Genomic DNA, 56,067 nt, shown 5'->3' with positions numbered 1-56,067 from the left:
GCGGAAGATGCGACATTGATAATCGTAGATTCAGCTGAAAGTTTTAGAAGAGGAAATAAGAGTCGGCTGAGCGTAAACGGAGCTACCAGGTTAATGTCCAGAACTTTCTTGTATTCTTCTTCAGAATATTCATGAGCTTTTTTCCGGATATTGATACCGGCATTATTAACGAGTACATCCAGACTACTCCAATTTTCAGAAATCCATTTTAGAACATTTTCAGAATCAGATAATTTTGAAGCATCAGCAACCAGGCCTTTCACTTGATAGCCCTGATCTTTTAATTCATTTTCCAGGTCCTGCACCTCCTTTGATGTTCTGGAAGTGAACAGTACTTTTGCACCCAATTCCAGGAATTGTTCTACACATGCTTTTCCAATTCCTTTCGTTCCACCGGTTACTAATACCTTTTTAGATTCTAATCTCCACATATTTCGATTTTAAACAAAAAACCCTTTGATCGCTCAAAGGGTTAGTATCAATTATATTGAATATTATAGTTTACGACCTGTAAGTAATTTGTACAGGATTAGTATTACAGCTACAACAATAAGGATATGTATGATACTTCCTAAATCTGGGAATGCAAAATATCCAATTAGCCATCCAATTACTAGTAATACGATAATAAGCCAAATTAAATCTCTCATAATGTTCTGGTTTTAGACTGGTTTTATCCTGCCTTTGGTTAATGATTTTTAGTTAGGTGGTTTAATAATTCCAGGACTAAATTAGACAAAGCATTAACCCACTGGTTTTCATTTAACCTTGATTTAACTATAAGTACTAAAAGCGTTCAGGATTTGATATGATTTCTCCCGCACGATTTCTTATTTTCTGCATTTCTTCCGGAGGCTTCTTATCCAGTAGGCTCATCATCATATTCATCCTCTGGTTTCCGGCAAAATGTTCCCGGTTAGCATCCAGAAAATTCCAGTAAAGACTGTTAAATGGGCAAGCATCATCTTCGGTCTTCTTGTTTACTTTATAGTGACAATCCTTGCAGTAGTTGCTCATTTTATTAATGTAACTACCGCTGGAAACGTAAGGTTTCGTTGCAACAATTCCACCATCTGCAAACTGGCTCATTCCACGAGTATTAGTGATCTCTACCCATTCAATGGCATCGATGTAAATTCCCAGATACCACTGGTCAACTTCGTCTGGGTGAGTTTCAGTAAGCAGGGCATAGTTACCGGTAATCATAAGTCGCTGAATGTGATGGGCATAAGCATTTTCCAGACTATTCTTGATAGAATGATGCAGACAATTCATTTTTGTATTCGCATCCCAGTAGAATTCAGCTAGTTTGTTTTGATTTCTAAGTTTATTACTCCGGCGATAACCTGGCATTTCTTTCCAGTAAATACCTCTCATGTATTCTCTCCATCCAAGTATCTGCCGTATAAATCCTTCTACCTGCGAAATATCGATCTCGTCCTTATGGTCGTAATAATAATCCAGAACAGAGTCTATGACTTCTTTTGGACTCAGCATTTTTGTGTTCATGCTGAAGGATAATCGCGAATGGAACAGGTAAGCTTCATCGGTATGCAAAGCATCCTGGTAATCGCCAAAATGTACCAGTAGGTTTTTACAGAAATAATTTAATACTGAAAGTGAGTCCTCGCGAGAGGTTGGCCAGTTGTAATTATTCGCTTCAATAGATCCAAAAGTTTCTACACCAGCATTTTTAATTTCGTCAACTAGATCAGATACATCTTTACGGAAACCTCTTTCGTGTGGAATTTCAGGCTTGCCTTTCCATTTCTGCCGGTTACTCTTATCAAAATTCCATTTCCCTCCTTCAGGATCTTTAGCATTGATCATTAAAATATTGTTTTTCTTTCGCATATCGCGGTAGAAATATTCCATGGTCATTTGCTTCTTGCCTTCGTAAAACCTTTCCAGGTCGCTACGGGTTGTGAAAAAATGTTCAGTATCGAAATTGTTAGTTTCGATCTCCAGATCTTCACATAAACTTTTTAACTGCTCATCAAGACGATACTCATCTGGTAATTGATATTGAAAACTTTCAAAATCATGTTTATCGATCAGGTCTTTTATGTTCTTTTCAAGATTCTGAGTATTATCCTCATGATCGATCTTGTAATAGATAACGCGGTGATCTCTCTCTTCAAGATAGCTGGCAAAATTGCGCATGCTTCTAAAGAAACCTACAACTTTTTGGATATGATGCTTCACATAATCGGTTTCCTGTCGCATTTCCATAAAAAGATATGTAACATCTTCAAGGTCATCCTTGAACCAGCTATGTTGATGATTTAGTTGGTCACCTAAAATAAGTCTCAGCGTTTTTTTTACTTCAGCCATAAATCTTGATAATCATTATCGGGATCGTAGCGATCTGCCTGACTTTTAATATTGAATTTTCTATCGCGTGGATCATTTCCGACTCCGCTATTATACATCCAATTTCCCCAGTTGCTATGTACATCATAATCTATGAGCAAACTTTCAAAATATGCAGCGCCTTTTCGCCAGTCATGTTTCAGTTCCTTCGCGAGATAACTATTCACATTCTGTCTTCCACGATTGCTCATAAACCCGGTATGAGCGATTTCCAGCATATTGGCGTTGACAAAATCCTCCTTAGTATTTCCATCTATCCAGTTTCTAAAAGCTTCATGATCATCATTCCAGTCGTGAGATTTTCCTCGAATTCCTTCTAATTGGAAGATCTCGTTCCCATGCTTAAGTGAGATATACTTGAAGAAGTCGCGCCATATTAATTCAAAGATAAGCCAGTATGTACTCTGATTGCTTATTATTTCTTTTTCATATTGTTTGACCTTGAAATAGATCTGTCTTGGTGAGATGCTTCCATTGGCTAACCAAGCAGAAAGCTTGGAACTATAATCTGTACCAATTAAACCATTTCTTGTTTCCTTGTAAGTTTCCAGGTTCCTCTGTTCAAAGAAGTATTGTTCCACTCTTTTTAATGCTTCATCTTCTCCACCGTGAAATGGAAAAGCAGATCGCTCGTCGGTTTTAAATTCGGTAAAATCAAGGTCCTCTAAACTCGGTATTTCAGTATCATTAACGAATTCAAATTCTTCAATTTTCGAGTTGCTAAGTAGTTCTCTGACTTCTGTTTTCTTCTCACATTTTTTTCTGAATTCAGTAAATACCTTTGGAATATCATTAAAGGAATCATAGGGGATATCGTCAGGATGAAAAAAAAACTGCTGATAATGATCTTTGAATTTAACATCAGGAATAGCTTCCTTCAGATTTCTTTCAACTTTCTTCTCTTCATCTGTCCACTCTTTCTGAAAGTAAATGGTGTCTGTCTGATGCTCTTTTGTAAGTTCAGCGATTTTGACTTCCGGCTTATTCTGAAAAACCAACAGTGGAATATGTAACTTCCGAAGATTATTCCGCAGTTGATGAATAGTTTCTATCAGAAATTTTGCCCTGAATTTTCCGGTTTTTCGAAAGCCTATGTCCAGTTCTTCATAATGTCTGGGATCGAAACAGTATACAGCGATAACTCTGTCGTGATTGCTTGTAGCAGTTGCTATTCCTTCATGATCCTGGGTTCTAAGATCATTTCTAAACCATATTAATCCTGTACTCATTTCTTATTTTTTCTGCATTTATCACTGCAATAGCGCACCTGTTCCCAGTCTTTTTCCCACTTTTTACGCCACGAGAAAGGACGTTCGCAAACCGGACAGATCTTTTGGGGCAAATCAGATTTCTTAATCGTTTTATTCGCTATCTTTACTAAAGAAAGATCTTACTTCCTGTCCTGGGCGGGCGTAATGAAATCTGTCAAGCAGACTTGGGAGGGAATAGCCATCAAGACCATTTACAGCTACTGTACCAGCGTCATCTAACCTCAGCCAGCCATCAGGCATTTGAATGCCTTCATCAAAATATATGTGTTCAATAGACGCAACGACAAGTACGGTGTCATTTTCTTTGATATGGTATTCATTCACGAATTTGCAGCCCAGCTTTACTTCAGATTGCTGCACGTAGGGAGCATGGAATCCATCAAGATATTCCTCATCCAGACCTGTTTTGTTGAATTCTGAAATCTCTTCATCATACTTCGCTGCAGTTTGATGAGCTTGCTCGATCATTTTATCCTGAATATGATTGACCGTAAAGTATTCCGTCTCTCGAATATTATTATAGGTATTTCGAGCAACACTCAGTGGCCTGGTCACAAAACCAAGCATTGCCGGGTTGCTGCCAATATGAGTCACCGAGCTAAATACGGCTACATTGGGATTTCCAGATTTAGATCTGGTAGCAATGAGGTTTGCAGATTTATATCCTGTACAACTATTTACAAGGTTCAGGCGGTAGATTTTTTCCATTTCCTCAATGTCTGAGGCTTTGATATGTTTCATAAAAAAAGGTCAGTTTTTTAGACTGACCTCAAGTTATTGAATGCTTTACTATAAAGCTGTTAATGGATTTTTAAATTAACTCTGATTTTCCATCTTGTTGATGGCCATCTCATATTCTTCCATTGCTTCTCTTACTGCATCTATGTTGTCTGACGCTTTTTGGTGAGCATCTTCCATAACCTTCTCCAGGTTCTTGTCTGGATGCTGGAACAAATCTGTGATCACATGGTTAATTTTATCGATTATACTGCTTTGAGTATTCTTGATATCCTCCAGTTTGTTCAATGTAGACCTCATGTGGTCTAGTTTTTCCTGATCCATAATAATAAATTTAGTTTATCTAATATACCACCTCGCCTTTATGAAGCATTACCAGTTAACAGCTTTTAGAACAGCTTTATCAAAAAATTAGGATTCACGTTGCTTCTCGTAAGCAGGGTAATCTATGTACCCTTCCTTCCCAGGTGTATAGAAAGTATCCTCATTATACTCAGCCAATGGCCATTTATTTTCAAATCTCTCAACAAGATCTGGATTGGAAATATACCATTTTGCATAACTTACAAGATCTGCATCTCCATCTTCTATAACTTTGTTTCCAGATTCTCTGTCAAAACCGGCATTGATCATTAAAGTTCCTTTGTAGATCTTTCGATAGTGTTTCGCAATATCAGTTATAAGGTAAGGCACGTCGCTCACATCTGAGAATGGTTCTGAAAGGTGAACATAAGCCAGATCATAAGCATTTAGTTTTTCCATAATATAATCAAAGGTCTCAATGCTTTCTTCTGAAGCTACAATTCCGAAGATCTTATGCAGAGAGGGATTGAATCTACAACCAATTCTGTTTTCTGGCCACACTTCATTGATGGCATCCAGAACTTCAAAAAAGAATCTTGCCCTGTTTGGAATGCTACCTCCATATTCATCGGTACGCTGATTAGAATTTTTATTGAAGAACTGGTGTATGAGATATCCATTGGAAGAGTGAATTTCTACTCCATCAAAACCGGCATCTTTAGCATTCTGAGCAGCAGATTTAAACTCCTGCACAGTTTCCTGGATCTCCTGAATACTCATTGCTTTTGGATCAACGGTTTTTTCCTGACCATCGGGTGTGTACACGTCTGCATTTGGATTTATAGCACTGGGAGCAAGTGGCTTGTCTCCATTATGGAATTTAGGGTGTGAAATTCTACCAACATGCCATAGCTGAATAAAGATTTTTCCACCATCCTTATGAACTGCTTCGGTAACTTTCTTCCATCCTTCAACCTGTTCCTGCGAATGTATTCCCGCAGTATTTATATATCCAACAGCCCGGGAAGATACCTGTGAACCTTCAGAAATAATTAATCCGGCACCTGCACGTTGAGTGTAATAGGTTACATGCATATCTGTAGGAGCATTTGCATCATTCTCGGCACGGCTTCTGGTCATTGGCGCCATGATCACCCGGTTTTTTAAATTCAGGTCTCCCATCTGGTAGGATTGTAGTAAAGCTTGTTTTTCCATAGTCATAATTCAATTTTTCTTAAAATTACCAGTTTCAGGGTTTTCGGGGTGTTAATGAACTGGTAAATCAAAAAAGAGGTAGCGGAAAGAGTCTCTAAGTCGATGGGACTGCCAGTGAATTGAATATTATTGAGTAATTTCGTGATTCTAATTAATATATTTCTGGAGAGCATTTTACTTGCCAGGAATTAGTTTATACTTCATGCAAAATCAAAAAGAAGTAGCTATTGTAGGATCCGGACTGGTGGGATCTCTATTAGCCATTTTTCTTAGAAAACAAGGTCATAAAGTCACCATTTTCGATAGACGTCCCGATGTTCGTCTGGTAGAATTTTCCGGAAGATCTATAAACCTGGCCATGTCTAATCGCGGCTGGAAAGCTTTAAGAGAGGCTGGAATAGAGGATGAGATCAGGGAGTTGGCGTTACCGCTGGATAAACGGGCGATGCATGTAGACGACAAACCAGTTTACTTCCAGAAGTACGGAGAAGACGGGGAAGCGATCTATTCCATTTCCAGAGGTATCCTTAATCGTAAGATGATAGATCTTGCGGAAGAAGCTGGTGCTAAATTCAGGTTCGAAGAGAAGATTTGGGATGTGGATCTGCCAAATGCTAAGTTGTATACAGGCGAATCTGAAAAGAGCGTCTGGAAAGAATATAAGTTCGATCTTATTTTTGGAGCAGATGGCGCGTTTTCAAGAACCCGTCATAAGATGCAAAGACAAAGCAGGTTCAATTATTCCCAGCATTTTATTGATGTAGGATATAAAGAGCTTACAATTCCTGCGAATGCCGATGGATCCCATAAACTGGATAATGCTTCTTTCCATATCTGGCCTCGAGGTAATTTTATGTTGATCGCAATGCCTAATCTGGATGGAAGTTTTACCTGTACGCTTTTCATGCCTTTTGAAGGAGATGTTTCTTTTGAAAGCATTCAAACAGAACAGCAGGCAGACCAGTTTTTTGAGCAGTATTTTCCTGATATTAAAGATGAAATATCGAATTTAAAGCGAGACTTTTTTAAAAATCCTACAAGTGCAATGGTAACGATCAAATGTTATCCGTGGTCTTATTTTGATAAGATCACTCTGGTAGGAGATTCTGCTCATGCAATTGTTCCATTTTACGGGCAGGGAATGAATGCGGGATTTGAAGACATTTCTGTTTTAAATGAAAAAATGAATCAACACGGGGATAATTGGGAAATTATCTTCGAAGAATATCAAAGAGAACGAAAACCTAATACAGATGCGATCGCAGAATTGAGCTACCGCAATTTTGTTGAGATGAGTAGTAAAACAGCCGATCCATCTTTTTTACTGCGGAAGAAAATAGAAAAGAAGTTCGCTCAGAAATATCCTGAATTATGGGTGCCTTTGTACTCACGGGTCACATTTTCAGACAAAGCGTATTCAGATGCGCTGGATATTGGAGATTACCAGAGAGGAATCATGGATGAAGTCATGAAAATCCCTGGAATTGAAGAAACCTGGGATTCTGAAGAAGTAGAACTTAAGATCAAAGATTTACTCAATAAATAAATAAAAGCTGCCATCTGGCAGCTTTTATTTTAATGTGCATCCTTCTTAAGAATGTCCGGGAACTTTTCCTTAAATCGATTCAGTCTTGGAATTGACACATTCTGAATGTATGGATTTTGAGGATTATTTGCTTCGTAATTTTGATGGTAATCTTCAGCTACCCAAAATTTCTGAAAAGGCAGTATTTCTGCAGCAAGTGGTTTCTGGTAGTCTTTAGCAACTTCAGTTTTCACTTCATTTATAATATTTTTCTGTTCTTCTGTCTGAAAGAATACGATCGAACGGTATTGTGAACCATTATCTGGTCCCTGGCCATTCACCTGCGTTGGGTTTTGAGAACCAAAGAATACCTGAACCAAAGTTTTGAAATCTACAACTTCAGGATCATAAATTACCTCTACTGCCTCTGCATGACCTGTTCTTCCAGTATTGCTTTCTTCATAGGTGGGATTCTTGGTATGCCCACCAGCGTAACCGCTTATTACTTCATCTACTCCTTCAATACTTTCATAGATAGCTTCAACGCACCAGAAACAACCGCTGGCGAAATAGGCCTTTTTCATCCCATCCTGCATCTCAACTTCTACCGGAGTAGCATTTGCAATTTCAGGTTTGGTAACAGATTGTTGTGTGTTTTGATTTCCGCAACCCAGAAGTACAAGGCTTATGAAATTAATAAATAATAGCTTCATGTTATTTAAGTTTATAAGTTCCTTCAAGAGTTTTCTTGCCTAATAATGCATATTCCACGGCAGTCTTACCATCGATTTGAAAACCCTTCCAGTCAAGTTTGTATTCGTTTGCACTTACTTTGCTAAATGTAGCAACCGCTGTGCCAGTATCGAGATCATTCCACGGAAGATCATTCTCTTCACTTTTTAGTGAAGCTCCTTTGTAGAAAACATGAATTTCATTACCTACTTTTTTAAAGTCGGCTTCCATATATAATTCACCGGGCTTCAGGCAAAGTTCTGAACTTTTTCCAGCTTCGATTTCCAGGCAGTAGCATTCGCAGTTAGTATCTTCAGCAAACGCGAGATTGGTATAAGTTCCAGAGTAACCTGTGTTCTTTTCTTCTGGTGTAGTTGTGGTGTCTTTGGTCTTAAGTTCTTCAGATTGATCTGAACTTTGTTCGTTCAAATCTTTAAAACCAGTTTTCTGAGTAGTAATGGTATCTTCTACCTTACTCTCATTTTCAGAATTAGCAGAATCCTTACATCCTGTCATAATTAATATAGCCAGACAGATGGTACAGGTTTTAAATGCAGTGAGTAGTTTCATAACGGGTTAAAGTTAGACTATAATTCACTGAAAATTGTAAAATGAATGTTAATCCAGAGCCCGTGTGAATAGGAGAGTGGCTTAAAAATTAGGCATAAAAAAAACTGCCTGAAAAACTTTTGCTTCAGATCCTAAGATCTTACTGTTATTCTCCAGGCAGTTTAAAGTGTTGCTTAAGAAGTATTAGAACTTCTTGAACATTGATTCCATTTTTTCCTGCTCTTCTTTAGCTAGTTCTTCGTCTACCAGAATTCTACCACTGTGCTCATCTGTGATGATCTTTTTACGACCAGCAATTTCCATGATCACCTGTGGAGGAATAGTAAAGAAAGATCCTCCAGATGCTCCTCTTTCCACAGGAACCACTGCTAAACCATTCTTTACGTTTGTACGAATTCTTTTGTAAGCAGTAACAAGCCTGTCTTCAATGTTCTTCTCGTATTCTTTAGACTTGTCTATTAGTGCTTGCTCTTCTTTCTCAGTTTCCTTCAAAATTTCGTCAAGTTCACTTTTCTTATGCTTAAGGTGAGCTTCTCTTTCAGCTAATTTCTCTTTTGTTTGAGCAATAACTTCTTTTTTCTGCTCGATCTTCGCCTTGTACTCATTAATATGCTTCTCTGAAAGCTCTATTTCAAGTTCCTGGAATTCAACTTCTTTACTTAAAGCATTGAATTCACGGTTATTTCGAACATTCTTTTGTTGCTCAGAATATTTTTTTATCGTCGTCTTAGACTCCTCTATCTGGTTCTTCTTGTTCTTGATATCATTATCAATCACTTCGATATCCGCATCCAGTTTTTCCAGGCGTCTGTTCAAACCTGCTACTTCATCTTCAAGATCTTCAACTTCAAGAGGAAGTTCTCCACGTACATTTCTAATCTCATCAATTCGTGAATCCACCAACTGAAGATCGTACAGGGATCTTAACTTCTCTTCTACAGTAACATCGTTTTTTTTCGCCATATTATAAGTAATGTATTGGATTGGTATTTGTATCTGCTAAAATAAGTGCAAAACTACTAATTTTTTTGCTAAGAAAAGAATATAGTAAATTTTTTGTAAACTGTTCACTTTCATAGTGTCCAATATCTGCAACGACCAACTTTTGCTCAGCTTTGTAGTAATCATGATATTTTAGATCTGCCGTGATGAATATATCTGCACCAGCACTTTTTGCATTCTCGATGGCAAAGGCTCCGCTACCTCCCAGAACAGCAACTTTTTTAATAGGTGATTTAAGTATTTCAGAATGACGAATTCCATTGCTATTAAATGCTTCCTGAACTTGAGTTAAGAAGCTTTTCCCATCTACAAGAGTTTCGAGTTCCCCGATCATGCCCATTCCTAGCTGCTGGTTCCTGTTTTCAAGACTATGAATCTCATAGGCAACTTCCTCATAAGGATGACTTTGAAACAAAGCTTTCAATATTTTGGATTCGAGGTGTTTCTTATAGGTTATCCCAATTTGCATCTCATCCTCAAAATGAATTGTGCCTTTTTCACCAACTACGGGATTTGAATCTTCGTTTCCTTTGAAGCTTCCGAAGCCTTGAACATTAAAACTGCAATTATCGTAATTTCCAATATTACCTGCACCCGCCTGGAATAAAGCTTCTCTCACTTTAGCAGCATTTGAAACCGGAACATAGGTTTGCAGTTTTTTGATGCTATCGCTTCGAGGGATCAGGATCTGCCTGTTCACAAGTCCCAGCTTTTCAGCGATCATATCGTTGACACCTTTGTGCTGATTGTCTAAAGCAGTGTGAATCGCATAAATCGCAATATCATTCTTAATTGCTTTAAGAACGGTACGCTCCACATAATTTTTACCGGTTAGCTTTTTTAAACCTGAAAATATGATTGGATGAAAGCTTATGATCAGGTTGCAGTTTTTAGCTATTGCTTCATCTACGGTAGACTCCAAAGTATCCAAAGTTATAAGTGCTCCTTTCACTTCTTCGGAAGCGTTTCCTACCAGCAAACCTACGTTGTCGAAATCTTCAGCATAATCAAGCGGTGCAAATTCTTCTATTATAGTAATTACTTCTTTAATAAGCATATTTTGATAATTTTGCCAGAAGCCTGGAAATTAAATTGTCTGCGTAATTCTTAGACTTCAGACTCAAAGATAATTATATTAAGCGTTTATGCCGAATCCCAGAAAATTGCTTTTACCTTTTTCCGTAGTCTACAAAACTGTGACTGGAGTTCGAAATCAATTATATGATCAGGGATTTTTTAATTCCTTGAAATTTGATATTCCTGTAATCGCCGTTGGAAATTTAAATATGGGAGGCACCGGAAAATCTCCCATGATCGAATATCTTATTCATCTGCTTTCGAAGGATGTTAAGCTTGCGACATTAAGTAGAGGTTACAAACGTGAGAGTTCAGGGTTCCAGATTGTGGAAATCAACGACACTGCGAGTAAGAGTGGGGATGAGCCTCTTCAGTTTAAGAAAAAATTCCCAGAGATCACGGTAGCTGTAGATGCCAATAGGGTAGAAGGAATCAACAGGTTAAAGAAGTCCGGTTCCAAACTTATTTTGCTGGATGATGCGTTTCAACATCGAAAAGTGGAGGCTGGGTTGTATATTCTACTTACCTCTTATACCGACCTTTTTACAGAAGACTTTGTACTCCCAGCTGGAAATCTCCGAGAGTCACGTCAGGGCGCCAGTAGAGCCAATATAGTGGTGGTAACCAAATGTCCGCAGAATCTTGATGAAACTAAACAGGAAGAAACTCGGTCAAAGATCAAGGCATATTTTAAAGGACCGGTTTTCTTCAGTAGTATCATATATTCTGAAATGATCTTCGCAGAGAAAGAATCTAAGCTACTGAAGGATATCGAACAGAAAGATTTCGTGCTTGTTACGGGAATTGCCAATCCCGTTCCAATGATTTCATACCTCGCTGAAATGGATATTGAACTAAAACATTTTAAGTTTTCAGATCATCATAATTTTTCAACAGATGAAATCGAAAACCTGAACACCTTCGGGAGTATACTTACCACAGAAAAAGATTACATGCGTTTGAAAAGTACAAAACTTGCCAGGAAGCTTTATTACCTACCTATTCAAACCAAAATAATTTCTGATGCTGAAAAGTTTAATGAACTAATTTTGAGTTACGCACAAAAAAAATGAGGTGCGAAGCACCTCATTTTATCTCGGCTAATTCAAATTATATGTGTTTGTTGTCTTCAATATAATTTTACTAGCATTTACTTTACAAAGGCTGTGCCATTTTTCTAAACTGTTGTTTCTCTGGCAGCTAGATACTTATTGATCTTGTGGAAGAACTCTTCTGTCTTATAAGGTTTGGGGATAATATCATTGAAACCGTTCATGTAAAATTCGTCTAGATTATCATCTAGAGTTACTGCGGTTAACGCAATGATCGGTATGTCAGGATTGAACTTTCTAATTTCTATGGTAGCTTCTATTCCTGAGATTCCAGGCATATGAATATCCATAAGGATAAGATCAAATTCATTATTTTGAACTTTCTCGATCGCAATAGTACCATTGTCTGCGACATCACAGATCACTTTGTTCTTCTCAAGGATCTTGCGTGTGATCATTTGATTGATCTTATTATCTTCAACGATAAGGATATTTTTATCCTTCATAATATCGTTAGTAAGAACGATATCTTTAGATGGTGATACTGGTTCAGCTGGTTTAGTTTCCAGAGTTTCAGCTTCAAATTGCAATTCAAAAGTGAAAGTGGAACCTTTCCCAAGATCGCTCTCCAGTTCAATTTCAGAATTAAGAAGACTTAGAAGGTTTTTGACAATGGATAAACCAAGTCCCGTTCCTCCAAATTTTCTGTTGATCTGGGTAGAACCTTGTGTAAAGTTTTCGAAAATTGCCTTTTGCTTCTCTTTACCAATTCCTTCACCATTATCCTTTATCTCAAACAGAAGTGAAACAAACTTCCCATCCTGGCGGGTTTTATTTACCGCGATCCAGATATCTCCATCTTCCGTAAACTTGATAGAGTTACCAATAAGATTAATGAGAATTTGAGAGACTTTTAGAGGGTCTCCAATTAGTTTAGCTGGAATGTCCTTATCATAGGAGAAATGTAATTTCGTATTCCTGTCATCTGCGGAATTCTTTAACGCAATCAATACATCTGAAATACGCTTTTCGAGATCAAAGTTAGTCTTAACGATCTCCACTTTGTTCGCTTCGAGCTTATTGAGGTCGAGTATATTATTGATGAGGGAAAGGAGATATTCACCTGAAAATTTCAATGAATTTAGATGCTCTTTCTGACTTTCTGTAGGGCTTTCTTCTAACAGTAAATGGGTTAGTCCTGTCACCGCATATAAAGGTGTTCTCAGCTCGTGTGTTATGGTAGTTAAGAATTGAGCTTTTGCCAGAGAAGCTTTCTCAGCATTTTCCTTAGCCAGTATCAATTCTGAATTCTTCTTTTGAAGTAACTCGTTCGCTCTAGCACGAAGATTGTTGTTTTTATATAAACTCAATGTTAGCAGCGAGAGAATTGTAATAAGAGCTACACTAAGTATTGTAGTTAGTTTGTTAACTTTTAGCGTCCTTTCATTTTCCGCCTGCTGGGCCGTTAGCTGATCTACCGTAGATTTCAAAGCAGAATTACCAAGTCTGGCATTCGCTTCAGTTGCAAGAGCTTCCTTATTAACATCGAAAATAGTTTCTCTTATCTTATTACCCTGTTGAAGTAATTCGAGTGCGCTGGCATAGTTCCCTCTTTCCTGAGCAATTTCACTTAGCAAATTGTAGCTATACATGACCATACCCGTATAACCTGCTGCTTTTGATATTTCAAGCGATTTTTTAGCTGACTGCTCTGCTCGTTCGTAGTTTCCATCGTATTGAAATGCGCGAGCCATAAAATAGTTTAACCGGGTTTTTTCATATTGATTGTCTGAATCACTGAGATAGATTTCTGCGTTTCTTAATTCGGTCAGTGCTCTGGGCTTTGTATTATTATCAGCAAAATAAATTACGGCTCTATTCAGGGCAATAATTCCTAGTTGTTCCCGGTTGTCTTGCTGAGTATAGTATTTTTCTGCAAGCACAAGGTAGTTTAAAGCTCGATCAAATTCTTTTTTGGATGTAAGTATTTTGGAATAAAGTACATAAGAATAATTAAGGCCTGCGTCATCATTGATCTCTCTTTGAATGGACATAGCTCTATCCAACTGCGTTATACCTTTATCATATTCGTGCCTTACATGATACATACGACTTAGAATCGTACTGGTAAGCGCGATGTAACTCTTAGCGTTTATACGTTTTGATAATTTAAGTGACAGATCTAGTTGTTCCTGGGCTTTGTCAAAATTCATGGTATTGATAGAAACCTCGGCTTCATTCAACAGTTCTTTGATCTGTTCAGGTTTTGGGTTTTCTTCATCGATCGTGGACTCCTGGAATCCAAAGATGGCGAAGCAACATACTAAAAGGATGAAACGCTTGAAGTTTTTCATTATGGAAAAATAGCTAGCAGCTTTAATAAGTTGTTAAATATAGCTATTTATCGTTAACAAGTGAAATTAAATCGATAAGACGATTAGAGTAGCCAATTTCGTTGTCATACCATCCTATTAACTTGATGAGCGTACCATCGATGACTGAAGTCATTCCAGCGTCAAAAATGCAGCTATATTTATTATCAAGGATATCTACAGAAACTATAGGGTCTTCAGTATACTCCAGAATTCCAGACATCTCATTTTCTGCAGCATTCTTGAAAAGTTGGTTTACTTCTTCAATGCTCGTTGATTTTTCAACATTAAGTGTCATGTCTGTAAGAGATCCATTAGGAACAGGAACTCTAATTCCGCATCCACCTATGACCTCACTAAGGTCAGGGAAAATTCCTGTTAAGGCCTTCGCCGCTCCGGTGGTAGTTGGTATGATAGATTGTGCTGCTGCCCGACTTCTCCTTAGATCCTTATGAGGTTTATCATGTAAGCTCTGATCTGATGTATAGGAGTGAACGGTTGTTATATAAGCCTGAGTAACTTTTAAGCGATCATGGACCACCTTTAGCATAGGGGCTGCATTATTAGTCGTACAGGAAGCGTTCGAGATGATCTTCTCGTCGCCCGTAAGTATATGTTCGTTTACCCCAAGTACGATCATCTTAATTTCATCGTCTACTGGTGGAACCGAAAGTATCACCTTCTTTACCCCATCCTTCAGATGAGTTAACAGAGCTTCAGTAGTTTTGAATTTTCCGCTGCATTCTACTACCATTTCCGCTCCAAAACTATTCCAGGGAATATCTGCGGGTTTTTCGAAATTTAGCAAAGGAATAGAGCGACCGTCAACAATTATTTCACTGTCGCTCGCAGAAATATCATTGAATATTCTTCCGTGGATGCTATCATACCTCAGCAAATGTGCGAGACTGCCGGCTTCATGAATATCATTGACAGCAACAACCTCTATCTCGGGATGACTTAGCAAAAGTCGGAATAGGTTTCTGCCAATCCGGCCAAAGCCGTTAATGGCAATTTTTACAGGACCCGCCATGTAAACTCCTTAATTTATATGCTTTTGAGCCTTATAAGAAGATCTTACCAGGGCACTACTTTCAACATGTCTAAAACCTAGTTCGAGACCGTATTCTTCGTAACGCTTGAATTGATCTGGGGTGATAAATTGCTTTACAGGCAAATGCTTTTTACTTGGTTGAAGATACTGTCCAATAGTCACGACATCAACACCTGCACCGCGTAGATCTCTAAGAGTCTGAAATACTTCTTCTTCCTTTTCGCCAAGTCCTAGCATGATTCCCGATTTGGTTCTTCGAATTCCATTATCCTTAAGATACTTTAGAACTGCAAGGCTTCGGTCGTATTTCGCTTGTATACGAACTTCTCTGGTAAGACGCTTAACGGTTTCCATGTTGTGGGAAACTACTTCAGGGCTTACTTCGATAATACGATCTATGTTACGTTCATTTCCCTGAAAATCGGGAATTAAAGTTTCCAGTGTAGTTTCAGGATTCATTCTTCGAATCGCTTTGACAGTCTCTGCCCAGATAATTGAACCCATATCCTTAAGATCATCACGGTCCACGCTGGTCACTACCGCATGCTTGATCCCCATGATCTTGATAGATCTGGCAACCTTTTCAGGTTCATCCCAGTCTACAGTATCTGGTCGACCGGTTTTAACACCACAAAATCCACAGGACCTTGTACATACATTCCCAAGGATCATAAAAGTGGCGGTCCCTTCACTCCAGCATTCACCCATATTCGGGCAACTACCAGAGGTGCAAATAGTATGTAGATCGTATTTATCAACGAGGCTTCTTAACTCGGTATATTTCTTACCGGTAGGAAGTTTCACTCGTAACCACTTTGGTTTTGGAGTTCTTTGTGTTTTGGTTTTTACTGGAGCAACGTCTGTATTCATAGCAATAAATCTCTGTTTCAAAGATACAATAATAAGCTGAACTGCATAAATTAGACTCCCGCCGATTCTAATCCTTACTTAGCTCTTTCGGCTTTCAATAATAGCGGCGAGTAACTTCTTGGCACGCAGCAGTTTTACCTTAATATTGTTCATGGGTTCGTCCAGAAATTCTGCGATTTCTTTATATGATTTCTCCTGAAAGAATCTAAGATTGATGACTTCCTGGTAATGAGGTTTCAATTGCTTAATGTCAAAAAGTAATTGCTCTAGATTTTGCTCCTTGATAAGCTTATCCTCAATTCCCGGAGTATCATCTGCTATCTGGTAGACCTGGTCTTCATCCTGCATGGAAGTTTTAGATCTAATAGAAGCTTTTTTCTTCCTTATTTGATCTATATGGATATTCTTGGAGATCGCAATAAGCCAGGTGGCGAAGGAATAATTATCATCAAAAGTCTCTATACGATTAAAGGCTTTGGAAAAGGTTTGAATCGTGATATCTTCAGCTTCATACTCATTCTGGGTCTTTTTAAGCTGAAAACCATAAACATCTCCCCAGAACCTGTCTACCAGGTAATTGAATGCCGACTGACTTCCTTTCTTGGCTTCACTGATTTTCTCAGAGAGCTGACTGGGGTTTACTTCCACTGTCCTGGTTTTGAAATGAGATTGGAGCTAAATATAGCTAATTGGAAAAATATTAAAAATATATCTAAAAATGGATAGAACCAGATCACGTCCTTCTCATCTAGCTTTTCCGCAGCATTATAATAGACAATTCCGTCAAAGATCAACTTTATAAAAAGAATCGATAGTACCACGATAGGGTAGATCTGAAGGATTGAAAGTAGAATAAAAAGTAGCCAGAAAAGTAATCTTGCCGAGTAATATACGCCAAGCAGAACCCGGTGTTTCTGTTGGTATTGTTTAGCAGTAGAAACGTGTCTGCGTTTCTGTTTTGTCCATTCTGAAAAACTTTTTTTGGGAACACTTCGTGTGATTGAATTTTCAGAAAAACAGATGGCGGTATTTTCATGATTCGCAGCTTCATTAACGAATAGATCATCGTCGCCAGATTTTATGTGTAAATGACTCGCAAAGCCTTTCAATTCATAAAACCTCTCAGAGGTATATGCTAAATTACGACCAACGCCCATATAAGGTATTCCTAATTTTGCATAACTGAAATACTGAATAGCTGTTAAAAGTGTCTCGAATCTAATTAACTTATTGAGCAGTGATTTCTTTTGTTTGAAGTAGCCACCATATCCAAGAACGATCTCCTTGGTTGTAAAATGGTTTGTCATTTCTGTGATCCAGTCCTTAGATTGAGGAACACAATCGGCATCTGTAAATAATAAGTATTTGTTCGAAGCTTTTTTAATACCCAGCGTAAGGGCATATTTTTTATTCGCCCAGAATGCTTCAATATTCTGCACATTTACAATTTTTAATCTTGGATCTATATTCTGAAAATGCTCCATTACTTCCAGACTATTATCTGCGGAAGCATCATTAATAAGGATAAGTTCAAAATCTGGATGATTCTGTTCAAGAATTCCTGGTATAAAGTTCTGAAGGTTCTCTTCTTCATTCTTTGCACAAACAATTACTGAAACGGGAAGATTTAAAGCTTGTGACTTTTCCGAAGAAGCAGATGTAAATGAAAAAAAACTTAAGTTATAGAGGATATTGATTATACCGGTGAGTATAAACAGGCCAAATAAAATTATCTCCATTTAATCTAGGTAGTCTTGGCGGTATCTGAACAATTTTCCATTTCATCCGGCAACTTACCACAGAAACTACATGGTTCACCAGATTTATTAAGGTATGGATTCTGGCTCGCGCAGGTACCAGCGAACTTTCCATCTTTTTTACCCCAGATTTTAATTGCAATTCCTGCAAATGCAAGACCTAGCAGGACTAAACTGATTATAAATAGTTTCATAGACTTTGGATTCTGTTGCAAAAATAATAATAAAAACAGGCAACTGAAAATTGGTCGTATCATTAGTATATCGTTTACAATATTTAACTAAACTTTAATCGAATAAGTAGCGCTATCAGTTAATTCAGAGATATCTTGCAGCGTTAACCACGAAAAAAACTACAATATGAAATTTAAAATGTTATTTACAACTCTTGCACTTTCAGCAGTCGTTTTCACTTCTTGTGAAGATGGTAATAAAAAAGAGCAGGAAGAAAAAGAGAAAATGGAGCAAATGGAAGCTGAAGAAAGAGAGGCTGAAATGCAAGCTGAAAAGGAAATGCAGGAAATGCAATCCAACAGCATCGCATCAAAAGCTATGGCTACCGATACTTTAAGTACACTAGTATCTGCTCTACAAGCTGCTGATTTAGCAGAAATGATGAAGACAGAAGAAGGTCCTTTTACTGTATTCGCACCTAATAACGCTGCATTCTCTAAAGTAGATCAGGCAACACTAGAAAGCCTGATGATGGAAGAGAATAAAGATAAACTAGCTGGTGTTTTGAAATACCATGTAGTTGAAGGAGAAGTTATGGCTGCAGATCTTGTTAAAATGATTCAGGATAATGACGGAACTTATGCAGTTTCTACCGTTGGTGGAGGAGAGCTTACAGCATCTTTAGAAGGTGAGAATGTAATCCTTACTGATGAGAATGGAAATAAAGCGACTGTAGTACAGGCTGATGTTGATGCTTCTAACGGAGTTGTTCACATTATCGATGCAGTAGTGATGAAGAAAGCTTAATTCGACAACGAATTATAAAGAAAAAAGGAGCGCATTTGCGCTCCTTTTTTATTCAATAATATTGACTTCAGCTTCAAGGGGAACTCCAAACTTCTGAGAAACCTTATCCTGAATCATTTTAGCGAGCATTAAAATCTCTTCGCCAGTAGCTTCACCATAATTAACCAGAACCAATGCCTGGTTTTTATGAACACCGGCATCTCCATTACGGTAACCTTTCAGACCCGATTGATCAATGAGCCAGCCAGCAGGAATCTTTGTTTCATCATCAGATACATGATAAGAAGGTATATCAGGATGATCCCGCTGTAATTCTTCAAATTGATTCCTGGTGATCACAGGATTTTTAAAGAAACTACCACTATTTCCGATTTCCTTGGGATCGGGTAATTTTGATCGTCTAATAGTGATAACTGCATTCGAAATATCCTTGATTCCAGGGTTTTTTATTCCCGATTTCTCCAGTTCATTACGAATTGCTCCATAATCCAGATTTAACTGATGATCTTTTTTAGTTAGCCTGAAACGAACAGAGGTAATAATATAAAGACCTTTCAACTCATTCTTGAAAACTGAATTTCGATATCCAAAATTGCAGTCTTTACGAGTAAACTCTTTCTCTTCAAGTGTTTGAATATTTATCGCATGACAACTTACAAAGCTGTCTTTAAGTTCAACTCCATATGCGCCAATATTCTGGATCGGAGAGGTGCCTACATTGCCAGGAATAAGAGATAGATTCTCTAATCCTCCGAACCCTTTTTCTATAGTATGAAGTACTAATTCATGCCAGTTTTCTCCGGCAGCAACTTCCAGAATTACTTCATTTTCATTTTCTGATACGACCTCTATACCCTTTAGCGCAATATGAACTACCGTTTTATGAACATCCTCAGTAAGGAGCATGTTGCTTCCTCCCCCAAGAATAAATAATTCGGAAGAATAACTTTTTTTTAGAAGACGTCTCAGATCGTCAATGCTTGAAACCGATACAAATTTATCTGCCCGAACATCGATGCCGAAACTATTGTAATTCTTCAGTGAAAAGTTACGAATAACCCGCATTAAGCCTTATTGTTATACTGCTTTAACGCTTTCTCAAGAATTACCAGCGCACGCTCAAGATTTTCTTTTTTCAATACATACGCGATTCTAACCTGGTTAAGTCCGGTATTAGGAGTAGAGTAGAATCCTGCTGCCGGTGCAACCATGATGGTTTCATTGTCATCTTCAAAATCTTCCAGTAACCATTTTGCAAAATCATCTGCATTATCGATAGGAAGCTCGGCGATACAATAGAAAGCGCCTTTTGGGTTTGCAACCTTAACACCGTCAATTTTTTCCAATCCTTTTACAAGTAGATCTCTTCTAAAAGTATATTGCTCGATCACCTCGTCAAAATAGCTCTGTGGTGTATCCAGTGCAGCTTCACTTGCAATTTGGGCGAAAGTAGGTGGGCTTAGTCTTGCCTGAGCAAATTTCATGGCGGTAGTGATCACTTCAGTGTTCTTAGACACCAAGCAACCAATTCGTGCTCCACACATGCTATATCTCTTTGAAACTGAATCTACCATGATCGCATGGTTCGCCAGCTCAGGAATGCTCATAATTGAATGATGTTTTACACCATCATAAGCGAATTCACGATAAACCTCGTCTGAAACAATAAAAAGGTCGTGTTTTAGTGCAAGATCGGCAAGTTGTTGAATTTCTTCTTTTGTATATAGATATCCTGTTGGATTGCCAGGATTACATATAAGTATAGCTTTAGTTTTCTCAGTAATCAGTTTCTCAAATTCTGAAATAGGAGGTAATGCAAAACCATCTTCAATTTTGGACTGAATTGGTTTTATAGTTACTCCTGAAGCCGTTGCGAAACCATTATAGTTCGCATAAAATGGTTCTGGAATGATCACTTCATCACCCTGATCTGTGATGCTTCCCATTGTAAATAGAAGCGCTTCAGATCCTCCGGTGGTAATAATGATATCCTGCTTTTCAATAGGAAGAGAGGTGTTTTTGTAATAGGAAGCGAGCTTTTCACGATAACTCTCAAATCCAGCAGAATGACTGTAAGACAGTACTTCAATGTCATGATTTTTCACGGCATTAAGCGCTACCTCAGGAGTTTTGATATCAGGCTGGCCAATATTTAGCTGGTAAATAATTTTACCCTTTGCAGCGGCTGCTTCAGCATAAGGGACTAATTTTCTTATAGGTGATTCGGGCATTTGCTGCCCTTTATTTGAAATCTTCGGCATGATAGTTCTTTTATAGGTTTACAAAATTGCAAAAATAAAGCCTGAATCAAGAATAAACAATCCTGAATTATTCTGCTTAAGCAGTTAAATTTCAGCATAAAAAAGCCTCCTGTAAAGGAGGCCTAGGTATTTAATTTAAGAAGTTATGCTTAACTTTCTGTGTCATCTGTTATCTGACCCTTTATTTTCAATGCTTTTATCGGTTCTTCAGCATTCGAATAAACCGTAACAGTTTTCCTGATATGTCCAACTCTTTTAGTGTCATACTTTACTTCTATCTCACCCATTTCGCCAGGCATGATCGCCTTTTCAGGTTTCTTAGGAATCGTACAGCCACAGCTGGATTTCACATCTTCCACGATCAAAGGTTCGTCTCCTACATTCTTAAATTTGAAGACACGTACTCCATCGCTACCTTTTTTTATAATACCATAGTCGATCGTCTCAGACTCGAACTCGAATTTGGCCGAGTTTTGCGCCTGGGTAGTAGCAAATCCTGCCAGTACGAAAACTACGATTGCAATCAATTTTCTCATAATTCAGTTATTTAATCGGATTAGTAAATATAAGCTGAAATGCCTTAACTCTCAAAATTTTAATCATTTCAGCAGCTTTCATAATCCTTCATTAATAATTACTTTTGCCATTATTTCAAAAACCAGACCAAGAAATGGCAATTGCTTCACAATACAATGCGAAAAAAGTAGAGGATAAGTGGTATGACTACTGGATGAAGAATAACTACTTTCACTCTGAAGTAGACGAACGCGAACCTTATACGATAGTGATCCCGCCACCTAATGTTACGGGAGTTCTTCATATGGGACACATGCTGAACAATACCATTCAGGACGTGCTGGTTCGTAGAGCGAGATTGAAGGGCTATAATGCTTGCTGGGTGCCGGGTACAGATCATGCTTCCATCGCTACAGAGGCTAAAGTTGTAGCCAAATTGAAGGAGGAAGGTATTGATAAGAATGACCTAAGCCGTGATGAATTTCTACAACATGCCTGGGATTGGACTCATAAGCATGGTGGAATTATTCTACAGCAATTGAAACATCTTGGAGCTTCCTGTGACTGGCAGCGGACTAAGTTTACAATGGACGATAACATGTCTGCTTCAGTGATCAAAGTTTTTGTAGATCTATATGACAAAGGTCTTATTTACCGTGGTTACCGTATGGTGAACTGGGATCCTCAGGCAAAAACAACACTTTCAGACGAAGAAGTGAATTATGAAGAGCGTAATGGAAAGCTTTTCTATCTGAAATATAAAGTAGAAGGTAGCGATGATTATCTTACCATTGCTACGACAAGGCCGGAAACCATCCTTGGAGATACCGCAATTTGTATTAATCCTAACGACGAGCGTTTTGCACATCTTCGTGGCAAGAAAGCGATCGTACCAATTTGCAATCGAACTATTCCTATTATCGAGGATGAATATGTGGACATGGAATTTGGAACAGGATGTTTGAAAGTTACTCCTGCGCATGATGAGAACGATAAGAACCTGGGTGAGAAGCATAATCTGGATGTTATTGATATCCTGAACGATGATGCCACCCTGAACAATTATGGTTTACATTATGAGGGAAAGGATCGTTTCGTTGTTCGTGCAGAGATTGTAGAGGAGCTGGAGCTTTCTGGTAACCTTTCAAAAGTGGAAGATCACGTTAATAAAGTGGGAACCAGTGAAAGGACAGGTGCCGTGATCGAACCGAAACTTAGCGATCAATGGTTTCTGAAAATGAAAGAGATGGCAGAACCTGCTATCAAAGCTGTAGTAGGAGACGATATAAATTTGGTGCCAGAAAAGTTTTTGAACACTTACAAGCACTGGATGGAAAATGTTCGGGACTGGAATATTTCCCGTCAGTTGTGGTGGGGACAGCAAATTCCTGCTTTTTTCTACGGAAATGGAAAAGAGGATTTTGTAGTAGCTGAAACTGCTGAACTGGCACTGGAGAAAGCCAGGAAAGTTACTCAGAATGAATCACTACAAGCTGAAGATCTTACTCAGGACAAAGATGCCTTGGACACATGGTTCTCATCATGGTTATGGCCTATGAGTGTCTTTAACGGAATCCTGGAGCCGGAAAACAACGAGATTCAATATTACTATCCTACCAATGACCTGGTAACAGCGCCTGAGATTTTATTCTTCTGGGTAGCTCGTATGATCATGGCAGGTTATGAATACCGTGGAGAGAAACCTTTTAAAAATGTATATCTTACCGGAATAGTTAGGGATAAGCAGCGTCGCAAGATGTCTAAATCTTTAGGTAATTCACCAGATCCACTTGGTTTGATCGAGCAATACGGGGCAGATGGTGTTCGTGTTGGAATGCTATTGAGTTCTCCCGCCGGGAATGACCTTATGTTCGATGAAGATCTGTGTAAGCAGGGTAGTGCCTTTACAAATAAAATATGGAATGCTTTCAGACTCGTAAAAGGCTGGGAGATTTCAGAAGAAATAGAGCAACCAGAAACTGCGAAGAAAGCGATCGAGTGGTATAAAGCAAAATTTCAGCTTAGTCTTAGAGAGATCGAAGACCATTATTCTAAATACAGGATAAGTGATGCGCTTATGTCCACTTACAAGTTAATATGGGATGATTACTGTAGCTGGTTCCTTGAAATGGTGAAACCTGGTTACGGGGATCCAATAGATGCAGTTACTTACAACCAGATCATCGAAATACTTGAGGACAACTTAAAAATACTCCATCCATTTATGCCATTCGTTTCTGAAGAGATCTGGCAAACTATTACTGAAAGATCTTCAGAAGAAGCATTGATCATTGCAAAATGGCCGGAACAAACTTCATTTGATGAAACTATCATCAAGGAGTTCGCGCATGCCTCTGAAGTGATTGCAGGAGTAAGAAAGATTAGAAAGGACAAGAATATTGCCTTTAAAAATCAGATAGAATTAATGGCAATGAATAATGAGAATATCAGCAATAGCTTTGATTCTGTTATTTCAAAAATGGGTAATATCTCCAGTTATAATTACGTAACTGAAGCTGCTGTAGGTGCTTTGTCCTTTAGAGTACGAAGCAACGAATACTATATACCTATTGTTGGCGCGATCGATGTAGATGCTGAAAAGGCCAAGATCCAGGAGGAATTATGTTATACTGAAGGTTTTCTGAAATCTGTAGATAAGAAATTATCCAACAAAAGATTTGTAGACAATGCGCCAGAAAAAGTGGTAGCTATAGAAAAGGCTAAAAAAGCAGATGCAGAAGCTAAAATCGAAGCGTTGAAAGCCAGTCTCAAAAACTTGAGCTAGATTTAAACAAATTAAGCAATAAAAAAGAGGATCATGTGATCCTCTTTTTTTGTTTTATACTAGTTGATCTTACCTATATATTCTTCAACCAGTTCTATATATCTATCTTCTGCTTCCTTCTTGCTAAGTTTTCTTACCTGTACCAAAGCATTGATCTTAAAAGCGCTTCTTAGATCGCCCTGATTGCCTGGTGGAATATAGAAACCATTCCTTTCCGTTGCACGCTTGTAAAGTGCGTAGAAATGTAGCATAACATCTGGAGGAAACTGTTCCTCAGTCTTACTGGCCATTTCATAGGCTTTAAGAAATTTCATATTTTCTTCTGCCATGGTGTGGTTATGATACAACATCAGCAATTACGCTCACGCCGCCTTTTACTTTGTCATTAATTCCAACCCTAACCTTGGTCCCAATAGGTAAGAATACATCTACGCGGCTACCAAATTTGATAAAGCCACTATCACTTCCCTGAACTACTTCAGTTCCCTCTTCAGCATAATTTACAATACGTTTAGCAAGTGCTCCCGCAATTTGTCTATATAGAACTTCTCCAGCAACCTCATTTTCTACAACGACAGTAGTCCTTTCATTTTCTTCGCTGGATTTAGGATGCCACGCGACAAGAAATTTACCAGGATGATACTTGCTGAATTTCACTTTTCCTCCCACCGGGTGACGGGTAACATGCACGTTCAATGGCGACATGAAAATTGAAACCTGTAATCTTTTATCTTTAAAGTATTCCTTTTCAAAAACCTCTTCAATTACTACAACTTTCCCATCAACAGGAGAAACTACATGTTCGTTGTTATGAATTGTAGGTCTCTTGGGATTTCTGAAGAACTGAACGATCAATAAAAAGAAAAGTACTGAGGCTACAAGGATGGCAAATTTCAACCAGTAAAGGTCAATTAAGCTATAAGTTACCACGTTGATCGCAATTAGGATCAGCGCAGTCAATATCATTATTTTGTATCCTTCTTTATGAAACATAATTCAATATATATAAATATGCATAGACGAATGGGCTTGCAAATATAATACTATCCAGCCTGTCAAACAATCCACCGTGACCAGGCATCAATTTTCCGCTATCTTTTACGCCAGCCTGTCTCTTAAATTTTGACTGGATTAAATCTCCTAATGTACCGAAAATGCTCAGTATGATAGCCATTCCTAACCATATGAGCGGTGTGTTAAACTTGCTGAAATCAGAGAGAGTTGTGGGAAACAACGGGCTATAGTACCATATCGCGTAACTCATAAGGCAGCTAAATACGAGTCCACCTAGGAATCCTTCAACCGTTTTATTCGGACTGATTTTTTCATAAAGCTTATGTTTTCCGAAGTTTTTACCTACAAGATATGCGAAAGTATCGTTGGTCCATATCAAAAAGAATATTCCTATAACCAGCTTCGGAATAAATACACCTTCTATCGTAGGAATGAGAGTGAGGAAGATCGTAGAGGAAATAAGGTAAAAGATAATGATGATATATTTCTTCTTTTCGAAAACAGGAATTTTTTTAACGATGATAAGATCCTTGACCAGAAATAGGTTCACAAAAATCGTAATGAACAGTAACATTACGGTGGCATCCTGGTTAAACTTAAGAAAACTAAATAGATAGAACAGTACCGCCTGTAAAATGAACAAAGCGTAGCTTTTGAGTCGGAGTAGTTTTTGCATCTCAACCAGGCAAACCAGGCTCAATAGGTAAAAAAGAATTATAAATATTAATTCTGAAGAGAGTATCGAAGCAACCAAAATGGCTGTATACAATAGTCCTGATACAGTACGTATAATGGTTTCCTTCATAAATTACAGATCTTCCAGCAGTAGCAAGTATAAGTTCTTCGTACTACTTCCGTAACTCATGAAATCACCTTCTTTTTGAGTTTCAAAATTCTTTATAGTAGTAATGTTTGAAGGGATTTGCTGCTTGTTTTTAAATTTAATACCTCTTAGTCCTTCTCCTATAGTGTCAATTAGCTGACTTGTACTCGAAAGGATGATGAAATTAGCAGGAAGGTCGTGAAGTTTTCTTTCCTTGATCTGGTTGGATGATATTAGAATCGAACCATCGTTGGCAACAAGAAATTCACAAGTTGAAAGATAGAATTCTGCTTTTGCCGAATGATTGAATTCGAGGTTGAAACCTTTGAACTTTTCCTTAAGGTTATCATCAAAGCAACAGCATTCTGTTTCGTACCAATCGTTTTCAAGGAGAATATTATCGAAAGCTTCCTGTACTTCAGTTTCATCAATGCAGTATAAGAATTTCCCCCCGTTATTTTTAAAATTGAGCATAAAACGCTCATCAGTAGGTAATTTTACCTCTGGCATATATTTCCCGCGGTCTGCTTTCTCAGGTGTGTCCTGATCCTGCTCTGCTCTCGCCTTGGGATTAAGAAACCTTTTGAATAGATTCATGGGATTGGGTTCTGATTCTTAGACATTTTATCAAAGTTAAAAAATCTGAAATTAACCCTTGTTTAATTTCAGATTTTTTAGCTATAGTTCTACACTACTTATTAACCGAATCGGGATCGAGTTGATCATTCGGTTTTGAAGCTGAATCATTGGAGCTAATAGTTTCGTTTGAAACATCGTTCCCCTCTGGAAGTGTGTTGGTTTCCTTAACCGGTTTTCCAATTGGCTCTTCTCTTTCGTAAGGTCTTTTTCCGAAGATCTTTTCAAGATCATCCTTAAAGATCACTTCCTTGTCAAGAAGAATATCGGCCAGTTGAGAAAGCTTATCCTTGTGAAGTTCCAAAAGATCAATTGCACGTTTATATTGTTCTTCAATAAGATTTGAAATTTCCTTATCAATTAATTCGGAAGTTTTCTCACTATATGGCTTTGTAAAGTTGTATTCACCCTGTCCTGAACTATCGTAATAGGTAAGATTTCCAACAGCATCATTCAAACCGTAAATGGTTACCATTGCTCTCGCTTGTTTTGTAACTTTTTCAAGATCACTGAGTGCTCCGGTAGAAATTTTGTTGAAAATAACTTTCTCTGCGGCACGACCACCAAGAGCAGCACACATTTCATCCAGCATTTGCTCTGGACGAACGATTAAACGTTCTTCCGGTAAATACCATGCAGCTCCAAGAGATTGTCCACGGGGGACGATAGTAACTTTAACCAGCGGGGCAGCATGTTCTAACATCCAGCTCACTGTTGCGTGACCAGCTTCGTGGAATGCAATAGCTTTCTTCTCACTAGGAGTGATGATTTTATTCTTTTTCTCTAAACCACCTACGATTCTATCAACAGCATCCAGAAAATCCTGTTTACCTACTGCTTTGTTTCCTTTACGAGCAGCGATTAAGGCCGCTTCGTTACAAACATTCGCAATATCTGCTCCAGAGAATCCAGGGGTCTGCTTAGCTAGAAATTCAGTATCAAGTTCATCTGCAACTCTTTTTAAAGGAGCTAAATGAACTTCGAATATTTCTTTTCTTTCGTTTAAATCTGGAAGGTCTACATAGATCTGTCTGTCAAATCTCCCTGCACGCATTAATGCTTTATCAAGAACATCTGCACGGTTGGTTGCAGCGATGACGATAACATTTGTATTCGTTCCAAAACCATCCATTTCAGTTAAAAGCTGGTTCAAGGTGTTTTCTCTTTCGTCATTAGAACCGGAGAAATTGCTTTTACCTCTTGCTCTACCTATAGCATCGATCTCATCTATAAAAATAATAGAAGGAGACTTTTCTTTAGCCTGTTTGAATAGGTCACGTACCCTGGAAGCACCAACACCCACGAACATTTCTACGAAATCTGAACCAGATAAAGAGAAGAAAGGAACTTTCGCTTCACCGGCAACGGCTTTAGCTAATAAGGTCTTTCCTGTTCCAGGAGGTCCTACTAGTAAAGCTCCCTTTGGAATTTTACCTCCTAATGCTGTATATTTCTCTGGTTGCTTAAGAAAATCTACAATTTCCTGTACTTCTTCCTTCGCACCTTCAAGACCTGCAACATCTTTGAAAGAAGTTTTAACGTCTGTGTTCTGATCGAATAATTTTGCTTTGGACTTTCCTATGTTGAAGATCTGTCCACCAGCTCCGCCACCACCTCCGGCGCTCATCTTTCTCATGATAAATATCCATACACCAATAATCAAGATGAATGGAAGGAGAGTAAGGAAAAGATCGCCCAGAATATCGCTGCTCGTATCGTAAGTAACTACCGTCGTTAAATTGTTCTCGTTTTTGATCTCATCGATGTCGTCTTCAAAATTCTGAAGATCACCAAACTGAAAGGAATAAACCGGAGAATCTCCGCTCGAAAACAGGTCTGGATCGATGTTTTTCTTGTGTATTTCTTTCTCTTTTGCTTCCTGAGTAAGAAACACATGCGCTTGATTACGGTTGATGATCTCAACTCTCTCTACATCACCGTTTTTAAGATATTCTTTAAATTCTGCTGGGTTTGTTTTTGCAGGTTCAGAGAAGCCGCCGTTCCCGAACAAATTGAGACCAAGAAATATTATAATGATCGCAGCATAAATCCAGTAAGCACTGAATTTAGGTTTTCTGGGATCGAGTTTTTTCTTCGCTTTTTGATTCGCCATTATGTCTTGCTAAAAATTAAATTTAATAACTTGTTTGGATAGAAGTGATTTTCGCGTCTCCCCAAAGGCTTTCAATATCGTAAAATTCCCGGATATGCTTCTGGAAAACATGTACAACAACGTTGACGTAGTCCATTAGCACCCATTCGGCATTCTCGCTACCTTCGATGTGCCAGGGTTTATCCTTTAATTCTTTACTAACCGTTTTTTGTATGGAATTGACTATGGCGTTAACCTGTGTGTTTGAAGTACCGTTACAGATTATAAAGTAGTCGCAAACTGTGTTTTCAATTTCTCTAAGATCAAGGATATCAATGTCATTACCCTTTACTTCCTCAATCCCTTTAATAATATGTGCAATAAGTTGATCGCTGTTTTTTTCCTTTTCTGACATTAATTTGATTTATTTATGCAAATTTATCATTTTTTGCTCTTTTCGAAGAGATTCTTACAGAAGATTTAACGCCTATATCTCTTATAACTATCATGCGTATAATCAAAGTTGATGCCATTGACTCTACCAACACTTTCGTGCGTAAGTTCTATGACAATAAAGGTCATTTTGAACCTGTGTGCGTGAGTGCAGCTCATCAAACAAACGGCAGGGGGCAGAGAGGTGCGAACTGGGATGTGCAACCCGGTCATAATCTCACTTTTAGTATACTTTACCCACAACGGGAGCTCAATATATCGAGATATTTCACTCTCAATATCTGTATATCCCTGGCTATTTTAGAGGTTCTTAGATCTAAAAATATACCATATCTTAAGGTTAAGTGGCCTAACGACATTATGTCACAAAGAAAAAAATTGGGTGGAATTCTGATCGAAAATATTGTCAAGACCGAAGGTATTGTAGCAAGCATCATCGGGATTGGAGTTAATGTGAATCAGACCAACTTTAATAATCTGCCCCAGGCAACTTCTCTAAAGAACGTCACCGGTATGCACTGGAATGTTGATGAACTGCTTCACGAGCTTTGCGAAACTCTTGATCTTCAATTGAAGGCATTAAATAAAATGAGTACAGAAGAGCTTATGTATGAGTATCAGCAGAACTTATTCCGAAAGGATATCATTTCCACGTTTGAAGCTAATGAATCCAGATTTAACGGCATTATAAGAGGGATTACTTCCGAAGGAAAATTGAAAGTAGAGCAGGAAGAAGATTTATTGCAAACTTATGATCTTAAGGAGATTAAATTGCTGTATTAAAAAAGCCGGATTTGAATCCGGCTTTTGTAAAGTTTAGAGCTTACCAATATTCTCCGTAAGAGAATTGATGAACTTCTGCAGCGGGCCTTTGATCATCATTCCCATCATCGCATTAAATTTTCCTACAAAATCCATATGCACTTCACTGCTGTTTTCCCCAGCAGAAGTAATATGGGTATTTAAGCTAAATGGAAACTTATCTGAAGTAGATCCAAGAACAACTAATTCCGGTTCCTTTGTTTCTGTGATCTTCAGTTTAATTTCTGGCATACCTTTCAATTGAAAAATAAAGGTATCTTCAGCAGTAACTACAAACTTTTCCTTGCTCTTAGGCATGATTTCCTCGTAATTCTCAACGTTAGTCAGGAAATCGAACATTTCCTGCTGACTTTTATTCGCTTGTACTTTTTGACTTTCTAATTTCATATTATGGTTTCCAGTTTGCCGGATCTTTTCTCCAGGTTCTAAGAATATCGGCTTCTTCAGTGTTTATATAATTGGTGTTCTGAGCAGTGTCTATCAAATGATCGTAATCGCTCAAAGTGTGTAGATCTATTTTTGCTGCTTTAAAATTTTCCTCGGAAGCATCAAAACCATAGGTGAAAATAGCGAACATCCCCTTAACATTGGCACCAGCTTCTTTTAGTGCGTTAACCGCATTAAGGCTGCTTTTACCAGTGCTTATAAGGTCTTCGATAACGACAACGCTTTGTCCCTGATCCAGGTTTCCTTCGATCTGGTTTTTTCTGCCATGGCTTTTTGGTTCAGGCCTTACATAGACAAATGGAAGACTTAGATATTCTGCTACCAGCATTCCAATCCCTATGGCACCGGTCGCAACTCCAGCAATAACATCTGCTTTGCCATATTTCAATTCAATTTGCTTGGCGAAATGCTCTCTAACATAGTTTCTTATGCTAGGGTAGGAAAGAATAATTCTATTATCGCAGTAGATTGGCGACTTCCAGCCGCTGGCCCATGTAAAAGGCTCTTGCGGTTCTAATTTTATTGCTTTAATTTGCATTAAAAGCTCAGCGGTCTTTTTTGCTGTTTCCTTATTCAAAATCATAGATACAAATGTATAAAGTTTTTGTGAATGATATCCCCATAATAATTTCTACGAGAAAGGATTTTGGAGGAAACTATAAGAACTATCGATTAAAAACAGTTCGTCTTAAAAAAATAGTCCGGAAGATCCTGGATGGCAGACTCACCCACGTAAATCTTTATAATAAGGATGAAACCAAATTGCTGGATCTACTTCTGAAGAAAATGAAGGTAGTTACTGCTGCCGGTGGTATGGTGATCAACTCAAAGGAAGAAATCCTATTTATCTATCGCAATCATCGTTGGGACCTTCCAAAGGGGAAAACAGAAAAGGATGAAAGTATAGAGGATTCCGCTATTCGTGAGGTAGAGGAGGAGACCGGTGTTCAGGGACTCGAGATCAAACGTTTTATCACCAGAACTTTTCATATTTTCAAAAGGAATGGCAAACTTCGCCTGAAGGAAACTTACTGGTACGAAATGTATACTGAATATGAAGGTGAATTAGTTCCGGAAGCTAAAGAAGGGATTAAAAAAGCTAAATGGAAGAATTATGAGAAGACCCAGAAGGCACTCACAAAATCCTACGCAAATATCTTGATGCTTTTTCCTGAACGTTATTTAGCGGGGCAATCTAAAGATAGGATAGCGTAAATGTGCTTCTTCGTAGTTTGAAGATTGCTTATGCAACCAATCCAGTTGCGCGTACCAGTTATTTCTGAAATCTGCGTCTTCCCTTTTCTTTTGATCGAATTCCCTCTGAAGATCAGCATCGTTGTCAAGCAATTCTTTCGCTTTATCTTCGAAAACATAAGGAGAAAATCCTTCTTTCTGCTGAAGAACGGTGTCGAAGAAGTTCCAGTTGAAGAAAGAATCTGTCGCAGTTGGTTCCAGAGTTTCCAGAAGATATCGCGCTCCATCCTGAAATGTAGTCACCAGGAAGTCACCTTTTCTAAAACGAACTTCCTCCGTGGATTTACTCACTATTGTATTCTGATGCGGGTAATGACCTTCATATGGGTTTTTTGAAGTATCGTAATCCTCAATCTTATAGACTTCAACCTGAATCAGTGTATCACGATCGAGCGGTTCCATCTTAATATTATTCATTTTCAATCGATCCACAACTTGCCACCAACCCTGGGGAATTACATAAGCTCGTGGGATCTCTACTTCTTCAGTAACCTTGAAATTATCGTAATACTCTATTTCTTTAGTAAATTTTTTATTATCGTCGTACTTCAGGCGTTCACCACCTGTCACTTCGCTGGCTATTTTTTCAGCTTCATAGCCTTTAAAATCTCTCTTGCTCGGGTTTTCCTCGTCAACTTCAAATTTCAGGTTATAATGCCTGTCTGTTAAATACTGTCTTTTCGCCTGGTTGCGTAAATCCTTGATCCTGGATGATTCCTTGTCTGTGATCCTGATCATGGACTGCATCAATTCGTAGGTTCCATATACCCGCCTGTCATATCTTTTAAGCATATGTGTCTCAACCATCATTCCAAGGGTATTCCACAAAGTGGTGTAACCTGTGCTGTATCTTGGTGAATCCATAAACTGGGAAAAACCTGCTTCTGGAACATCATTGAAGACATTTACATAAGGCGTGATATCCCAATTCTTGTTCTTTAAGGAATCCTCCAGAGCGGGCATCATGGTTTCATTTAAATATTTACCAAGATTCCCTCCAAGTTTGTCATGCTGAGTAAAAAGGTGTGTAAGTGTATACTGGTAATCTGCGCCATTACTTACGTGATTATCGATAAATACTTCCGGGTCTACGTAGTGAAAAATCTCGTAGAAGGTTTGAGCATTTTTGGTATCGGCTTTGATAAAATCCCGGTTAAGATCATAATTACGGGCATTTCCGCGGAAACCGTATTCCTTTGGGCCATTTTGATTGGTTCTTGTGCCGGAGTTACGATTTAGTGCGCCCCCAACATTGTAAATTGGAATTGTGGCAACGATCGTATTCTTTGGTGAGTTAATGGAATCTCCAGCCATATCTCGAAAGAGCATCATGGTCGCATCGATTCCGTCACTTTCTCCAGGATGAATCCCATTGTTGATGAGGATAAAACTATGCGACTTACGTATTTTGTCCAGGTCAAATTCTCCATCGGCATTGTAAATGGCCAGGTGCAAAGGATATCCGCTGTCTGTGCTTCCAAATTCAATAAGGTCTACGGAAGGATATGCTTCAGCAAGTTTTTCATAATAGCTAATAACTTCCTCGTAGGTGCCAGTTTCCTTACCACCAGATTTTTCGAAACGCGTTTCGAAATCGTAATCCTTAACCAGTTTGTATTTCGAAAAGTCGCAAGAACTAAAGCCGATTGCCAGCCCCAATATCAACCACAATTTTTTCATAAATATTTCTAAAAATGGAAGCGTAAACTTACTCAAAAACTGACACTCTTGCTAAAAATGAGAGCATTTCTAGAAGCTTCCTGGTCGATGTTAAATTAAAACTAATCCCTTCGCCAGTTTCCTGCAGCCATTTAAAACAGGTTATTTTTGTTGAAAATTGAAAGATGAGAAAGAATATAAGAAATCTGTGTTTGGCTGGAACCGTCCTGTTTTCGGTAAATATGACCGGTCAGGCTATCGAGAATCTAAATGAGGAGAAAAAGAATGAATTAGCTAAAGCTGAACCAGATATCGTTAAAACAACCATTGGTGAACTAAAACTACCAGCACCGTTTTCAACTGAATCTGTAAGTAAGGAAAGCAAGCTAGTTGAATGGCCGGAAGGAGAGATGCCTAAGGCACCGGCTGGTTTTAAGGTAACAAAATTTGCTGAAGGCCTTGAACATCCAAGACGAACTTATGTCGCGCCAAATAATGATATTTTCGTGGTAGAGTCTGATGATGCCAAGAAAAGTGCGAATAAGATTACGATGTTTCGTGATAAAGATCAGGATGGAGTTCCCGATGAAAAATACAGCTTTCTTAAAAATCTGAATCAACCGTATGGAATGCTGGTGATGGGAGATTGGTTTTACGTAGCCAATGTAGACGGCGTGGTTCGTTTTCCATATAAGGAAGGACAGAATGCTATTGACCAAAAAGGGGAAGATGTTTACGCGCTTCCTGCAGGAGGTTATAATCACCACTGGACTAGAAATATGATCGCCGGTCCTGATAATAAGAAAATATACATCACTGTAGGTAGTTCCAGTAATGTTGGTGAACACGGGATGGAGAAAGAAGAACGTAGAGCCAATATAATCGAGATCAATCCTGATGGAAGTGGTGAAAGAATTTATGCTTCTGGTTTAAGAAATCCAGTTGGTGTGGATTGGAATCCAATTACTGGTGAACTTTGGGCAGCGGTAAATGAAAGAGATAAAATTGGTGATAACCTGGTGCCAGATTATGTGACAAGTGTGAAAGATGGTGGTTGGTATGGATGGCCATATTCTTATTATGGTGATATCAAAGATCCAAGATGGGCAAATGATCCACATAATGAGCTTGTAGAAAAGGCTATTATTCCAGATGTGCCAGTGGGTGCTCATACTGCATCACTTGGATTGACCTTTTATACTCAGGAAGCATTTCCAGAGAAGTATCAAAATGGAGCCTTTGTAGGTCAGCATGGATCATGGAACAGATCGAATTTTGCAGGATATAAAGTGGTATTTATTCCATTCGATGAGAACGGAATACCGCAGGAACCGGAGGATTTCCTAACTGGTTTTATTGCCAGCGATGATTCAAGCCAGGTTTATGGTAGACCCGTTGGTGTAACAACGCTTCCTGATGGATCGCTGCTTGTGAATGATGACGATGGAAATACAATTTGGAGAGTCTCCGCAGAATAATTAGAAAATTTGAAGAAACTATATTTAGTCCTTACTTTCTTGCTATTCACCTCTGCTATAGTAAATTCTCAGAATTTTAGCGCGAAAGTGAAGGACTCCGAATCAGGAGAATTTCTGAATGATGTAACGGTGACTGCCGTAAGATCAGGAAAAATTCAGGTAACAGATGCCAATGGATATTTCAGTTTTGACGGAATCAGTTTTCCGTTGAAGCTGAAATTTTCATTTATAGGATATAAGACCTCTACTGAAATTTTTGATGCTTCAGAAGAAGGGAAAATTATTGAACTACAGCGAGATATTGATGTTTTGTCTGAAGTTGTTTTACGTAGTTCCAATATTCAGCAGAAATTATTGAAGGAATCAGCTGCGGTGAGCGTGCTTTCAGCAGAAGATCTCAAAAGAGTGGATGATTTCAACCTGGTGCAAAATCTCAATTATGTGCCCGGTGTTTTTGTTAGCCAGGGTGCGCTGAATACCAATAAGATCGATATTAGAGGAATTGGTGCTCGTGCTCAATACAGTACGAACCGCATTAAGGCTTATATCAATGGAATCCCGCTCACAACTGCGGAAGGCGAGCTAACGCTGGATGATTTTGACAATTCGTACCTTGACCGGATCGAGATTTATAAAGGTCCGGTTTCTTCCATATTTGGAGCAGGATTAGGAGGTGCTATCAATCTGTATACTCAGCGAAACAGGCAGGATCAGCGCTCTGTAGAAACGAGTTTTAGCTACGGAAGTTTTAAGACCATGAAAACGGGTGTGAATGTAAACTATGTCGAGGATAGTCTTGATATTGCAATTGATTATAATAAATTGGATAGTGATGGATATCGTGATAACGGTGCTTACGATCGAAATTCATTCGTGGTAACAGCTGGGTTGCTTAATAGAAAAGGAAACCGCTGGGACCTTTTCTATAATTATACCAATCTAAAAGCCTTTATTCCCAGTTCTCTGAATCAAAATGATTTCCTGAACTCACCCACAAAAGCTGCTTTTACATGGGGAAGTGCTGAAGGTTACGAATCTTATGATAAAAATATCCTCGGGCTAGCCTATACCCATAATTTTTCTGAAAGCTGGAGGAATCAAACCACGGTTTTTCTGAATTCCCGTGATGGATATGAACCACGACCATTTGATATTCTTCATGAAAACAGGAATTCTATTGGTCTGCGAACCAATTTTAATCACGAAACTTCTATCGCCAGTATGCCTGCGAAAATCAGTTTTGGAGCTGAGGGGATGCTGGAGTTCTACGAAGTTCAAACCTACCAGAATTTATATCAGGATTTTGAGGATCAGGGCAGTGTTCAGGGAAACAGTCTAAGCAATAATGAACAGGATCGAAATTATATCAATTTCTTCGGACAGGTTCAGATGGAATTAACCTCGAAATTAACTGCCGATCTTGGAGTGAACTTCAATACTACTTCCTACGATTTGCAGGATAATTTTAATCAGGATTCAGCAGATCAGTCCGGGGATTATAGTTTTGATGCAGTACTTTCTCCGAGACTGGGATTAAGTTACGAAGCTTTTGCCGGGAAGCATTTTTATGCATCGGCAAGTCATGGATTTTCAACTCCTACGGTCCCGCAAACCTTAACTCCGGAAGGAAATATTAACACAGATCTTCAAACAGAAACTGGCTGGAACTACGAAATAGGCTTTAAAGGAAACTGGCTTGAAAACAGATTATATACTGAAGTGAACGCTTATTCCATACAAATTCGGGACCTTCTGGTAGCCAGAAGAATTGATCAGGATCGCTATGTTGGAGTCAATGCAGGAAAGTCTGATCATTATGGTCTGGAATTTACTTCAATTTACCAGCAACCAATTTCGAATGATCTCTCGTTGAACTTAATGCTGAATGCGAATCTAACCGATTATACGTTTGATAAATTCGTGGATCTGGGAGAAAATTATTCTGGAAATGAATTACCGGGTGTTCCGGAATATATGTTGACTCCAACAATTGGGTTCGATTATATGGACTTTTCAGCAAATATTAATTACCAGATGTTTGGAGAGATGGCTTTGGATGATTCTAATTCTGGTTACACTAAAGCATACGAATTGCTGAATTTCAGAATGAATTACAATACGAAATTAGCCAGTTATTTGCAGGCAGGTGCGAGTTTTGGAATTAATAATATCACAGATGAGCTTTATGCTTCAAGTATCGTAACTAACGCAGTAGGTTTTGGAGATTCTGCCCCACGTTATTATTACCCGGGAATGCCAAGAAATTATTACGCGGGTCTAAATTTGAAATTAAGCCTCTAATTAGACTGGGTTTTTACGACTTTGGGAACCATAAATTCATAACTTCCACCGTGACGCATCACATCTCTTACCACGGTGGAAGAAATATGAGCAAGACCGGAACTGGATATTAGAAAAATAGTTTCGATACCAGACATTTTGTAATTAGTTTGTCCAATAGCCTTCTCAAATTCAAGATCCTGGCCATTTCGTAAACCTCTCAAAATAAATTCTGAATCTTTGGATTTACAATAATCAACGGTAAGTCCGCTGTAAGTTTCTACCAGAATTTTTGATTCGTCTTTATAAGTTTCTTTTAGAAAATGCAATCTTTCTTCCAGACTGAACATATACTTTTTACTGGAATTAGTGCCTATAGCCAGAATGATCTTATCAAAAAGAGGCAATGCTCTATCGATAATATCTGTATGACCTAAGGTAAGCGGGTCAAAACTACCTGGAAAAACTGCTATTCTCATAATGCGCGATTTTATTCCTATTGATTCAATGCTGCTTCCACGGCACTGCCAAATAGATCTTTTAATGTGATTCCTGCTTTTTCGGCTTGTTGTGGTAGGATACTTGCCTGGCTAATTCCCGGATTGGTATTCATTTCTATAAAATGTGGTTCACCGTCATGAAAGATAAATTCTGATCTTGAAAAACCTTTCATTTTCAATTTACGGTAGATCATTTTAGCGATCTCCTGTACTTTCAAAGTATCTTCTTCAGAAATTCTAGCCGGTGTGATTTCCTGGGATTTACCGAGGTATTTGGCTTCATAATCGAAAAACTCCCCATCAGGAACAATTTCAGTTACAGGTAAAGCCACAATTTCGCCTTTGTACATGATCACTCCAACAGAGACTTCAGTTCCATCCAGAAATGATTCAATGATCGCTTCATCATCTTCAGTAAAAGCAGTTTTTGCCGCAGAGACTATTTCTTCTTCGGTCTTAACTTTAGTTACCCCAAAACTACTACCCGCACGATTCGCCTTTACGAAACATGGAAGGCCAACACGATCTACGATAGCCTTCGTGTCGATATCCTCCCCTTTATTCAGAAAATAGTTTGTGGCCGTTTTGACTCCGTAAGGTCTTAAAACCGAAATAAGATCGCGTTTATTGAAGGTGAGTGCCGACTGATAGTAATCACAACTGGTTTGCGGTACTCCAATTAGCTCTAAATATGCCTGAAGTAGTCCGTTTTCTCCCGGTGTACCATGAATGGTATTAAAAACGCAGTCAAAGCTTATAACCTTGTCATCGATGGTAACCGTAAAGTTGCTTTTATTTATAGGATAAGGGGTGTCATCTTCTGTAACCACGAACCATTCGCTTTGCAGGATATGAACGCGGTATGGCTCATAAAGGTCACGATCAAGATTTTTATAAACGATATTACCACTGTTTATCGAAATGCGGTATTCACTGGAATAACCGCCCATTGCGATGGCGATATTTTTCTTCATATTCAATATTTCCGGTTTGAAGTCGTTAAACAAAAATATCACTTAATAGGGCAGTCACCAAAACCAAAGGGTTTTATATCTTTGTCCATTATCATGAAACTATGGGATTTTTTCGATTTATTTTCAGCAAGACCTTTTTAATTCAATTGGTGCTTGCCGGCATTGTATTGGTTGTACTTGCTTTTCTGGCTATGCAATGGCTGGATTACTCCACTAATCAGGATCAGCGAATCGAAGTTCCAGACCTGGCCAAGATGAATCTTGATATTGTTGAGGATCGCCTGGATGAACTTAATCTTGATTTCGAAATACTTGACTCTGCGAATTTCAATCCAGATTTCCCGAGGTATTCAGTTATAGAACAGGCACCAGCACCGGGTAAATTTGTAAAGGAAGACCGTAAGATCTACTTAACACTGAATCCTTCCGGATATCGAAAAGTTGAAATTCCGGAGAATTTGATTAGAAAAACCCGCAGACAGGTAGAACCAACCTTGAGATCTTTAGGTTTTGAGATTGGCGATGTTAGTTACAAGCCAGACATTGCTGAAGATGCTGTGCTGGAAATAAGACATAAAGGTAAGCTGGTGGAAGCTGGTGAGAAATTAATGAAAACTTCTGTATTAGACCTTGTACTGGGCGATGGTAGTGGAAGATATAGAGAACTTGAAGACGATAGTCTGGATGTTCAACAGGAAACTGAAAGCGAAGTAGATGAATTCTAATATAGACCAGAACGACGAAATTGAAGATAATGACCAGAATGAAAGTCTTTATGAACATCATAAGTTCGTAGCAGATTCCGGTCAAAAGCCACTAAGAGTAGATAAATTCCTGATGAATTTCATCGAGAATGCTACCCGTAATAAAATTCAGAAGTCGGCTAAGAGCGGAAACATCTATGTAAATGGTGAAACTGTAAAGCAAAATTTTAAGGTAAAAGCTGGAGACACCGTGCAGGTGATGTTCGAGCATCCTCCCTATGAATTCTTGCTGGTGCCTGAAGATATACCCCTTGATATTGAATATGAGGATGATACACTGCTGGTAGTTAATAAGCCTCCAGGAATGGTCGTACATCCCGGTCATGGAAACTATAGTGGGACTCTTATCAACGCACTAGTACATCACTTTGATAATTTGCCGAATAATAGTAGTGATCGACCAGGATTGGTTCACAGAATCGATAAGGACACAAGCGGACTACTGGTGATCGCGAAGACCGAAGAAGCGATGGCGCATCTATCAAAGCAATTTTTTGATAAGACCAGCGAAAGAGAATATGTAGCGATCGTCTGGGGGAACGTAGAGGAAGATGAGGGAACTATAGAGGGAAATATTGGAAGAAACCCAAAGAACAGATTACAGAACTTAGTTTACGAAGGAGACCTTGCAGATGAAGGGAAACCAGCGGTGACGCATTTTAAAGTGATTGAAAGACTTGGATATGTAACCCTGGTGTCGTGTAAACTGGAAACTGGTAGAACTCACCAGATACGAGTTCATATGAAATATATTGGACATACGCTTTTTAATGATGAGCGCTACGGAGGAGATAGGATCCTTAAGGGTACTACATTTACCAAGTACAAACAATTTGTAGATAATTGTTTCAAAATACTTCCTAGGCAGGCCCTGCATGCAAAAACTTTAGGCTTTACACATCCAAAAACAGGAAAATGGATGAGCTTTAATACTGAAATACCTGAGGATATTCAAAATTGCGTGGATAAATGGAGATCTTATGCAAAAAGTCAGCTTGAGAATCTTTAAGATAAAAGCTGTCTATTGATCTATCGATAACTAATTTTATTAGGTTTCAGAAATTTTAGTGATTCGGCTTATATTTGGGAAAAACAGGAAAATGAAAATTGTTGTTTCCCCAGCTAAAAGTCTGGATTACGATTCAAAACTACCCAGCAATCGAGGTACACAGCCACAATTTCTGGAAACTACCGCTAAACTCAATAGAAAGTTGTCTCGCCAGACCAAGTCAGATCTTTCAGAATTAATGAGTATCAGCGATAAACTGGCTGACCTGAATTATACGAGGTACCAGGAATTCGAAGAAGATCACACGAAGAAGAATTCAAGACCGGCGATGTATGCGTTCGATGGGGATGTATATACCGGTTTGGATGCTTATACAATTCCTACAGATAAACTTGATAAACTACAGGACACCTTAAGAATACTTTCCGGAATGTATGGCATTCTAAGACCATTGGATCTAATGCAGCCGTACAGGCTGGAAATGGGTACTTCTATTGGAATCGAAAGAAATGATAATCTTTATGAAGTCTGGAAAGAAAAGATCACCAATTCTCTCAATGATGAGTTGAAAGAAGATGAGTTGTTTCTAAATCTTGCCAGTAATGAATATTTCAAGGCAGTAGATACGAAACAATTGAAAGTTCCGGTTATTTCACCAGTCTTCAAAGATTACAAAAACGGGAAGCTTAAAATCATTAGTTTTTATGCGAAGAAGGCCAGGGGTTCTATGGTAAGATATATCATCGACAAGAATTGTGAGACTCTGGAAGATATTAAAGGATTTGATTACGATGATTATCGATTTAGTGAAGAACATACGGAGAAAGAAGATCAGCCAACCTTTATAAGATAATATTCTGGAGCTTTTTCATCATACCCATCCATTTCCGCCATTCATCCCTGAAAACGCCACAAAACTAATTGTTGGTACGCTGCCGCCTCCTCGATTTACCCGTAGGGAATTGAAGCCAGATGATGTCGATTTTTGCTACGGAAGCAGGGATGGTTTATTGTGGCCAGTTTTAGATCGTATATTTCAGCTGAACCTGAAATATGAGAATACTTCAGAAGCGATACAACAACGACAGGATTTTTTGAAAAGTAGAAACATCGGGATCTGCGATATTGTGGAAAGTAGCCGGCGCGAAAAGATCGATGCAAGTGATTTGGGAATGCAAAAAGTGGAACTCCGCGATATGCTTGAAATTCTTCGGAAGTATCCACAAATTGATACGCTACTTTTCACCGGAGGTAATTCTAAAAACGGACCAGAATATTTCTTTAGAAAATATCTTAAAGAACAGTCGGCAGAGATTAAGCTGAAGATCGTATCAAATAAATCACCCAGAGTTCATCAATTTATTCTGAATGGGCGATCAATTAAAACTGTATCGCTCGTAGCACCGTCTGGCGCTGCAAATATTTCAATTGGCAGTTCTGAACTTTATAAAGAAATGAAAAAGAAAAACCCTGAATTCAATACTCTTGATTTCAGGGTTCTTCAGTATAAAGAATTTTTCTAGATCATTGCAATTCTTTTTTATCCTGGTTAGCCAGTGTAGTAGGTTTGATCTTAAATTTACGACGTTTTGGTCTTAGCTTCCCGCTGGTTCCAATCGCGATCTTACCTCTTTTAGTTTTTTTATCACCTCTACCCATTTATTTTTTGTTTTGCTGATCTTTAATGGTCTTTTCATCTATATCCACCTTGTTCGTCTTTTCATTGCGATTTCCGGTTGGATTAGTTGGATTTTTTTGCTCTTTCGTTCTTTCCCGTTTGTTATCTTCAATTGGTCCTCCCATAACTAATAATTTTTTATGATTTACTCTAAGATAAGGACAAGTAGTTGAAAAAGCTGCCAAGAGGCTGTTACAATTAGGTTAAAGCTTGATAGGTTCGATAAAATTTGAAATTGTTGAGGTTCCTTCGCTATCAAGATGTTTTATAAAAGCACTACCAATGATCGCACCTTTGGCAAATTGTGTAGCTGCTTTGAAAGTCTCCTGGTCCTTTATACCAAAACCTACAATTTGAGGGTTCTTTAAATCCATTTCATGAATTCTGCGGAAGTAATCAGTAGTTTCACTTCCGAAACCTGAAGTAGATCCCGTGACACTGGCGCTACTTACCATATATATAAATCCGTTGGAAATGGAATCTATAAATCTGATTCTTTCTTCTGAAGTTTGAGGAGTGATTAGGAAAATATTGATCAATCCATATTTTTCAAAAAGCTCCTGGTATTCTTTATGGTAAACATCTACTGGTAAATCTGGGATTATGAGTCCGTCGATACCAGTTTCAGCACATTTTTTACAAAAGTCCTCCACTCCGTATTGTAGCATGGGATTAAAATAACCCATGATGATCAGCGGAATCTCCACTTTAGGCCTGATATCTTTGAGTTGATCGAAAAGCTTTTGAGTGGTCATCCCATTTCGCAGAGCTTTGGTCGAACTTTCCTGAATGGTTGGTCCATCTGCCAGTGGATCGCTAAAGGGAAGGCCGATCTCAATAAAGTCAACACCGCTTTTTTCAAGATCCACAATGATCTGTTCAGTATCATCAAGGTTTGGAAAGCCTGCACTAAAATATATGGAAAGAAGTTTTCTGTCTTCTTTTAATTTCTCCTGAATTCTATTCATTTTCTATAAATTGAAATATTCAATATATGTGTTCAAATCCTTGTCGCCTCTACCTGATAGATTGACCACAACGATATCATCCTTCTTAAATTTCCGGTTTTCAAAAACTGCCAGGGCATGGGAAGTTTCTATGGCGGGAATAATCCCTTCCAGTTTAGCTAGTTCTAAACCAGCCTTCATAGCTGCTTCGTCTGTAATGCTAATAAATTCTCCTCGTTTGCTGGTAAAGAGGTTCGCATGCATTGGTCCAACTCCCGGGTAATCCAGGCCAGCTGAAATACTATAAGGTTCAGTGATCTGTCCGTCGCCGGTTTGCATTAAAAGCGTTTTACTACCATGAATAATTCCGGGTTTTCCTAATGCTGAGGTTGCGGCACTTTCACCGGTATCAATACCTTTTCCAGCCGCTTCCACGGCGATGATCCCAACTTTTGGATTATCGAGATAATGGTAATAAGCTCCGGCAGCGTTGCTACCACCACCAACACAGGCGATCACATAGTCAGGATCTTCTGTATTCTCCTTTTCCATTAGCTGGTACTTGATCTCTTCAGAAATAACGCTTTGAAATCTTGCCACCATGTCTGGATAAGGATGTGGTCCAACTACAGAACCAATGATATAGTGAGTATCTACTGGATTATTAATCCAGTCACGAATTGCTTCGTTGGTAGCATCCTTTAAGGTTCGGCTTCCGGATCTTGCAGGAACTACTTTAGCACCCAGCATTTTCATTCTGGCAACGTTTGGAGACTGCCTTTCAATATCCACCTCGCCCATATATACAATACATTCCATTCCCATCAAGGCGCAGACTGTTGCAGTCGCAACACCATGTTGTCCAGCTCCGGTTTCAGCAATGATCCTCTTTTTTCCAAGTTTTTGCGCCATCAGGATCTGCCCGACTGTGTTGTTCACCTTATGTGCACCAGTATGGCAAAGATCCTCACGCTTTAAATATACTTTGGTTCCATAATGCTCACTAAAGCGTTTTGCATAATATAACGGGGTAGGTCTGCCTACATATTCTCTCAATAGATCATGAAACTCTTCCTGGAATGAATCTTCCTGCATGATCTCGATATACCTTGAACGCAGTTCTTCTACGTTAGGATATAGCATTTCAGGAATATAAGCTCCGCCAAAATCCCCGTAATATCCTTTTTCATCTACCTGATAGCTCATCTTATGAATTTATCTTTTGTTTGAACTCTTTTAATTCTTTCAATTTTTTTAACCCGGGTTTCAATTCGAATTTACTATTAACATCTACGGCATACAGAAGATCTGGTTTTCCTTCTCTATAGAAATGATTCTTCAACTCGGCGATGGCTTCCCCATGTTCGGGCCCAATGCCACCACTAAGGAAAAATGGTGTATTAGAGGGATATTCTTTTAAAATCTGCCAGTCGAATTCCTTACCATTACCTCCTCGTAAAACCCCTTTAGTATCAAATAGGAAATAGTCTGCGATCCCCTCGAATGCCTGTATCTTCTGAAAATCGAAGTGGTCGCCAACACTGAAAACTTTTATCAACTCTGGAGTGTTGCCATGTTGCTGAAAATTATTCTTTAGCTTTTGACAGAATTCTGCCGACTCCTCCCCATGCAGCTGAATTGCATCAAGCTTATGCTGCTTTGCAATCTCCAGAATCCTTGAAATTTCTTCATTCACGAAAACTCCTGTTTTTTTGATGTCAGCAGGGAGTTCAGGAAGTTTTCCTTCAAAATAGCGGGGAGATTTTTCGTAAAATATAAAACCCATGTAAGTAGGTTTTAGATCTGCTACCTGCAACATGTTTCCAGGTTGTTGCATCCCGCAAACTTTTAGACTCAATCCAGAACTTTGTCCTGAGGCCGGGGTTGTTAAGTTTTGTTCCTGCATAATGTGACTTATGACTTCCTGTTAATTTGGTTTATAAAATCTTTCGCTGCCTTCCCGGGATCTTCTGTTCTCATAAAATTTTCTCCAACCAGAAAACCCTGATATCCATAATCTTTAAGTTCTGCGATTACTTTTGGGTCGCTAATTCCACTTTCTGATACTTTTACGAATTCGTCTGGTATATGCCTGGATAGATCTTTGGAGTTTTGGATGCTAACTTCAAATGTTTTGAGATTGCGGTTATTCACCCCGATCATGTCCACATTCGCTTCAATTGAATTCTCAAGTTCCTCAAGATCGTGTACTTCCAGTAAAACATCCATCCCAAGATTTCTCGCAAAAGTCGCCAGACGCTTCAATTCTTCAGTCGGTAATACCGCCGCAATGAGCAAAACTACATCTGCTCCAAAAGCTTTGGCTTCAAGAATCTGGTAGTCATCTATCATAAAATCCTTACGCAAGACCGGCATTTCTACTACTGCCCTGGCGTATAAAAGATCTTCCAGAGAACCTCCAAAATATTTACCATCGGTAAGGACAGACATACCGCACACCCCGGCATCCTGATAACCACTCGCCACATCCTGTACATTTAGATCGTGGTTAATGACCTGCTTAGACGGTGATCTTCTTTTGTGTTCCGCGATGATACCGCTGCTTGAATTTCTTAGTTTGTCTGCCAGTGAAACCGGATTTCTTTGAAATAAGATCGAATTTTCGAGCTGTTCTACCGGGAAAATCGATTTTTTCAGGCTTACTTCCCGAAGTTTATCAGCAACAATTTTATCTAGAATATTCATAATCTCAGCTTATTATTTACTTAGGTCCTGTAATTTCTTGAAGCATTTAAATGCATTACCAGATGCGATAGATTCCTTAGCGCGGGCGAAACCATCCTGGGCACTTAGATTTTCGACAGTTGCGATGGCCATACCGGCATTTGCGCATACAACATTCTCCTGCGCCTGTGTTCCATTGCCTTTCAGAATACCCGTTAGAATTTCGGCTGAAGATTCAATTGAACCACCTCCGGCAATTTGTGATTGTTGCAATTCTGAAACTCCAAAATCCTCTGGTTTCAACATACTTTCAGAATCGTTCCGAATGCTTTTAGTCTCACAGGTTAATGAAATTTCATCGTAACCATCAAGAGCATGAAGTATCGTGTAATTCTTATCGGTATTTTGATAAAGATACGCATACATACGTGCCAGCTCCAAACTGAAAACGCCTACGAGTTGATTCTTGGGAAATGCAGAATTTACCATAGGACCAAGCATATTAAAGAATGTTTTTACAGCCAGACTTTTTCTTACCGGTGCAACGTTTTTCATCGCGGGGTGAAAAAGTGGTGCATGTAGAATGCAGATATTGGCTTCTTCCAGAGTTTTCTGAAGAAATCCCTGGTCACTGCTAAACTTTATCCCAAGATATTCCATGACATTGGAACTTCCACTTACTGAAGATACACCATAATTACCATGCTTGGACACCTTAATTCCGGCGCCTGCGGTTACAAATGAGGCAGTTGTCGAAATATTGAAAGTATCTTTTCCATCACCGCCGGTTCCACAAAGATCCACGGTGTTGTAATCCTTAAGATCTACCTTTACACATAGTTCGAGCAATGCATCTCTAAAACCTTCTAGTTCCTGGATGGTAATACTTCTCATCATGTAGACCGTAAGAAATGCTGCGATCTGTGTTTCTGAATATCTCCCTTCAGAAATATTAAAAATAGCCTGTTTTGCCTCGCTGGTTGTTATAGTTTCGTGACTAATAAGCCTGTTTAAGAGATCTTTCATAAAGTTGTTTTCTCGTTTTCCTTATTCTGAAGTGTTTCTGTTGAAAATTCATGTTCTACCCAGTTTTTTATCATCTTTTTACCATCTGGTGTCAACACAGATTCCGGGTGAAACTGAACTCCCCGAACATCATATTCTTTATGTCTCAAAGACATGACCTCACCTTTTATATCATAACTGGTAGCCTGTAGCTGTGGAGGAAGTTCTTTGGCAACTACCCAACTGTGGTATCGTCCAACTTCCAGTTCTTTTTCCAGTCCTGAGTATAAATATTCATCTTCGACGAAAACCTCAATATTGGTAGCGACGCCATGATAAACCTCTTTGAGGTTCAATAATTTGCCTCCATAAACTTCACCTATCGCCTGCATGCCAAGGCAAACCCCCAGAATACTTTTGGTAGCGCCATATTCTAAGATGATCTGCTTTAAAAGTCCTGCCTCATCTGGAATACCCGGACCCGGGGAAAGCAATATTTTATCATAATCAGCCACATCTTCCAGATCAAGCTGGTCATTTCTCTTTACGGTCACCTCACAATCCAGTTCTTCAAGATAATGAACAAGATTATACACGAAAGAATCGTAATTGTCTATTACAAGGATCTTTTTCATCTTTTCCATTCTAAATTTCTTCAGCTATTTCCAGAGCTTTGGTAAGTGCTCCCAGTTTATTATATACTTCCTGTAACTCATTCTCAGGCTTGGATTCTGATACGACTCCAGCACCTGCCTGGTAATGCAATTCGTGATTTTTACTTACAAAAGATCTAATGATGATCGCATGATTAAAATTTCCTTCAAAATCCATAAAACCAATCGCGCCTCCATAAGCTGAACGATTCACATTTTCGAATTTTTCAATAAGTCGCAATGCCATTGGTTTTGGAGCACCGCTTAATGTTCCAGCAGGAAAAGTGTCTGCAACGATCTGTGGTGTTGGCACATTGGCGGCAATCTTTCCGGTGACTTTGCTAACTAGATGAATAACATGAGAAAAGAATTGAATTTCGCGGTAATTCTCAACCACAACATCACTTCCATTCCGGCTTAGATCATTACGTGCCAGATCAACAAGCATCACATGTTCCGAATTTTCCTTGCGATCTGCAGCAAGTTCCTTGGCGAGCTCTGCATCTTTTTCATCATTTCCGGTACGCTTGAAAGTTCCGGCAATTGGATGAATTTCAGCTCGACCCTCGCTAACTATTAATTGAGCTTCAGGTGAACTTCCGAAAATTTTAAAATTTCCGTAGTCAAAATAAAAGAGATAGGGGGAAGGGTTTACATTCCTTAGCGCCCGGTAAACATTAAATTCATCTCCCTTAAATTTCTGAGAGAAACGTCTTGAAAGCACCAGCTGGAAAACATCACCACGCTGGCAGTGTTCCTTGGCCGCCTCTACAACATCACGATATTGATCATCATTCAGGTTCGAGTATGGCTGCTCGGTTCTGGAAAAATTATAGGAAGCAAAATTCTTAACCTTCAGTAGTTGTTCAATTTCCTCTAGTTTGGATTCAGATTCATAACTGTGGTCGAAGATATAAGCCTCGTTCTTGAAGTGGTTGATCGCGATAATGTTTTGATATACTGCATAATAAACATCGGGGATTTTTAAATCTTTTTCTTTGCGATTGATCTCTACATTTTCAAAATACCGAACGGCATCGTAACCTATATAACCAAATATGCCATTCTTTATAAACTTAAAATCTGAAGCATCAGCTTTAAAGCGCTTTGAGAACTTCTGTATCGAAGCAGGAACTGAAACAGTTCTATCGATCTTAGTTGTTTGAACCGTACCGTCTGGCAGACTTTCAGTAATAACATCATTTTCTACTCTAAATGAGGCTATAGGATTGCAGCAGATATATGAAAAGCTATTATCACTTGCATGATAATCACTACTTTCCAGCAAAAGACTATTTGGATAACGGTCGCGAAGCTTCAAATAGATACTTACCGGAGTGATAGTATCTGCAAGAATCTTTTTAGAAGTTGTCTTTAATTCGAACATTGAATCTTAATTTTTCTGAATAAAAAAAGGCTTGTCGTGAGACAAGCCTTATATATCTATATATGAAATGGCGTATCAGCTCACGATCTATTGCGTAAGTTGCTCCACCACCAGTTATGTGTATTCGTGATAAACATAGCTCCAAAGATAGAAATCAATTATTTCTTATCAAACTAAATTTTAAAAAGAATCCCAAAGATTTACTTTGGGAGTCAATTTAGAATTTCAAAGTGATGTCAAGATCAAAATTGTCGTAGATCGTCTTGTCTCCCAGATTGTCAACGAAACTACCTGACCCGTAACGAACATCATATTTGGTTCTATCAATAGTTACCTGTGTAGTAGCCGTGTCACCGTTCATGATAAGATCAAACGTTAATGGATGAGTTTGTTCCTTGATAGTAAGGTCTCCAACGATTCCGTATTTCCCATTACCTTTAGAAGCTGCACTGGTAATTACAAGCTTTGCTTTAGGGTGATCACTCGTTCCAAAGAAATCATCAGACTTTAAATGACCTTCAAGTTTTTCTTTACTGTCACCAGAAAGGTCGGTCACTGTAATAGTACTCATATCCATTACAAACTCTCCGCCAGTAACCTTATCATCTTCCATCAATAGGTATGCGCTTTCCAGCTGGATAGTTCCTTCATGAGATCCGGTCACTTTTTCTCCGGTCCATTTAATAGTACTTTCAGAAGTATTTACTTCTTTTTTCGAATTGGTAAATGCTACGGTAGTCAAAACTACCAGCATAATTACTGCTGAATTAATTAATTTACTTTTCATGATGTGAGTTATTGTATTATATAAAATGAATTAAATCTGAAGTTGATTTTCTAACTTTTGCAAGGTGCTGATACTGATCTTCAGCGCTACGATATCCAATAGGAGCGATTACGGCGGTGGTTAGATCTTTATTCTCAAGCTGAAGAATTTCATCAAACTTGTCAGCATTGAAACCTTCCATTGGACAGGCGTCTATCTTCATATGAGCAGCTGCAGCTAATAAGTTACCTAAAGCTATGTAAGCTTGTTTAGCAGCCCATAAGTTCTGCTTTTCCTGAGGCAATTGAAGTGTTGTGTTCTTGATCATGTCCTCCATTCCTTTCAGATCTTCCCGGGACATGTCGCGTGTAGCCGCAATATTATCTAAATATGTGTCAACATACTTTTCAGTCACTTTAGTCAGATTTGCGAAAATTACGAGATGAGATGCTTCAGTGATCTGGGTTTGATTCCAGGCTTCAGCTTTAAGTTTTTCTCTTACCTCAGGATTTTCAACTACGATGATCTCATAAGGCTGTAAACCATAAGAGGAAGCGGTAAGCTGAACGCTTTCCAGTAATTGATCAAGGTCTTCGCGATTGATCTTTTTCTCGCTATCAAATTTCTTTGTAGCATATCTCCAGTTCAGGTCTTCGTTAAATCTGGTTTTAGTTTGTGTTTCTAAGCTCATTTAATTTGTTATTTAATTTTGTTAATTCTTCCGTTGTCAATTTTTCTGAAAATCTATTCTCCATTGATTCTACCAATGGATCAATCTCTTTTAAAAGTTCCTGTCCAGCATCGGTAATAGTAATTTCAACTTTTCTTCTATTGGAAGGACAGGTGATTCTCTGGCAAAATCCTTTTTCGATCAGTTTGTCAACTAGTCTAGTGGTATTGCTCATCTTGCTCACCATTCTTTCCTGAATCGTTCCTAAGTTGGCAGGTTTACCTTTTTGACCCCTCAATATTCTTAGAACGTTGAATTGCTGGGAACTGATGCCGTATGGTTTTAAAACTTCCTGCATTTCTTCGCTTAAAAAGTTAGCAGTTACAATAAGATTAAGAACCAATTTCTTGGTTTCTGAAATCTGACCGGAAGTTTTTAAAAGATCTTCAATTTTCATTTGTTATTACAACATTTGTATGTACAAATATAAATAGTTTAGTTGTACTGGATAATAAAAAATTGTTAAAAGTAGAATTGAAGACTTTACGGTTTTTAAGCAATCCTATCTTTACAGTAACCAAAAACTTGATTAACATGAAAGAATTATCACAGGATGAGTGGCAAAAGAAGGCCAAAAAAGACGATAAGGCAGTTCTCCTGGATGTGAGAACAGAGGAAGAAGTTGATGAGGGATATATTCCGAATTCTAAAAATATAGATATATATAAAGGTCAGGAATTTGTTGATGAAGTGGATAAACTTGATCGTGACAAACATTACTATATATATTGTCGTTCCGGAAAAAGAAGTTCCCAGGCCTGTACCTTACTAGATCAAATGGGCTTTGCAGAGACTTATAATCTTGCTGGCGGTTTCTCTGAATGGGAAGGCGAGAAGGAGACAAATTAACATATTTAATATCAGATTAAAAGCACCACTTGTTGGTGCTTTTTAATTTTCAGCAATACTGAAACACCTGTTTATGCGTTAAAAACTTAAAGCGGATTATTTGATTAGTCTATTTAATTGATATATTTAACCCCGATTGACCTCGAATTAAAGCATCATGAATAAATCTTTATCTTTTTTAATTACAGCGCTATTGTTCGCTACGAGTCTAACTGCCCAGGATTTTAGCTTCGGAATAAAGGGAGGACCTAGTTACTCCTCAGGTGGTACTATTACTGGAATAAGTTCTAATGGATTATATTTTGACGGTGTAGTGGAAGCGGAATCTGAGATAACTTTTCACGCCGGAGCCTTTTTTGAAGTAAGATTCGGAAAATTCCTACTTAGACCAGAATTTATTTACAGCACAATGGAAACGGAATTTCCTTTTCCAACAGCACCTTCAATCTACGCAGTTGATAAAATAAATGTTCCATTATTAATAGGATATAATGTTTGGGGGCCAATTGATATTTATGCAGGCCCAGCTTATCAGAATATTTTAGATGCTTCTCTTGAAGGAACTGAACCACCAGACCTGGAAATAGTTGCGCAAAATACTCCGCTTAGTGGACAGATAGGAATCAAGGGGTCTTTTGGAAGGTTTGAACTGGACCTGCGCTACGATCGTTCTTTATCTTCAGAAGAGAACCAGGGAATTGATATAGTAAATGCCGATTATGGAATTAATCGAGCCACTTTTAATGATACAAGATTAAACCAGATCATGCTAAGTATTGGTTTTAAAATCTTCGATAGTTCAGCTAATCCTGGAAGAAGAAAAGGTGGATGTTACTTCTAATTTGATAAAACATAAAAATTATAAAGGGCTCCATCGGAGCCTTTTTTTATAGTACCTGAGTCCGGATCTTAAACCAAAGCCTTCTTAAGACAAATGCTAGAATTAGAACAATACCCGTAGTAATACTTGCTTTGAAATATTCACCGTAGATCCAGTACCCGGTGCTGAAAAGTGCGCTGTATACTGCAAAGCAACCAAGTATAGTAGCTAATATTCCGGAAGGAACATTCCAGGAATTATTCTTGCTATCTACAAAACCATCCATACCGATTGCTTTCCATCCCGGTCCGCCGGGTTGTGTGCGTTTGTAAAAGTTGATGAGTACTTCTTTTTTCTCAGGTCTTGTAAGAAAGGTAACCAATAACCAGGATAAGGTAGTGATGCCAACCACAACGGGATATGTTGCCCAACCAGGGAGTAAACCTGCGATTTTTGCATTTGTGGCACTATCCACGCCTCCAAACATATAAATACCTACACCGGTAAAATTAAAAACTACCGAGATAATTCCTGAAACCAACATGGCTGTAATTTCACTCCAGGCATTAATTCGCCAATAGAACCAGCGGAGTAAGAAAATAAGACCGGTTCCTGCGCCAAACATCAGTATGATATTGAATAGTTGAAGTGCATTCTGCAACACCAGAGCCAGAACTGCACTAATAAGCATGAGTACTACGGTACTTATTCTTCCAACGTTTACCAGTTCTTTTTCTGAAGCATTTTTTTTGATGTATCGGGAGTAAAAGTCATTCACAATATAGGAAGATCCCCAATTAAGATGTGTTGAGATAGTAGACATGTATGCAGCAACTAAAGAAGCAATAACCAATCCCAATAGCCCTGCTGGTAATTTAGTTAGCATTGCAGAATATGCCAGATCCTGTCCAAGCTTATCTTCACTTACATTAGGGAATGCTATCTGAATGCTATCCAGATCTGGATAGACGATAAGGGAAGCGAGAGCCACCAGGATCCACGGCCATGGTCTTAATGCGTAATGAAGCACGTTAAAAAAGAAAGTGGCTCCAATAGCATGATTTTCGTTCTTTGCAGCCAGCATTCTCTGTGCTACGTAACCACCACCTCCTGGCTCTGCGCCAGGATACCAGGCGCTCCACCATTGAACTGCCAGTGGAATAATTAAAAGAGTGATCAGTGCTTCGGTGTTTGAGAAATCTGGAAGCATGCTAAGTTTACCGGAAACATTCTCGTGAGTTAGCATACTTTCCAATCCGCCCACTTCAGGTAAATTCACACAATAGTAAGCAGCTCCAACACCACCAATAATTGCCGTAAAAAATAGTATGAAATCTGTGTAAACTACTCCTTTGAATCCACCGAGAGTACTAAATATAACTGTCACGATTCCGGCTAGTGCCAAAGTTTCGATGGCAGATAGACCGAGCATAACCTGTCCAATTTTAATAGCGGCAAGACTTACTGCTGCCATGGCCATCACATTGAAAACGACCCCCAAATATAGTGCACGAAATCCTCTAAGGAACTTTGCAGGTTTTCCACCATACCTCAATTCGTAGAATTCAATATCTGTATCAACATTGGATTTACGCCATAATCTGGCATAAACGAACACAGTAAGCAGGCCCGTTAATAGAAACGCCCACCAGACCCAGTTACCAGAAACTCCATTATTACGAACAATATCAGTTACCAGGTTTGGAGTATCAGTAGAAAACGTGGTCGCGACCATAGAAACACCAAGTAGCCACCACGGCATTGTTTTGCCAGATAGAAAATATTCTTTGGAACTTTTACCGGAAGTTTTGGAAACATAAAACCCTATACCCAGGGTAAGCGCGAAAAAAGAGAAAATAAGGATATAATCTATTGTAGCTAATTCTATCATTCTAAGATCATGGTATTTGCTACAATAACGAAAATTAATTCGATATATGTAAGACCTATATTAGCATACAATAAAAAAGGGATAACTATGTTATCCCTTTTTCGGTTGGTTAGTTAAAGAATAAGGTAATTATACACCTATGCTATACTTACTCGATAACCAAAACTTTAAGCTTTAAATGTAGGTATTTTTATGATAATATCTAATAAGGGTTTCCACTTAAAATTCAATTGTTTACGAACAGTCTGAGATTCAAAAATTCTAGAAGCTTTAAAATTTCCAGGCTACAAATCTTGTCTTTTTGTTTCCTAATTCCATGTGGATTATTTCAAAATCTGCATTGAGTTTGGTTAATTGTTTTTCTATAGCCGGTAAGTTTTCTTGTTTTGATACCAGGGAAGTGAACCACTGTACTTTTTTGTTCACGCTAACACTATCTCTAATCATTCTTTTTAGAAATAAAGCTTCGCCGCCACGGCACCATAGTTCATTGGAGCGTCCTCCAAAATTTAATCTCCTGGTCTCGATTCCAAGATTAGTATTTTTCCTGAAATTAGCTTTGTTAGCTTCTTCTGCGGAATCATGAAAGGGAGGATTACACATACTGAAATCAAATGACTCATTTTCTTTGATCACATTTTTCAGGATGGAACCACGGTCTTCCTGTAGTCGAATTTCTATATGGGATTGAAGCTTATTGTTGATGACGTTTTGTTGCGCTGCTTCAATAGATTTAATTTCGATATCACTACCAAGCATTTTCCAGCCCATATGCTTTGCGGCCAGAATTGGGTAAATACTGCTGGCTCCCACCCCAATATCAACTCCGGAATAGTGATCTTTTCCAATCTTATTATCCAGAAAATCTCTAAGATGTAACAAATAATCCATTCTTCCGGGAATTGGAGGACAGAGATATCCCTGCGGAATACTCCAGTTTTTAACCTGGTAATGGTAATTTAAGAGCGCTTTATTCAAATTGAGTACAGCTTCAGGAATACTGAAATCTATAGTAAGATTATCGTATTTGTTTCTGAATACATAAGGTTTGAGATCGCTATTGACTTTAACTAATTCGGTGAAATCGTATTGTTCCCTATGAGGGTTATCTGGATGCATAAATTCTTTTCAGAAGGTAAAAATAGGCGAAATATAAATGTCTCAACGGTGATCTGGCATCTATCCAAACCAAATATCGTTTTCTACCAATTCTTCGGAAGAATTTAATTTTACGGGAGAGAGATTCTTCTTCGTGTTCAAATACCGACTTACAATACGATCTGCATAGCTGGAAGTTTTCGCCTGAACTAAAAAATTCCGGAATTCATCAGGATGGTTAAAGTCATCTGAAGGTCCAATGTACCCGTAGCCGGCATACTTTCCTTTATCCAGATAAATAAAACTTCTTTCACCTTTAGTTCGACCCTTTTCCATCAAAAGACAGGACTCATCATAGGTTCCAATAAAATCTACTGCTTTTGCGACCCGGGAGTTATATTCGGTTACTGAAATTTCTTCTTTACAAACTCCGCTACAGGCTTCCAGTTTGTAATGATTACAAGCGGAGGTAGCACTTTGCAAACCAGTATATTTCGGGCAGAGATCAAAATCCTTACACAAGTTTTCTAAAAAACTTATCGCTTCTTCACGGGTATAGAATTTCATCCAGCTTACCGGTGCAATTTTGTTTTTGTGCAAGGCAAATACTTCAATGCCTTTTTGGTTATGATAGGAGGTGAGCGTATAAGGTCTAGAAACTTTCTTCTGAGCTTTATTGTATTTTGGATAATATTTCAGAATCAATTCGGCTTCGCGAAGTAGCGCTAGAAATTCAGAACCAGTCAGCTCATAATCGATGCTATACGTTTCCTGCATCAACTGGTATTTGCGATTACTACGTTCCTGGAAATGCGATTTTATTCGGGTTTTGATATTTTTCGCCTTGCCAATATATAATGGAATACCATCTTTATCTCTGAAAAAGTAAACGCCGGTAG

General features: G+C 38.5%; 61 protein-coding genes (1 of these 61 only partly in view). 14 read left to right on the top strand and 47 right to left on the bottom strand.

Going from position 1 to position 56,067, the window contains the following annotated elements; all coding sequences use genetic code 11:
- The 8 genes from ACNKXS_RS09925 to ACNKXS_RS09890 form a co-directional block, all read right to left on the bottom strand.
- Positions 1–431, bottom strand: the 5' portion of a protein-coding gene (locus ACNKXS_RS09925; protein WP_417920718.1) for an SDR family oxidoreductase. The gene continues 328 nt to the left of window position 1, outside the view; 431 of the gene's 759 nt are visible here — the first part of the coding sequence; it begins with the start codon at positions 429–431; its stop codon lies beyond the left edge, outside the window.
- 63 nt (positions 432–494) lie between these two features.
- On the bottom strand, positions 495–650 hold the full coding sequence (locus ACNKXS_RS09920; RefSeq protein ID WP_141876928.1) for a lmo0937 family membrane protein: 156 nt from the start codon (positions 648–650) through the stop codon (positions 495–497).
- Between the two features lie 136 nt (positions 651–786).
- The gene (locus tag ACNKXS_RS09915; protein ID WP_417920717.1) at positions 787–2,334 is read right to left on the bottom strand and encodes a cryptochrome/photolyase family protein; all 1,548 of its coding nucleotides are present in this window, start codon (positions 2,332–2,334) and stop codon (positions 787–789) included.
- Positions 2,322–3,602: a DASH family cryptochrome gene (locus ACNKXS_RS09910; RefSeq protein ID WP_417920716.1), complete on the bottom strand. Its 1,281-nt coding sequence runs from the start codon at positions 3,600–3,602 to the stop codon at positions 2,322–2,324. Before ACNKXS_RS09910 ends, ACNKXS_RS09915 begins: the two co-directional genes overlap by 13 nt.
- Positions 3,599–3,730 (bottom strand): DUF2256 domain-containing protein, encoded by a 132-nt coding sequence (locus tag ACNKXS_RS09905; RefSeq protein WP_417920849.1) that lies wholly within the window; start codon positions 3,728–3,730, stop codon positions 3,599–3,601. The genes ACNKXS_RS09910 and ACNKXS_RS09905 overlap by 4 nt, the downstream gene beginning before the upstream one ends.
- Positions 3,731–3,734: 4 nt before the next feature.
- Entirely contained in the window at positions 3,735–4,385 is a 651-nt protein-coding gene (locus ACNKXS_RS09900; protein WP_417920715.1) for a flavin reductase family protein, read from the bottom strand.
- Between the two features lie 75 nt (positions 4,386–4,460).
- Positions 4,461–4,706, bottom strand: coding sequence for a hypothetical protein (locus tag ACNKXS_RS09895; RefSeq protein ID WP_141876933.1), 246 nt, complete (start codon positions 4,704–4,706; stop codon positions 4,461–4,463).
- An 87-nt stretch (positions 4,707–4,793) separates the two neighbouring features.
- Positions 4,794–5,900: an alkene reductase gene (locus ACNKXS_RS09890; RefSeq protein ID WP_417920714.1), complete on the bottom strand. Its 1,107-nt coding sequence runs from the start codon at positions 5,898–5,900 to the stop codon at positions 4,794–4,796.
- Between the two features lie 202 nt (positions 5,901–6,102).
- Here ACNKXS_RS09890 and ACNKXS_RS09885 point away from each other — a divergent pair, with 202 nt between their 5' ends.
- On the top strand, positions 6,103–7,446 hold the full coding sequence (locus tag ACNKXS_RS09885) for an FAD-dependent oxidoreductase (protein ID WP_417920713.1): 1,344 nt from the start codon (positions 6,103–6,105) through the stop codon (positions 7,444–7,446).
- Between the two features lie 29 nt (positions 7,447–7,475).
- Here ACNKXS_RS09885 and msrA read toward each other — a convergent pair whose 3' ends face one another.
- The 4 genes from msrA to ACNKXS_RS09865 all read right to left on the bottom strand — a co-directional run bounded on the left by msrA (position 7,476) and on the right by ACNKXS_RS09865 (position 10,786).
- Positions 7,476–8,138: a peptide-methionine (S)-S-oxide reductase MsrA gene (gene msrA / locus ACNKXS_RS09880; protein WP_417920712.1), complete on the bottom strand. Its 663-nt coding sequence runs from the start codon at positions 8,136–8,138 to the stop codon at positions 7,476–7,478.
- 1 nt (position 8,139) lies between these two features.
- Entirely contained in the window at positions 8,140–8,727 is a 588-nt protein-coding gene (locus ACNKXS_RS09875; RefSeq protein WP_417920711.1) for a hypothetical protein, read from the bottom strand.
- A gap of 183 nt (positions 8,728–8,910) precedes the next feature.
- The gene (locus tag ACNKXS_RS09870; RefSeq protein WP_295178830.1) at positions 8,911–9,690 is read right to left on the bottom strand and encodes a zinc ribbon domain-containing protein; all 780 of its coding nucleotides are present in this window, start codon (positions 9,688–9,690) and stop codon (positions 8,911–8,913) included.
- 1 nt (position 9,691) lies between these two features.
- Positions 9,692–10,786 carry a Nif3-like dinuclear metal center hexameric protein gene (locus ACNKXS_RS09865; RefSeq protein ID WP_417920710.1) on the bottom strand — a complete coding sequence of 365 codons (1,095 nt, stop codon included), beginning with the start codon at positions 10,784–10,786 and terminating at the stop codon, positions 9,692–9,694.
- Positions 10,787–10,874: 88 nt separating this feature from the next.
- Here ACNKXS_RS09865 and lpxK point away from each other — a divergent pair, with 88 nt between their 5' ends.
- The gene (lpxK, locus tag ACNKXS_RS09860; protein WP_417920709.1) at positions 10,875–11,879 is read left to right on the top strand and encodes a tetraacyldisaccharide 4'-kinase; all 1,005 of its coding nucleotides are present in this window, start codon (positions 10,875–10,877) and stop codon (positions 11,877–11,879) included.
- A gap of 104 nt (positions 11,880–11,983) precedes the next feature.
- Here lpxK and ACNKXS_RS09855 read toward each other — a convergent pair whose 3' ends face one another.
- The 6 genes from ACNKXS_RS09855 to ACNKXS_RS09830 all read right to left on the bottom strand — a co-directional run bounded on the left by ACNKXS_RS09855 (position 11,984) and on the right by ACNKXS_RS09830 (position 18,105).
- Positions 11,984–14,212: a hybrid sensor histidine kinase/response regulator gene (locus tag ACNKXS_RS09855; RefSeq protein ID WP_417920708.1), complete on the bottom strand. Its 2,229-nt coding sequence runs from the start codon at positions 14,210–14,212 to the stop codon at positions 11,984–11,986.
- 43 nt (positions 14,213–14,255) lie between these two features.
- Positions 14,256–15,263 (bottom strand): type I glyceraldehyde-3-phosphate dehydrogenase, encoded by a 1,008-nt coding sequence (gene gap / locus ACNKXS_RS09850; RefSeq protein ID WP_417920707.1) that lies wholly within the window; start codon positions 15,261–15,263, stop codon positions 14,256–14,258.
- 9 nt (positions 15,264–15,272) lie between these two features.
- Positions 15,273–16,154, bottom strand: a complete 882-nt coding sequence (gene lipA, locus ACNKXS_RS09845; protein ID WP_417920706.1) for a lipoyl synthase — start codon at positions 16,152–16,154, stop codon at positions 15,273–15,275.
- A 78-nt stretch (positions 16,155–16,232) separates the two neighbouring features.
- On the bottom strand, positions 16,233–16,802 hold the full coding sequence (locus ACNKXS_RS09840; protein ID WP_417920705.1) for an RNA polymerase sigma factor: 570 nt from the start codon (positions 16,800–16,802) through the stop codon (positions 16,233–16,235).
- Positions 16,793–17,893 carry a glycosyltransferase gene (locus ACNKXS_RS09835; RefSeq protein ID WP_417920704.1) on the bottom strand — a complete coding sequence of 367 codons (1,101 nt, stop codon included), beginning with the start codon at positions 17,891–17,893 and terminating at the stop codon, positions 16,793–16,795. Before ACNKXS_RS09835 ends, ACNKXS_RS09840 begins: the two co-directional genes overlap by 10 nt.
- 5 nt (positions 17,894–17,898) lie before the next feature.
- Complete coding sequence (locus tag ACNKXS_RS09830) at positions 17,899–18,105, bottom strand: membrane or secreted protein (RefSeq protein ID WP_141876946.1); 207 nt, start codon at positions 18,103–18,105, stop codon at positions 17,899–17,901.
- Between the two features lie 166 nt (positions 18,106–18,271).
- On the opposite strand from ACNKXS_RS09830, the gene ACNKXS_RS09825 reads away from it, so the two are divergent.
- Positions 18,272–18,892 (top strand): fasciclin domain-containing protein, encoded by a 621-nt coding sequence (locus tag ACNKXS_RS09825; protein WP_417920703.1) that lies wholly within the window; start codon positions 18,272–18,274, stop codon positions 18,890–18,892.
- Between the two features lie 48 nt (positions 18,893–18,940).
- Here ACNKXS_RS09825 and murB read toward each other — a convergent pair whose 3' ends face one another.
- The 3 genes from murB to ACNKXS_RS09810 all read right to left on the bottom strand — a co-directional run bounded on the left by murB (position 18,941) and on the right by ACNKXS_RS09810 (position 21,689).
- Positions 18,941–19,957 (bottom strand): UDP-N-acetylmuramate dehydrogenase, encoded by a 1,017-nt coding sequence (gene murB, locus ACNKXS_RS09820; RefSeq protein ID WP_417920702.1) that lies wholly within the window; start codon positions 19,955–19,957, stop codon positions 18,941–18,943.
- Positions 19,957–21,153 (bottom strand): pyridoxal phosphate-dependent aminotransferase, encoded by a 1,197-nt coding sequence (locus tag ACNKXS_RS09815; RefSeq protein ID WP_417920701.1) that lies wholly within the window; start codon positions 21,151–21,153, stop codon positions 19,957–19,959. The genes murB and ACNKXS_RS09815 overlap by 1 nt, the downstream gene beginning before the upstream one ends.
- 149 nt (positions 21,154–21,302) lie before the next feature.
- Positions 21,303–21,689 carry a DUF1573 domain-containing protein gene (locus tag ACNKXS_RS09810; RefSeq protein WP_295178850.1) on the bottom strand — a complete coding sequence of 129 codons (387 nt, stop codon included), beginning with the start codon at positions 21,687–21,689 and terminating at the stop codon, positions 21,303–21,305.
- A 134-nt stretch (positions 21,690–21,823) separates the two neighbouring features.
- On the opposite strand from ACNKXS_RS09810, the gene ACNKXS_RS09805 reads away from it, so the two are divergent.
- Complete coding sequence (locus tag ACNKXS_RS09805) at positions 21,824–24,454, top strand: valine--tRNA ligase (protein ID WP_417920700.1); 2,631 nt, start codon at positions 21,824–21,826, stop codon at positions 24,452–24,454.
- 59 nt (positions 24,455–24,513) lie between these two features.
- Here ACNKXS_RS09805 and ACNKXS_RS09800 read toward each other — a convergent pair whose 3' ends face one another.
- From ACNKXS_RS09800 to rsfS, 6 genes are all read right to left on the bottom strand, one after another.
- Positions 24,514–24,768, bottom strand: a complete 255-nt coding sequence (locus ACNKXS_RS09800) for an acyl-CoA-binding protein (RefSeq protein WP_298246271.1) — start codon at positions 24,766–24,768, stop codon at positions 24,514–24,516.
- A 22-nt stretch (positions 24,769–24,790) separates the two neighbouring features.
- Positions 24,791–25,447 (bottom strand): phosphatidylserine decarboxylase family protein, encoded by a 657-nt coding sequence (locus tag ACNKXS_RS09795; RefSeq protein ID WP_417920699.1) that lies wholly within the window; start codon positions 25,445–25,447, stop codon positions 24,791–24,793.
- On the bottom strand, positions 25,437–26,273 hold the full coding sequence (locus tag ACNKXS_RS09790; RefSeq protein WP_141876954.1) for a phosphatidate cytidylyltransferase: 837 nt from the start codon (positions 26,271–26,273) through the stop codon (positions 25,437–25,439). Before ACNKXS_RS09790 ends, ACNKXS_RS09795 begins: the two co-directional genes overlap by 11 nt.
- 3 nt (positions 26,274–26,276) lie before the next feature.
- Positions 26,277–26,888 (bottom strand): LUD domain-containing protein, encoded by a 612-nt coding sequence (locus ACNKXS_RS09785; RefSeq protein ID WP_295178860.1) that lies wholly within the window; start codon positions 26,886–26,888, stop codon positions 26,277–26,279.
- A gap of 94 nt (positions 26,889–26,982) precedes the next feature.
- A complete protein-coding gene (gene ftsH, locus ACNKXS_RS09780; protein ID WP_295178862.1) occupies positions 26,983–29,040 on the bottom strand; it encodes an ATP-dependent zinc metalloprotease FtsH in 2,058 nt (685 codons plus the stop codon).
- A gap of 22 nt (positions 29,041–29,062) precedes the next feature.
- The gene (gene rsfS, locus ACNKXS_RS09775; RefSeq protein WP_141876957.1) at positions 29,063–29,434 is read right to left on the bottom strand and encodes a ribosome silencing factor; all 372 of its coding nucleotides are present in this window, start codon (positions 29,432–29,434) and stop codon (positions 29,063–29,065) included.
- 92 nt (positions 29,435–29,526) lie between these two features.
- Between rsfS and ACNKXS_RS09770 the strand changes: the two genes are divergently transcribed.
- Positions 29,527–30,255: a biotin--[acetyl-CoA-carboxylase] ligase gene (locus tag ACNKXS_RS09770; protein WP_417920698.1), complete on the top strand. Its 729-nt coding sequence runs from the start codon at positions 29,527–29,529 to the stop codon at positions 30,253–30,255.
- Between the two features lie 33 nt (positions 30,256–30,288).
- On the opposite strand, the gene ACNKXS_RS09765 is transcribed toward ACNKXS_RS09770, so the two are convergent.
- Both ACNKXS_RS09765 and pyrE read right to left on the bottom strand, forming a co-directional pair.
- On the bottom strand, positions 30,289–30,681 hold the full coding sequence (locus ACNKXS_RS09765) for an SRPBCC family protein (RefSeq protein ID WP_417920697.1): 393 nt from the start codon (positions 30,679–30,681) through the stop codon (positions 30,289–30,291).
- A 1-nt stretch (position 30,682) separates the two neighbouring features.
- Positions 30,683–31,324: an orotate phosphoribosyltransferase gene (gene pyrE / locus ACNKXS_RS09760; RefSeq protein WP_417920696.1), complete on the bottom strand. Its 642-nt coding sequence runs from the start codon at positions 31,322–31,324 to the stop codon at positions 30,683–30,685.
- An 8-nt stretch (positions 31,325–31,332) separates the two neighbouring features.
- Between pyrE and ACNKXS_RS09755 the strand changes: the two genes are divergently transcribed.
- Positions 31,333–31,956, top strand: a complete 624-nt coding sequence (locus tag ACNKXS_RS09755) for an NUDIX hydrolase (RefSeq protein ID WP_295178872.1) — start codon at positions 31,333–31,335, stop codon at positions 31,954–31,956.
- Here ACNKXS_RS09755 and ACNKXS_RS09750 read toward each other — a convergent pair.
- Positions 31,924–33,675, bottom strand: coding sequence for a M14 family metallopeptidase (locus ACNKXS_RS09750; RefSeq protein ID WP_417920695.1), 1,752 nt, complete (start codon positions 33,673–33,675; stop codon positions 31,924–31,926). The genes ACNKXS_RS09755 and ACNKXS_RS09750 overlap by 33 nt on opposite strands.
- A 164-nt stretch (positions 33,676–33,839) precedes the next feature.
- On the opposite strand from ACNKXS_RS09750, the gene ACNKXS_RS09745 reads away from it, so the two are divergent.
- Both ACNKXS_RS09745 and ACNKXS_RS09740 read left to right on the top strand, forming a co-directional pair.
- Positions 33,840–35,132 carry a PQQ-dependent sugar dehydrogenase gene (locus ACNKXS_RS09745; protein ID WP_417920694.1) on the top strand — a complete coding sequence of 431 codons (1,293 nt, stop codon included), beginning with the start codon at positions 33,840–33,842 and terminating at the stop codon, positions 35,130–35,132.
- 9 nt (positions 35,133–35,141) lie between these two features.
- Positions 35,142–37,433, top strand: a complete 2,292-nt coding sequence (locus tag ACNKXS_RS09740; RefSeq protein WP_417920693.1) for a TonB-dependent receptor domain-containing protein — start codon at positions 35,142–35,144, stop codon at positions 37,431–37,433.
- On the opposite strand, the gene coaD is transcribed toward ACNKXS_RS09740, so the two are convergent.
- Complete coding sequence (gene coaD, locus ACNKXS_RS09735) at positions 37,430–37,891, bottom strand: pantetheine-phosphate adenylyltransferase (RefSeq protein ID WP_417920692.1); 462 nt, start codon at positions 37,889–37,891, stop codon at positions 37,430–37,432. The genes ACNKXS_RS09740 and coaD overlap by 4 nt on opposite strands.
- Positions 37,892–37,908: 17 nt before the next feature.
- Complete coding sequence (locus tag ACNKXS_RS09730) at positions 37,909–38,886, bottom strand: D-alanine--D-alanine ligase (protein ID WP_298525201.1); 978 nt, start codon at positions 38,884–38,886, stop codon at positions 37,909–37,911.
- Positions 38,887–38,987: 101 nt separating this feature from the next.
- Here ACNKXS_RS09730 and ACNKXS_RS09725 point away from each other — a divergent pair, with 101 nt between their 5' ends.
- From ACNKXS_RS09725 to ACNKXS_RS09710, 4 genes are all read left to right on the top strand, one after another.
- Positions 38,988–39,611 (top strand): PASTA domain-containing protein, encoded by a 624-nt coding sequence (locus ACNKXS_RS09725; RefSeq protein WP_295178882.1) that lies wholly within the window; start codon positions 38,988–38,990, stop codon positions 39,609–39,611.
- A complete protein-coding gene (locus ACNKXS_RS09720) occupies positions 39,601–40,659 on the top strand; it encodes an RluA family pseudouridine synthase (protein ID WP_417920691.1) in 1,059 nt (352 codons plus the stop codon). Before ACNKXS_RS09725 ends, ACNKXS_RS09720 begins: the two co-directional genes overlap by 11 nt.
- A 91-nt stretch (positions 40,660–40,750) precedes the next feature.
- Positions 40,751–41,512, top strand: a complete 762-nt coding sequence (gene yaaA / locus ACNKXS_RS09715) for a peroxide stress protein YaaA (protein WP_417920690.1) — start codon at positions 40,751–40,753, stop codon at positions 41,510–41,512.
- Positions 41,513–41,516: 4 nt separating this feature from the next.
- The gene (locus ACNKXS_RS09710; RefSeq protein WP_417920848.1) at positions 41,517–42,182 is read left to right on the top strand and encodes a uracil-DNA glycosylase family protein; all 666 of its coding nucleotides are present in this window, start codon (positions 41,517–41,519) and stop codon (positions 42,180–42,182) included.
- Between the two features lies 1 nt (position 42,183).
- On the opposite strand, the gene ACNKXS_RS09705 is transcribed toward ACNKXS_RS09710, so the two are convergent.
- From ACNKXS_RS09705 to ACNKXS_RS09650, 12 genes are all read right to left on the bottom strand, one after another.
- The gene (locus tag ACNKXS_RS09705; protein ID WP_141876970.1) at positions 42,184–42,318 is read right to left on the bottom strand and encodes a 30S ribosomal protein THX; all 135 of its coding nucleotides are present in this window, start codon (positions 42,316–42,318) and stop codon (positions 42,184–42,186) included.
- Positions 42,319–42,462: a hypothetical protein gene (locus ACNKXS_RS09700; RefSeq protein WP_295178889.1), complete on the bottom strand. Its 144-nt coding sequence runs from the start codon at positions 42,460–42,462 to the stop codon at positions 42,319–42,321.
- Between the two features lie 78 nt (positions 42,463–42,540).
- Positions 42,541–43,305: a tryptophan synthase subunit alpha gene (gene trpA, locus ACNKXS_RS09695; protein ID WP_417920689.1), complete on the bottom strand. Its 765-nt coding sequence runs from the start codon at positions 43,303–43,305 to the stop codon at positions 42,541–42,543.
- A 3-nt stretch (positions 43,306–43,308) separates the two neighbouring features.
- Positions 43,309–44,490 carry a tryptophan synthase subunit beta gene (trpB, locus tag ACNKXS_RS09690; protein WP_417920688.1) on the bottom strand — a complete coding sequence of 394 codons (1,182 nt, stop codon included), beginning with the start codon at positions 44,488–44,490 and terminating at the stop codon, positions 43,309–43,311.
- Between the two features lies 1 nt (position 44,491).
- On the bottom strand, positions 44,492–45,190 hold the full coding sequence (locus tag ACNKXS_RS09685; RefSeq protein WP_417920687.1) for a phosphoribosylanthranilate isomerase: 699 nt from the start codon (positions 45,188–45,190) through the stop codon (positions 44,492–44,494).
- Positions 45,191–45,198: 8 nt separating this feature from the next.
- Complete coding sequence (trpC, locus tag ACNKXS_RS09680; RefSeq protein ID WP_417920686.1) at positions 45,199–45,990, bottom strand: indole-3-glycerol phosphate synthase TrpC; 792 nt, start codon at positions 45,988–45,990, stop codon at positions 45,199–45,201.
- A gap of 12 nt (positions 45,991–46,002) precedes the next feature.
- Positions 46,003–46,995 carry an anthranilate phosphoribosyltransferase gene (trpD, locus tag ACNKXS_RS09675; RefSeq protein ID WP_417920685.1) on the bottom strand — a complete coding sequence of 331 codons (993 nt, stop codon included), beginning with the start codon at positions 46,993–46,995 and terminating at the stop codon, positions 46,003–46,005.
- Complete coding sequence (locus ACNKXS_RS09670) at positions 46,992–47,609, bottom strand: anthranilate synthase component II (RefSeq protein ID WP_417920847.1); 618 nt, start codon at positions 47,607–47,609, stop codon at positions 46,992–46,994. Before ACNKXS_RS09670 ends, trpD begins: the two co-directional genes overlap by 4 nt.
- 10 nt (positions 47,610–47,619) lie before the next feature.
- Positions 47,620–49,014 (bottom strand): anthranilate synthase component I family protein, encoded by a 1,395-nt coding sequence (locus ACNKXS_RS09665; protein WP_417920684.1) that lies wholly within the window; start codon positions 49,012–49,014, stop codon positions 47,620–47,622.
- A 217-nt stretch (positions 49,015–49,231) separates the two neighbouring features.
- Positions 49,232–49,801 (bottom strand): YceI family protein, encoded by a 570-nt coding sequence (locus ACNKXS_RS09660; protein ID WP_417920683.1) that lies wholly within the window; start codon positions 49,799–49,801, stop codon positions 49,232–49,234.
- A 16-nt stretch (positions 49,802–49,817) separates the two neighbouring features.
- Positions 49,818–50,471 (bottom strand): NAD(P)H-dependent oxidoreductase, encoded by a 654-nt coding sequence (locus ACNKXS_RS09655; protein WP_405200578.1) that lies wholly within the window; start codon positions 50,469–50,471, stop codon positions 49,818–49,820.
- A complete protein-coding gene (locus ACNKXS_RS09650; protein WP_417920682.1) occupies positions 50,449–50,907 on the bottom strand; it encodes a MarR family winged helix-turn-helix transcriptional regulator in 459 nt (152 codons plus the stop codon). The genes ACNKXS_RS09655 and ACNKXS_RS09650 overlap by 23 nt, the downstream gene beginning before the upstream one ends.
- A gap of 137 nt (positions 50,908–51,044) precedes the next feature.
- On the opposite strand from ACNKXS_RS09650, the gene ACNKXS_RS09645 reads away from it, so the two are divergent.
- Both ACNKXS_RS09645 and ACNKXS_RS09640 read left to right on the top strand, forming a co-directional pair.
- Positions 51,045–51,359 (top strand): rhodanese-like domain-containing protein, encoded by a 315-nt coding sequence (locus tag ACNKXS_RS09645; protein WP_417920681.1) that lies wholly within the window; start codon positions 51,045–51,047, stop codon positions 51,357–51,359.
- 157 nt (positions 51,360–51,516) lie between these two features.
- Positions 51,517–52,200 (top strand): outer membrane beta-barrel protein, encoded by a 684-nt coding sequence (locus tag ACNKXS_RS09640; RefSeq protein WP_417920680.1) that lies wholly within the window; start codon positions 51,517–51,519, stop codon positions 52,198–52,200.
- A gap of 46 nt (positions 52,201–52,246) precedes the next feature.
- Here ACNKXS_RS09640 and ACNKXS_RS09635 read toward each other — a convergent pair whose 3' ends face one another.
- From ACNKXS_RS09635 to ACNKXS_RS09625, 3 genes are all read right to left on the bottom strand, one after another.
- Entirely contained in the window at positions 52,247–54,070 is a 1,824-nt protein-coding gene (locus ACNKXS_RS09635; protein WP_417920679.1) for a sodium:solute symporter family protein, read from the bottom strand.
- Positions 54,071–54,340: 270 nt separating this feature from the next.
- Complete coding sequence (gene rlmF / locus ACNKXS_RS09630) at positions 54,341–55,189, bottom strand: 23S rRNA (adenine(1618)-N(6))-methyltransferase RlmF (RefSeq protein WP_417920678.1); 849 nt, start codon at positions 55,187–55,189, stop codon at positions 54,341–54,343.
- Positions 55,190–55,249: 60 nt separating this feature from the next.
- On the bottom strand, positions 55,250–56,067 hold an 818-nt coding region (locus ACNKXS_RS09625), incomplete at its 5' end, for a GIY-YIG nuclease family protein (RefSeq protein ID WP_417920677.1).

Source organism: Christiangramia marina, assembly GCF_048285865.1.
Classification (GTDB): domain Bacteria; phylum Bacteroidota; class Bacteroidia; order Flavobacteriales; family Flavobacteriaceae; genus Christiangramia; species Christiangramia marina.
Note: the sequence above shows the minus strand (reverse complement) of the source record. Positions and strands in the feature narration are given on the sequence as shown.

Excerpts from the sequence above, each read along its gene's own strand:
- pyrE (WP_417920696.1), bottom strand. The coding sequence starts at position 31,324 with ATGATTTTGAATAAGGAAACAGCAAAAAAGACCGCTGAGCTTTTAATG.
- ACNKXS_RS09755 (WP_295178872.1), top strand. The coding sequence starts at position 31,333 with ATGTATAAAGTTTTTGTGAATGATATCCCCATAATAATTTCTACGAGA.
- ACNKXS_RS09825 (WP_417920703.1), top strand. The coding sequence starts at position 18,272 with ATGAAATTTAAAATGTTATTTACAACTCTTGCACTTTCAGCAGTCGTT.
- msrA (WP_417920712.1), bottom strand. The coding sequence starts at position 8,138 with ATGAAGCTATTATTTATTAATTTCATAAGCCTTGTACTTCTGGGTTGC.
- ACNKXS_RS09665 (WP_417920684.1), bottom strand. The coding sequence starts at position 49,014 with ATGTTCGAATTAAAGACAACTTCTAAAAAGATTCTTGCAGATACTATC.
- ACNKXS_RS09875 (WP_417920711.1), bottom strand. The coding sequence starts at position 8,727 with ATGAAACTACTCACTGCATTTAAAACCTGTACCATCTGTCTGGCTATA.
- ACNKXS_RS09890 (WP_417920714.1), bottom strand. The coding sequence starts at position 5,900 with ATGGAAAAACAAGCTTTACTACAATCCTACCAGATGGGAGACCTGAAT.
- ACNKXS_RS09855 (WP_417920708.1), bottom strand. The coding sequence starts at position 14,212 with ATGAAAAACTTCAAGCGTTTCATCCTTTTAGTATGTTGCTTCGCCATC.
- trpB (WP_417920688.1), bottom strand. The coding sequence starts at position 44,490 with ATGAGCTATCAGGTAGATGAAAAAGGATATTACGGGGATTTTGGCGGA.
- ACNKXS_RS09770 (WP_417920698.1), top strand. The coding sequence starts at position 29,527 with ATGCGTATAATCAAAGTTGATGCCATTGACTCTACCAACACTTTCGTG.
- ACNKXS_RS09670 (WP_417920847.1), bottom strand. The coding sequence starts at position 47,609 with ATGAAAAAGATCCTTGTAATAGACAATTACGATTCTTTCGTGTATAAT.
- ACNKXS_RS09720 (WP_417920691.1), top strand. The coding sequence starts at position 39,601 with ATGAATTCTAATATAGACCAGAACGACGAAATTGAAGATAATGACCAG.
- ACNKXS_RS09835 (WP_417920704.1), bottom strand. The coding sequence starts at position 17,893 with ATGGAGATAATTTTATTTGGCCTGTTTATACTCACCGGTATAATCAAT.
- ACNKXS_RS09810 (WP_295178850.1), bottom strand. The coding sequence starts at position 21,689 with ATGAGAAAATTGATTGCAATCGTAGTTTTCGTACTGGCAGGATTTGCT.
- trpD (WP_417920685.1), bottom strand. The coding sequence starts at position 46,995 with ATGAAAGATCTCTTAAACAGGCTTATTAGTCACGAAACTATAACAACC.
- ACNKXS_RS09640 (WP_417920680.1), top strand. The coding sequence starts at position 51,517 with ATGAATAAATCTTTATCTTTTTTAATTACAGCGCTATTGTTCGCTACG.
- ACNKXS_RS09645 (WP_417920681.1), top strand. The coding sequence starts at position 51,045 with ATGAAAGAATTATCACAGGATGAGTGGCAAAAGAAGGCCAAAAAAGAC.
- ACNKXS_RS09910 (WP_417920716.1), bottom strand. The coding sequence starts at position 3,602 with ATGAGTACAGGATTAATATGGTTTAGAAATGATCTTAGAACCCAGGAT.
- ACNKXS_RS09725 (WP_295178882.1), top strand. The coding sequence starts at position 38,988 with ATGGGATTTTTTCGATTTATTTTCAGCAAGACCTTTTTAATTCAATTG.
- yaaA (WP_417920690.1), top strand. The coding sequence starts at position 40,751 with ATGAAAATTGTTGTTTCCCCAGCTAAAAGTCTGGATTACGATTCAAAA.
- ACNKXS_RS09765 (WP_417920697.1), bottom strand. The coding sequence starts at position 30,681 with ATGAAATTAGAAAGTCAAAAAGTACAAGCGAATAAAAGTCAGCAGGAA.
- trpA (WP_417920689.1), bottom strand. The coding sequence starts at position 43,305 with ATGAATAGAATTCAGGAGAAATTAAAAGAAGACAGAAAACTTCTTTCC.
- coaD (WP_417920692.1), bottom strand. The coding sequence starts at position 37,891 with ATGAGAATAGCAGTTTTTCCAGGTAGTTTTGACCCGCTTACCTTAGGT.
- ACNKXS_RS09650 (WP_417920682.1), bottom strand. The coding sequence starts at position 50,907 with ATGAAAATTGAAGATCTTTTAAAAACTTCCGGTCAGATTTCAGAAACC.
- ACNKXS_RS09815 (WP_417920701.1), bottom strand. The coding sequence starts at position 21,153 with ATGCCGAAGATTTCAAATAAAGGGCAGCAAATGCCCGAATCACCTATA.
- ACNKXS_RS09730 (WP_298525201.1), bottom strand. The coding sequence starts at position 38,886 with ATGAAGAAAAATATCGCCATCGCAATGGGCGGTTATTCCAGTGAATAC.
- ACNKXS_RS09785 (WP_295178860.1), bottom strand. The coding sequence starts at position 26,888 with ATGAATCTATTCAAAAGGTTTCTTAATCCCAAGGCGAGAGCAGAGCAG.
- ACNKXS_RS09655 (WP_405200578.1), bottom strand. The coding sequence starts at position 50,471 with ATGAGCTTAGAAACACAAACTAAAACCAGATTTAACGAAGACCTGAAC.
- ACNKXS_RS09920 (WP_141876928.1), bottom strand. The coding sequence starts at position 650 with ATGAGAGATTTAATTTGGCTTATTATCGTATTACTAGTAATTGGATGG.
- ACNKXS_RS09805 (WP_417920700.1), top strand. The coding sequence starts at position 21,824 with ATGGCAATTGCTTCACAATACAATGCGAAAAAAGTAGAGGATAAGTGG.
- ACNKXS_RS09800 (WP_298246271.1), bottom strand. The coding sequence starts at position 24,768 with ATGAAATTTCTTAAAGCCTATGAAATGGCCAGTAAGACTGAGGAACAG.
- rsfS (WP_141876957.1), bottom strand. The coding sequence starts at position 29,434 with ATGTCAGAAAAGGAAAAAAACAGCGATCAACTTATTGCACATATTATT.
- ACNKXS_RS09895 (WP_141876933.1), bottom strand. The coding sequence starts at position 4,706 with ATGGATCAGGAAAAACTAGACCACATGAGGTCTACATTGAACAAACTG.
- trpC (WP_417920686.1), bottom strand. The coding sequence starts at position 45,990 with ATGAATATTCTAGATAAAATTGTTGCTGATAAACTTCGGGAAGTAAGC.
- ACNKXS_RS09660 (WP_417920683.1), bottom strand. The coding sequence starts at position 49,801 with ATGAAAAGTAAATTAATTAATTCAGCAGTAATTATGCTGGTAGTTTTG.
- ACNKXS_RS09705 (WP_141876970.1), bottom strand. The coding sequence starts at position 42,318 with ATGGGTAGAGGTGATAAAAAAACTAAAAGAGGTAAGATCGCGATTGGA.
- ACNKXS_RS09870 (WP_295178830.1), bottom strand. The coding sequence starts at position 9,690 with ATGGCGAAAAAAAACGATGTTACTGTAGAAGAGAAGTTAAGATCCCTG.
- ACNKXS_RS09830 (WP_141876946.1), bottom strand. The coding sequence starts at position 18,105 with ATGAAACTATTTATAATCAGTTTAGTCCTGCTAGGTCTTGCATTTGCA.
- ACNKXS_RS09750 (WP_417920695.1), bottom strand. The coding sequence starts at position 33,675 with ATGAAAAAATTGTGGTTGATATTGGGGCTGGCAATCGGCTTTAGTTCT.
- ACNKXS_RS09700 (WP_295178889.1), bottom strand. The coding sequence starts at position 42,462 with ATGGGAGGACCAATTGAAGATAACAAACGGGAAAGAACGAAAGAGCAA.
- ACNKXS_RS09885 (WP_417920713.1), top strand. The coding sequence starts at position 6,103 with ATGCAAAATCAAAAAGAAGTAGCTATTGTAGGATCCGGACTGGTGGGA.
- lpxK (WP_417920709.1), top strand. The coding sequence starts at position 10,875 with ATGCCGAATCCCAGAAAATTGCTTTTACCTTTTTCCGTAGTCTACAAA.
- ACNKXS_RS09865 (WP_417920710.1), bottom strand. The coding sequence starts at position 10,786 with ATGCTTATTAAAGAAGTAATTACTATAATAGAAGAATTTGCACCGCTT.
- ACNKXS_RS09790 (WP_141876954.1), bottom strand. The coding sequence starts at position 26,273 with ATGAAGGAAACCATTATACGTACTGTATCAGGACTATTGTATACAGCC.
- ftsH (WP_295178862.1), bottom strand. The coding sequence starts at position 29,040 with ATGGCGAATCAAAAAGCGAAGAAAAAACTCGATCCCAGAAAACCTAAA.
- ACNKXS_RS09635 (WP_417920679.1), bottom strand. The coding sequence starts at position 54,070 with ATGATAGAATTAGCTACAATAGATTATATCCTTATTTTCTCTTTTTTC.
- gap (WP_417920707.1), bottom strand. The coding sequence starts at position 15,263 with ATGGCGGGTCCTGTAAAAATTGCCATTAACGGCTTTGGCCGGATTGGC.
- ACNKXS_RS09795 (WP_417920699.1), bottom strand. The coding sequence starts at position 25,447 with ATGTTTCATAAAGAAGGATACAAAATAATGATATTGACTGCGCTGATC.
- murB (WP_417920702.1), bottom strand. The coding sequence starts at position 19,957 with ATGCGGGTTATTCGTAACTTTTCACTGAAGAATTACAATAGTTTCGGC.
- rlmF (WP_417920678.1), bottom strand. The coding sequence starts at position 55,189 with ATGCATCCAGATAACCCTCATAGGGAACAATACGATTTCACCGAATTA.
- ACNKXS_RS09900 (WP_417920715.1), bottom strand. The coding sequence starts at position 4,385 with ATGAAACATATCAAAGCCTCAGACATTGAGGAAATGGAAAAAATCTAC.
- lipA (WP_417920706.1), bottom strand. The coding sequence starts at position 16,154 with ATGAATACAGACGTTGCTCCAGTAAAAACCAAAACACAAAGAACTCCA.
- ACNKXS_RS09915 (WP_417920717.1), bottom strand. The coding sequence starts at position 2,334 with ATGGCTGAAGTAAAAAAAACGCTGAGACTTATTTTAGGTGACCAACTA.
- ACNKXS_RS09685 (WP_417920687.1), bottom strand. The coding sequence starts at position 45,190 with ATGCAGGAACAAAACTTAACAACCCCGGCCTCAGGACAAAGTTCTGGA.
- ACNKXS_RS09745 (WP_417920694.1), top strand. The coding sequence starts at position 33,840 with ATGAGAAAGAATATAAGAAATCTGTGTTTGGCTGGAACCGTCCTGTTT.